Below are 57,671 nucleotides of genomic sequence, written 5' to 3'. Positions count from 1 at the left end.
CCCACCCGACCGAGCCGCCAGGGTGGTGCATCGGCTGATGAGGCCGGATATGTGGAGCGGTTGGGGAATACGGACACTTTCGGCCGATCACCCGGCCTACAATCCACATTCCTATCAACGCGGCTCCGTCTGGCCGCATGACAACGGGCTGATCGCGCTCGGCTTCCGGCGCTATGGCTTTTTTGCGGAAGCATGTCGCCTTTCTCGCGACGTGAGCAGCGCCGCAATCTACTTCATGCAACATCGAATGCCAGAGCTGTTCGCCGGGTTGCCGCGAACGCCCACGACTTTCCCCGTGCAATATAAGGGAGCGAACGTTCCGCAGGCATGGGCGGCCGGATCCTGTTTTTCGCTTCTGCAGGCGATCATCGGCTTTCAGCCCGACGCTCCAAATGGCAAGCTGTACATCGATCCCAGGCTGCCCGACTGGATAGACGAACTCACCTTGAACGACTTGCGCCTGGGCAAAGATCGCCTCGAACTTCATTTCTGGCGCGAGGGCGCCGAGCCCCGTTGGAAAGTGAGCGACGGCGATCCTTCACTGGTGGAAGCGCGAAGTTGTGCCACCGGCCCGAACTTGCGCTTGGGCTGCGTCTGAGGTTAGCTCCGGCGGAACCATCTGCCTATTTTCAGCCCTACGTGTAGAGGGCCGCGCGTCTGCTCAAGAAGAGCAACATGAACCCGGACCAGATCGCTGCCACGCCGTTTTGCGTTGAAGGTTGCGATGGTGATCATTCGGCACCCAAGCCGATCCGCTCGATTTTGCAACTCCGCCGGTTGCCGTGACAAAGCTCCCTTCGCCCGGCTTGGAAGTGCTTAGCTGTCGTCCTTATAGGACTTGGCGGCTTCATCGATCTTACGCCAATCGTTTCCGTGGCGCCGTACAAGCTCTCGCGCCTGGGCTGGCGACACACTTTGCGTTTCGACGATGTGGTTCACTTCCGTCTCCTCGCCTTTCAGGGGACGCGAACGAGGGCTCGTTGGCCCTCTGGCGGTTGGGTTTTTTGCATCTCGTCTGGGCATGAGTGGACCTCTCCTGGAGCAGAATAAACGGTCCGGCGCGGCGAAGGTTTCGCCACGCCAGGGCGTTGAGCAGTTTCACCGATCGCCTCATTGGCTTCCCCTTGCGGCTCTGACCGAACGTCCTGGTGTTTTCGGACCCAAATGACCTGCACCGCGTTCTTTGGGAGCAGTGTTGTGCTTCGCAATCTGATGGAAAAATCCGACGTCCCTGCTGCACCGCAGACAGCTCCTGGTGCCGAAGCGCGCTTTCCGTACGATCGCGCGGCGGTTGAGCGGTTTCGACAGACATTCCCGCGCGCCAGGTGGAGTGACGAGCGCAAAAGCTGGTTCGTGCCGGGAAAGACTGCAGCGCGGCGGATCCAGCGCTGGCTTGCGCAAGAGGCGGATCTACGAGGAGCACACGATGACAGCAAGGGACGGGATGCCTTCGCCTTCGATCCCCTGTCGAGCCGGTATCTGGAAATCGCGGACGACCTGCGCATCCGCACGCCATATTCGCGGACGGTCCTCGAGGAACTGCGAGCCGTTCCATGGGCGAGCTGGGACGACGAACTGCGGGCCTGGAGGGTGCCTTTCCGTTCTTACGAGGAGTTGAGGCGCCATTGGCCAAGCATCGAAAGGGCGGCAGGCCGCGCAGAACCGGAGGAGAGGAAACGGCGACGGGAAGCGTCCAAAGACTCCGAGGAATATAAAGTCGCTAGATTGCAGTATGCCGAACGCAGGCGACGTCGCTATCCATTGCCTGCTGACGATTTACCCCGGCTTGGCCTTACCGTGGCGACGGAGCAATACGGCATCGTCGTCTTCACCGAGATTTCGGGTGAACTCGTCGACGCCTCGGAGTTAGCAGCGTTCTATCCGCATTTGATCGAGGCGAAGGTCGACCATTTCTGGGGCAGATGGCGTCCGGCCACGTTGGCTGAATTGATTAGAACATGGCCCGCTCGGCGTGCTGCCGGGTTAACGGAACGGCAACGAGGCTGGTGGCAGCCAACGCTGCCCGAGCTCAGGATCGCTCGCCAAAAAGCTCGAAGCCTGGCGCGAAGAAGGGCACAGCTTGTGCCATCGTTCTAGCCTTTCAGGCTCGGCGCTTCCAGCGTCTGTCCGGTTGCCATTGTGATTGAAATGTCCCCCGATCGGAGCCTCCCATGTGCAACGATAGCAAACAACATATGGCCTGGCTGAATATTACCGGATGATAGCGCCGCTGGCCTTGATATCCCGAGCTGAAAACGAATTTGACTCGCGCTTAGGCGCACGACACCCGCATTGACGGGCCGGCTCCAATAGCCAGGGTGGCAGGCAAAGCCGTCGAGCGGCTTTTATGTCGTTTGGAAGCCGGACCTAACGGTGGGCCGGTGTTCAACTTCCGCTCCGAGGGAGCCGTCACTTTGGGAACAGCAGGCGATACCTGTTTCTGGCGTCGGCGTTCCTCGAACTTGCCGGAGCCACGTGCCTGAACGCGAACCAGCCATTTTATGGCCATCGCCGGACCGAGAGGAAGTCCGTCGCTTCGCTAACACGTGGTTGGGCGGGCGCCAAGGTCATCGCTGAAATGTTAAAACCATTTCTGTAGAATTGACGCACACAAGGCCGATCCGAGGCCAACTGGGAGTTGCATACCCCAGCTGGAATTGTGCGGAACCGTACGAAGTCGATTGCAAGCAACCAACCTGGTTGGCCGGGCATTAATTTAGCAAAGCGTGAATTAGGAAAGCATCGGGAGGAACACCATGCTGCACGTTAACATGCCCCGTGAATTTGAGGTCGGCGATGAGGTTGCGCTAGCAGGTATCGTCATCGCGATTCTCCCCAGCGGGCGCGCCAGGGTGAGCATTCCTTCGTATGACCATCCTTATACGATTGATCCGCCACCCAAAGTCCGCGCCGGCGACCGAGTGGTTCTTGTTGGGGACGTCACCCGCATCGATTGCGGAGGGAACAAACTCACTGTGCGCATTGACTGCGGCGGGGTGATTACTGTCGACAAGTCGGCGATCACTCGGCTGAGAAAGCATGGCCGGACTTCAACGGGTTAACGCTCCGGCGAGACAACAGCCGGTGTCGGCGCGGGGCATCCCGCTCGACGTGAACTTTCTCTGCAGCGAGCGGTTGGTCGCCGGTCAGACGCGATGGGCGCGCCGGCTCGTATCCATTATGGAGATCACATGTTCGTCCCGCCACCGATGCCCGCAAAAAGTCTGCTTCGGTGCGTCGCGACGGAACTGGACGACATGGTTGCGGTGGAGTAAGCGCCCTCCCCTGGGTTAACAACCGGTCGGTGACGGCGCCACGGCCACATCGACAACAACCACAACGGCAATAAAGTCGTCGCTGAAAGCCTGCAAGGTGTCTGTCACGACACAGCGTGCCGGCAAAGCTACGCCCTCGCGACAGGGATTCGTTGTAAGCTGACCAGTCGGCAACGCCGGCAGATGAGCCAGAACTTACGCTTGATATTGGTCTCGATCAGGCTCGACGTTCGGTCCTCGAAAACCGCCGACTACGAGTCGAGGTCGTAGGGCTGATGGCCCAGCTCGTTGTGATGAAGCGCCTCTGCCATACACCTGATGTCGAACGCCTGGCCGCACGCCGGGCAGACGACGAAATACTCCTCCTCCCGAAGTGGCGATGCGTCGTGGTCTTGGGGGATGACGATGTCATTATAATCGTCGGGCATTGGGTCCTCCGGAAACCCGCCCGCTATGCTGGAACGCCTGCCAGCAGGATTTGTTTCAAAGTTATTGCGCCTAATGAAAGGCCGGATGTCCGGTTTCGGCAGCGATGCTCACCCGCAACGACGACGCAATGCCGCTCAGGATCAGCTCACGTCAAGAGCGACCGGAGGGGTCTCCAAGCAGGGAGCGACGCTAGGCAATTCCGGCAATAGGATGCGAGAAGGTCTGGAACTCGAAAAAGCCGGTGGAGGTGCCGACAAGCACCACGGCGGCGGGTAGTGGGTCAGTTTGAAATTCCGGTTGGGATGGGTGACCGAAAACAATCAAAATAAGCGCCATCACACCGAAGGTGCCGATAAAGACGATAGCGCCATATGCTATTGTACGACGCGCCTTTTGGAAGCGGGGTGACCAAAATTGAGCATGAAGCCTGGGATCCCGGTTTCCCGTTCACTCGCTTCAAGGAAGGTTGTGTTCATCAATTGAACCATAGAAACCTGTTCGCAGAATTATGCTTGCGAGTGAGATGAACATAGCTGCGAAGCTCAGCGCCAATACAACGACGCAGGCTGTTACTGGTATAAACAGGTGAGGATTGTCCGCCCATTCGTACTTCAATTTTCCTCGCTCCGCCTTTTCTAGTGACCGCAAACCATCGGCTTCTCTGCCTGCCATGAAGCCATTGATCGTGATATGCTCACATGACGCAGAATTCTATCTGATCCTCAGCCATATCCTTGCGGTGGACGGCTTTACCAGTGCGCTGGCGAGCAACGTCGATGAAATCCTCCACATGACTACTGAAACGCCGGTCCACGCACTGGTGCTGGACTGCCGGCCGGACAACGACATGGTGCAGAGCTGTAGCCGGCTCACGCAGGATGCCCGCACCCCCCGTGGTCGCTTTGATCGCGCCCGGTGCCGAGACCCAGCATTACGCGCTCCTGAAGTCAGGAATCGACGAAAATTTTGTCAGGCCGCTGGCGCCGGCAAAGCTACTTGCCTACCTGCATTCAAGGCTGAGGACCGGCCGGCAATCCGGATTGCGACCGCAAGACACTAGGTCGCTAACTTGCGCTGTCCAATCATCCATTTGCTAGGAGATCTGCGCGCCCAATTTCGTGGCCGAATGGGAATTTACCGAATGCGACAGAGTTCTGAAAGACATTTGGTGTCTCTGGGCTTGTTCAAATCCAAGGAGAACCCCCATGGCTTTCGAGTTGCAGACAGCGCGCCCTATCCGTGCGGCACAGTACATTCGTATGTCCACTGAACATCAACGCTATTCGCTGGAGAACCAGGCGATGGCCATTACGGAGTACGCGGAGCGGCGTGGATACACTATCGTCCAAACCTACGAAGACGCTGGTAAAAGCGGCCTGAGCATAAGAGGTCGCGACGGACTGAAGCAGTTACTAGCCGATGTCGTCACTGGCCAAACGACTTTCTCGGCAATTCTCGTCCTTGACGTCAGCCGCTGGGGCCGCTTTCCGGATACGGACCAATCCGCTCATTACGAGTTTCTCTGTCGTGATGCAGGCGTCGCGGTGGAATATTGCGGCGAACAATTCGAGAACGACGGCAGCATGGTCTCTGCGATCCTCAAGAATATGAAACGGGTGATGGCAAGCGAGTACAGCCGCGAGCTATCCGCAAAGGTGTCCAGAGCGCACCTGCAGCAGGCTCGTCTCGGATTCAGCCAGGGCGGACCTGTGCCCTACGGCGTCAGGCGACTGTTGCTGGATAAAGATGGCGAGCCCAGATGCCTTCTCGGCCCTGGAGAACAGAAAGGGCTCGCTGGCGACCGCGTTCTCCTTGTGCCCGGCCCGCCAAACGAAATCGAGCTTGTGAGGCGCATCTTCAACATGTTTGTTGTTGAAGGGCAGAGCATGGCCGGCATATCGGTTCGTCTGAACAAGGAAGGAGTGCCCTCCACATACGGCTATGTGTGGACGACCGGGCGCGTCGCATCTCTTCTCAAAAGCGAGTTGATGATAGGCTACTATGTCTACAACCGAACGTCGCATAGTATGAGCAGCCAATCAAAGCCAAACACTCCCGATAAATGGGTCCGAATCCGGGTCATGGAGCCCATTGTAACGGTTCAAATATTCCGGAGGGCGCAACTCGCAAGGGGAAAACGCGGATACACCTATACAAAGCCCGAAATGCTCAAGAATCTGAAGCGGCTATTGAAAGAGAAGAAACGACTCAGCCTCACCGTGATCAATGCTTGTCCGTATACTGCGTCAGGACAGTGCTATATCCGGCTTTTCGGCAGCTTGAAGGCGGTCTATGCGGCGGTCGGCTACGTACCGGATCGGCGGGGAGCTCTGCGAAAGTACTCGAACGAAGAGCTTCTAGACGGATTTCGGCGGCTGCGCGCCGCTCACGGGCACCTCACATTGTCGCTGATTAATGCGGACTCCGCTCTGCCCATATACCGTGTGTTCAAAAAGCGGTTTGGCTCGATGGCCGCGGCCTATACGCTGGCTGGCTTTCCAGGGCTGGAGTCGGAGCTAAAGCTGAGCGCGCTAGCGCGTATACGGCCCAGTGGACCGGAAAGGCTCCGACGCGACGTCTCAAATGCTCAGGGCAAAAAAGGCGCATGATAAGAACAGACCGAAGCTGCGGCTCTTCAATGAGGAGCCCCGACTCTGTTTGTCACGGAGCTGTCCCGCCGCTCCCACCTGATCTCGTCTAGCAGGGTTCTCTGATTGGGGTCATCGAGGTCAAGCTCCTCCTGATAATCGACCGGACCATGTCGCCCCGCGGGTCACGCGCTTCTCTTCGCGGTCGACGTTAGCCCGCCGCATGATGGGGTCAGTAGAGCGAGGCGTCTCAGTTCGTTGAACGTAAGCGCGAATTTCCCTGCACCTGTTGAGTGCTCTGATGCATGAGGTGTCCACCAAAATAGGTGGACACCTTGTGATGGAAGAAGATGAGCAGAAACTGCGGGTGAGGCTTGTCGGTCCGGACGGGCGACGCCAGTCAGCGGTCCGTCCACGAACTGCTGGCGCGAGCGGCATCGAAGCACACTTTGCTGCGGTGATCACTTTTCAGGCCGGCTTCCAACGCGGCAAAGCCACGCTTATAATCGCGGGTATTTATATATTTATCGTCTTGGGCCATAAATTTTCCGAAAGCGTCTTCGTTGTAAACTGTTTGAGAACAATTCAAATACGCGGCTTTCTGATACCCAGTTTCGTAAGCGATCGAACCGGCGTGGACGGTGGTTGAAACGAATGAGGTGATACAAATCGCCATTGCTGCAACGGACACGCTGCCCACGCAAAATGATTTCATGGTTGTTGCCCTCTCCCAAAACGCGAAGAACTTGCCAAAAATCTTGCCCTGAAACAAGACACCCATGGAATCGCCCTCAACGCAGTTCGCACGCGGTAGCCGCGTAGCCTTGGAATCGTCCCAACAGAGCCCGCCGTGCCGAAAGGTGCGGCGGGCTTTGTTCGCTCCTAGCGGTACGCTCTCTCGGTCTGATTTTGAGCTATGAAATGCACGCTCGGCGACGAACCGGTTGGTTGACGAGATCAGCGACAGGGCTTCGTGAAACGGGCGATCTCGCGAAGGAAATTGCGCGAGGGAAGTGATCCGCGCCCTTCCTGTTTCGCAAAACTCGTGAAACACTATGGCGGCGTTCGTGACCAGCCCTCTCCGTGTGAAAACTTGCCACATCCTGATTGTCCTGATCCCAGCGCGCCTCCTCAGAAAGAAACCAAGCTTTGAGCTGGTGCGTGCGTGGAGCTGCAACATTGGAACGGCTAGGCCTGACACTGTCGAATGCATCACTCCGTCGCTTTTTCGTTTAGGGGCCGCTCATCGACTGGCAAATTAGCGAAACCAAGCGATCGAGCGCATCCTTGTGGAGCGCACCTGTAGGGCGCCACGCAAGGAAATCATCCACGCTCAGGCAGCCGCATTGATGGTAACATTGGTTGCCGCAACGCTCGCCACAGCCGAGGAAAGGAGCCGCCATAATATTCGCGCTCCTATTCGAAGGAATAGGTAAACCCTTGGCCTGAGGCGCCAACAGTGACCTTTGTCATCTTTTCACCAGCGAGCGACCGGTTCAGCACACCGCGGCTCAACTCCGGGAGGAGCGTGTTGGTCAGAATTGCGTCGATCATCCTGCCGCCCGATTCAATTTCCGTGCAGCGGGTCTTGACCAGATCCATGACACCGTCGCCGATTACCAATTCCGCGTCGTTGGTTGCACGCAGCCGGCGAGCAATCTTAGCAAATTGATGACGTGTGATCGCTTCGATCATCGAATCGGAAAGCGGAAAGTAAGGGATGGTCACCACCCGGCCGAGAAAGGCCGCTGGGAAGACCTTCAGCAACGGGCTGCGTAATGCGGTGTCCAGTTCATCGAGCCCTGCCCGTACCGCGCCATTCCTTGTGCGGTCCATGATGACTTCGGAGCCGACATTCGACGTGAGAAGGATCAGCGTGTTCTTGAAATCGATCCGTCTGCCTTCACTGTCGTCCATCATCCCTTTATCAAACACCTGGAAGAAGATTTCGTGCACGTCCGGATGCGCCTTCTCGACTTCGTCGAGAAGGATCACCGAATAGGGCTTGCGCCGCACCGCCTCGGTGAGAATTCCGCCCTTGCCGTAGCCGACATAGCCGGGGGGCGCGCCCTTCAAGGTAGAGACCGTATGCGCCTCCTGGAATTCGGACATGTTGATCGAGATCAGGTTCTGCTCTCCGCCGTAGAGCGTTTCGGCCAGTGCCAAAGCGGTTTCGGTCTTGCCGACGCCCGAGGGGCCGCAAAGCAGGAATACACCCACTGGCTTTTCCGGAGCGCCGAGACCGGCGCGGCTGGTCTGCACGCGCTTGGCGATCATCTCCATCGCATGATCCTGTCCGACAACGCGCTCGGACAGAGTGACCGCGAGCCGCAGCGCCTTCTCCGTCTGACTCGACAGCATCCGGCCCGTCGGGATGCCCGTCCAGTCCTGAACCACGGCCGCCACGGCGTTGCGGTCGACCGATGGCAGGATCAGCGGTGTTTCGCCTTGCGCCTCGGCCAGTTCGCTCATCAGTTCGCGCAGCCGAGCGAGATCGGCAGCCGGATCGGGAGGCGCAGGACCACCTGCCGCCGGAACCTTCGCCTCGGCATTGGACAGTTCGGTCTCAGGCACCTCCCCGCTCTTGGTCTCCGTGGCGGCCTCGTGCCCTTCCACGGCATCGAGCGGCACGCCGTCGCCGCGCAGCCTTGCACGCAATTCGAGTATCTCGGCCACCAGCGCCTTTTCGCGCCCCCAGCGCTGCTGCGCGGCTGCGAGCGTGCGTTCGGTCTCGGCAAGCCCAGCCTCGACCCGTGCCTGCCGCTCGGCCACTTCGATGCCGATTGCAGCCTCGCGGCCGATAATGCCGCGCTCGACCTCCAGCGCCTGGCGGCGGCGCATGATGTCCTCGACCTCGGCTGGCGTGGCGTGCTGCGATACCGCAACACGGGCGCAGGCGGTGTCGAGAAGGCTGACCGCCTTGTCCGGCAGCTGCCGCGCCGGGATGTAGCGATGTGACAGGCCGACCGCCGCGTCGATCGCCTCATCCAATATCTGAACCTTGTGGTGCTGTTCGAGGACGCCGGCCACGCCGCGCAACATGAGGATGGCCACCGATTCCGAAGGCTCGTCAATCTTTACCACCTGGAAGCGGCGGGTCAGTGCCGGGTCTTTCTCGATGTGCTGCTTGTATTCCGCCCAGGTCGTGGCCGCTATCGTGCGAAGCTCGCCGCGTGCCAGCGCCGGCTTGAGCAGATTGGCAGCGTCGCCGGTTCCGGCAGCACCACCGGCGCCGATCAGGGTGTGGGCTTCATCAATGAAGAGGATGACCGGCGATTCAGAGGATTGAACTTCGTCGATTACGGCCTTCAGCCGTTTTTCGAATTCACCCTTTACGCTAGCGCCTGCCTGCATCAATCCGACGTCGAGCATGCGCACGCTCACTCCCTGCAGTGGGGGCGGTACATCGCCTTTGGCGATGCGCAGAGCAAAACCCTCCACGACTGCAGTCTTGCCGACGCCCGCCTCGCCGGTCAGGATCGGATTGTTCTGCCGGCGTCGCATCAATATGTCGACAATCTGCCTGATCTCAGGATCGCGGCCGACGACCGGGTCGATCTTTCCATCGCGGGCGCGCTGGGTCAGGTCGGTGGCGTATTTGGCCAATGCCGAATCCCCGCCCGGAGTCCGCCGCGGGGCCTCTGTCGCGGTGACCGTTGGCGCAGCGCCGGCTTCGAGTGAGCCCTCCGTGACATCGGCGAAGCGCGTCACGACGGCGTCGGCGTCGATCTTGTCGAACTCGCCGCTGATCTTCGACAGCAGGCCTTCCAGCACCGGTGTCTTCAGGCAAGCAAGCAGAACATGTGCGCTGCGGACCTCCTCCACGCCGAATTCCAGTGTTGCCAGATTCCAGGCCTCCTGGATGGCGTGGAAGATATGGTCGGAAAACTCTTCGATCGAGGTTGCGCCATAGGGCAGCTTGTCCACCGCGCGCGTCATATCGGCCGTAAGTCGGCTCGCATCCAGTCCTGCATCGGCAATCATCATTTGCACATCCGAGCGGTCGGAGAGCACCAGCTGCTCGATGAAGTGGACGAGTTCGACGTAAGGATTGCCGCGCAGCTTGGCACTGTCAGCCGCTGCCTTGAAGGCGCGCAACCCTAGAGGGTTGAGCTTGCCGACCAGTTCCTTGCGCTTGAAGCTCTGCGATGACCGGCGCTGTTCCATCGAACGTGCTCCTGCACTCTGCAAGTCGATAACCTGCCACATAAGCAGCCGCTTGACAAAGTGCGGGATGAACAAAGGTTTCGATGCCCCGTTATGCGGGCTCCCATCATTCGTCGAAGATGCCGCATCGCGGCCGCAAACAACCACGAGCCTGACAGCCCAGGTGAGACGCATTCCCGATCCACGGCCCGGCAAACACGCCGGCGGATTCAACAATCAAGACAAGGCTGCATTAGCTTTTGTTAATTTTTTCCGTACTCGCTGAATTGTGGAAAAGCGCAACCGTGTGATAACGTAGGGACAGGTCGGCCTCAGGGCCGGTGACTGGGGGATCGGTGTGATCGACGTCGCACTCTGGCTTGCTCCGCTCGATGGTGAAAATCCGTCGGGAGAGGATTTGCGTAACGATCCGGCGTTTCACGAACTGGAGCGCCTGACAGAGCCTCAGGTCAAGGTTGTCCATGATGGCAACAACAAGCCGGTCTCGCAAAGCACCATTCCCGTCGACTGGCCAGCAGTACTCACCAAGGCCGAGGAATTGCGCGCGCGTGGCCGCGACCTGCGCCTGATTGTAATTGTCACACGCGCGCTGGCCAACGAGCATGGACTGGTCGGGTTGGCCCAGGGTCTGACGCTTATTGGGCGGACATTCGACCAGCATTGGGAAACCATGCACCCGGCGCTGCGGCCCAACACGTCGCCTCGCGAAGCCGCCTTGCGCCGCATCAATGCGCTGCTCGACCTTCAAAATGGTCAGGACGGGCTGTTGGCCAACCTGCGGCAAATGACTTTGTTTGCGCCACGCTCGATCGGACCGATCAGCGGACGCGATTTGGAACAAGCTGCGCTCGACGACCGCCTCATGCTGCAAGAAGCAGCGTCAGGATTGAACGCGGCCGAAAAGGCAGCGCTTGTCAGTGCGCATGGACAATTGTTGAACCGTGTCCGTGCCGGGTGCGCGGCACAGGCGGATCAAGCCAACGAGGAAATGCAGTCGCTCATTACCGATGCGCGCGCGGCGGTCGCGGCACTGGAAGCCGTCGAGACAGCCCTCAACGCTCGCCTTGAAGGCAGCGGCGGGACCACCATTCCGGAATTAAAACGGTTCCTGCAGCGTTTGCTGACAACCCTCGAGCGCAACTCGGCTGCCGGCGCGATGGCGAATGGCGCAGTAAAGCCGTCCGCTTCGCCGGCAGAACAGGTAATGCCTGCCCGAAACGGTCATGGAGCCGATACTATGGCAAGTGTGGCTAGCTACGCTGACTCGAGCACCGGACTTCCCGACCGGATTACTTCGCGCGACGACGTGGTGAAATGCCTGGACCTCGTCGTCGCCTTTTATGACCGGACCGAACCGTCGAGCCCGATTCCCCACCTCGCCCGCCGTGTGCGCCGGATGGTGCATATGGATTTTGTTGAACTGATGGAAGATCTCGCCCCGTCGGGACTGAAGGAGTTCCGGCTGCTTGCCGGCGTTCCCGATGCCAGGAAGACGGCTCAGAAGGATGAAAGGTAGCAAGCAATGCCAGCCGAAAGCAAAGCCAAGGTCATCGAACGAAATCGCGCGCCGCGGGTGCAGATCGCCTACGACGTGGAAACCTATGGCAGTCCAACGACAATCGAGCTGCCGTTCGTCATGGCCGTCATGGCGGACCTTTCAGGCGCTTCGCAGACCAAGGAAGCGTCGAAGTCGATACTGGACCGCTCCTTTGTCGAGACCGATGCGAACCGTTTCCCGCGTTTCATGGAGGCACTTGGACCACGCGTGAAAGCCCGCGTGAAGAATACGCTGCCCCAGGCCGAAGGCGCCGAGCGGGACGAGGAGCTGGCGCTCGACCTTACCTTCACCAAGATGGGCGACTTCGCGCCGGACAAGATTGCCGAGCAGGTCCCACAGTTGGCCGAAATCCTCAAGATGCGCCGCCAGCTCGAGGAACTTCTCGGCTTCATGGACGGGCGTGTGGATGCCGAAAAGCGCATTGCGCAACTGCTGAACAATGAACCGCTTCTTGGCAAGATCGCCAGCCAGGCGCTGGCGGACGACAAGGCAGGGGAATGACCATGGCCGAACAGCAAAAAACCGCCGCCGTCGCCGAGGCGGAAACCATCGATCTTGGAGAATTCAGCGGGCTCCTCGAGAAGGATTTCAAGGTCAAGAAGGACGACAGCGAAAAGCTGCAGCAATTGGTGCGCAATCTCGCACTTGCAGCGCAGACGCGTTCCGATACCACGACCATCTCGTCGAATGCTATCAAGTCGATCAAGTCGCTGATCGCCGGGATCGACAAGATGCTGTCGGAACAGGTCAACGAGATCCTGCACGCGCCGGAAGTGCGCGAAATGGAGGGCACATGGCGTGGCCTGTGGTATCTCGTCAACAATACCGAGACCGATCAGAAGCTGAAGATCCGGGTGATGAACATTTCCAAGGAGCAGCTGGCCGACACGCTTGAGGATTATGAGGGCCAGATGTGGGATCAGAGCCCGATCTTCAAGAAAGTCTACACGGACGAGTATTCGATGCTTGGCGGCGAGCCGATCGGCTGTGTGATTGGTGCCTACGAATTCTCCAACCACCCGCGCGACGTCGGTCTGCTGCGCAACATCTCCGGCATCTGCGCCTCAGCGCACACACCCTTTATCGCAGCTGCCTCGCCGCGCCTGTTCCGCATGGACAGCTGGCAGGAATTGCCGAACCCGCAGGACCTGCAGCAGATCGTCTCCAACCCCGCCTATGCCTCGTGGCAGTCGCTGCGCGAGAGCGAGGATGCACGCTACATCGGCCTGACCATGCCTCGCGTTTTGGCACGGCTGCCGTATGGCACCGATACCGTTCCGGTGAAGGGCTTCACCTTCGAGGAGGAGGTACATGGCGATCATAACAAATATGTTTGGATGAACGCCGCCTTCCCGATGGGCGTGAATATAAACCGCAGCCACAAGCTCTATGGCTGGGGCACGCAGATCCGCGGCGTCGAAAATGGCGGCACGGTCCTCAACCTGCCAGTGCACAGCTTCCCGACCGATGATGGCTCGATAGCGATGAAGTGTCCGACGGAGGTCGCCATCGACGACCGGCGCGAGGCGGAGCTGGCCAAGCTCGGCCTGATGCCCATCCTGCACCGGAAGAACACCGATCTCGCCGCCTTTATTGGCGCCCATTCGCTGCAGGACGACGAGACAAGGGCGGGACGGCTGGTCGACCCCGATGCGCAGGCCAACGAGCGGCTGAGCGCCAACCTGCCCTACCTTTTCCCGGTCTCGCGCTTCGCCCACTACCTCAAGGCGATCGCGCGCGACAAGGTCGGTTCGTTCAAGGAGCGCTCCGATATGCAGATCTGGCTGACCGAATGGATCAACCGGTATGTGCTGGCCAACCCGGCCTTTGCCGACGACAAGGCGCGCGCCAAGCGCCCGCTCGCCGCCGCCGAGGTTCAGGTGGACAGCGTGGAGGGGCGCCCCGGCTACTACAACGCCCGCTTCTATCTGCGCCCGCATTATCAGCTGGAGGGTATCAATGCCTCGCTCCGACTGGTTTCGGAACTTCCGTCCGTAAAGACTTGATTTGCAGCAACAACATCTTGGTTTTTGAAAGCGGTGGAGAAAGACAATGCCCACAAATACGAAGATTGATGGCTTTCTAAAGGTTCCGGACATCAAGGGTCCAAGCACTCGAGATGGCCATGAGGACGAAATCGAGATCCATGGCGTCGATTACAAGATGATCGCACCCTATGATCCAAATTCGCTCTCGCGCCGCGGTCGTGTGTCTTTGGGTATGATCAAGTTCACCAAGCACTATGACAAGTCTTCGCCCTACCTGAAAAAGGCGCTGTTCGAGAACAAGGCGCTGGACGAAGTCGTGTTTTCGGCACGGCGGACCATTGATGGTGAGACCAAGGATTACCTGGTCGTCACACTCACCGACGCCTCGATCATGGAATACGACATGTCGCAGGCCGAGGATGAGGAAGACCTGATCGAGGAAGAGGTCAGCTTCGCATACAAGAAGATAAAGTTCGTCTACGACGACAACGACGAAATCGAAATGGATGTCTATGTCGGCAAGTGAGGCGCGGCGGCCCGGCGCGGACAAGTCGCTGGGTAGCGGCAGTTCGCGAGCAAAGCGCGAAGCGGTCCAGCCCTCTCTGTGGGACCGCCTCGTAAACGATCTGCCGGGCGTGACCTCCGAGATAGACGGACTGCGCCAGGCACTGCAGGACGAGCTTGGCGCGGAGCGGCTGGACAACCTGGTTGCGGCTAGTGCGCGGCTCATCGACGCCGACACGGAGTTGACGGCCGACCAGAAGCGGCGTCTGCATCGCCTGGCCTTTCAGAGCCAGCACCGCGCTGAAATCGAAAGCCGCGGCGTGGTGGTGTCGGCTCGTGTGCTCAAGGAGGCTGTGCGGCGCGATGTCGAGGCTTTGTTCAACACCGAACGCTTCGAGGCCATTCCGCTGCTTTCCGACCTTGAAACCGAGCAGGCTGCGGACAACCCGCCGTCGCTCGCCGATTTTCCGGAGGTGCGTCGCAGCGTCGTCAATTACGGCGTGCCTTCCTTCTCGGGCCGTTCCTCCCGCGACTTCGATCGCGAGGCCCTGGCGCGCGAGATCCGCTCGGTGCTTGCCACCTTCGAGCCGCGTCTCAAGGACAGTGCAACAAAGGTTACGGTAACCCTTGGCGACAAAACCGTGGGCCTGAAGATCGAAATAGATGCGGTGTTGATCATGACGCCGACGCCCGAACGCATGCGCCTGCGCACCACGATCAACCTCGATAACGGCTTGGCTCGGACCGAATTTAGGGAAGCCTGAGATGGATCGGGTCTTCGTAGAATATTACGAGGAGGAACTGACCCATATCCGTGCGCTCGCGGCAGAATTTGCCGACATGCATCCGGCGGTGGCACGCAACCTTTCACTCGATACGGTCCCCTGTCCGGACCCCTATGTCGAGCGGCTGCTTGACGGTGTTGCCTTCTTGGCCGCGCGGACCCGGCTCAAGGTTGATGCGGAACGCTCGCGCTTCTCGCGAGCCGTCCTTGATGTTCTCTATCCCGATCTTGTCACGCCGGCGCCGGCAACGGCCATGGTGGTCCTCAGACCCGGCCAGCAGGTCCAGACAATGATTGGGGGGCATGTCGTCAAGCGCAACACGCGGCTGGTTTCCAGCCTCCAGCCTGGCCTGTCGACGCGTTGCACGTTCACCACCGCCCAGGACATCACGCTGTGGCCGATAGCCATCACCTCGGTCGGGTATTTTCAGGATCGCAGCGCCTTGGCGGCAGCCGGCATCACGCGGATCGGCGGTGTCGATGGCGAGGCGGCGCTTCGCATCACGCTGGCCCGTACTGGAAAAGGCAAGCTCGACGAACTGTCGCTCGACCGGCTTGATCTCTACTTTGCCGCGCGCACCAAGGCACCGCTGCTTTTCGATGCGATTTTCGGCGCCTGCTCAGCCGTTGGTGCACGACCGGGAGGCAAGACCAACCCAATATCGGCGTTGCCGGCACCCGAAATGGTCGGCATCAGCGACGACGAGGCTCTGATGCCTCGTACACGTCCGACCTTCGAAGGATATCGTCTTCTGCGCGAACATTTCATGATGCCGGAGCGCTTTCACTATGCTCGGGTTTCGGGGTTGCAGCCCATCGTGCGCAGATGCACAGCCGAGCTCGAGATCATCTTCATCTTCAGGCGTCCGGCGCCTGAACTTGCCGATCTGATGGCGGCCGATTTTGAACTTTTCGCAACGCCGATCATCAATCTGTTCGAACGCGAGTGCAACGTCGTCGAGCTCGATCCGCGCAAAACGCGGCAGGTGCTGCATGCCGACCGCACGCGAGCGCGGGACTTCGAAATCTATCGGGTTATCCGCGTCGAGGACGCCGACAGCGAGGGCAGCGACGCCACAATCCCGGAACTCTTCAGCCTGGGACAGAACCGCGGCAGCGGCTGGGTTTATTCCACCGAACGGCGCCCACGCCGCCCGACGGAGGAGGAACGGCGCGATGGCCTCACCCGCACTTCATACACGGGCGATGACGTTTTCCTGGCGATTTCACGCCCAGCGGAAAGTCCACCGAACCGGCCGCTGAAGCGCGTCGACATCGTGGCGCTCTGCACCAACCGCGATCTGCCGATCCTTGACGACAACCCTACCTTGACGCTGGAAGCCGGCGATCCGGTCGAAACGATCCGGCTTCTCGGCGCATTGCGCCCGCCTCGCCCAGCCATCCCCGCAGCGCTGCCGGCGGGCGCGGGTGAATCGCGAGCCGACAATCTCGCCTGGCGGCTTGTAGCGCAGCTCGCGCTCAACTTTCTAAGCCTTGCAAAGGAAGGTCGCGGCGTCGAGCCGCTGCATGCGCTGCTTGAGCTTTACGCCGACAGGGGAGACCCGAGCCTCGCCCGCAATGTGCACTCGATCGTGCGCATCGACTCCCGGTCGGTCATCGAGCGGCTGCAGATCGATGGGCCGATGTGCTTCGGACGAGGCACGGAGGTGACATTGCATGTCGATCAATCGGTCCTGGCGGGGCAAAGCACCTTGCTGCTTTCGGCCCTGCTGGCACGGCTGTTTGCCCGTCATGCCGGAATAAACGGCTTTGTGCGAACCCGCACATGGCTGCTGCAGAAGCAGGAGGATGTGCCATGGCCGATGACGCCCGGCAATCGCTACCTGATCTAGACAAGCCTGGCCGGTACGAAGAGCTGTCGGATGCGTTCGACTTCTTCGAGCTGTTGCGGCGACTCGAACGGAGAGGCGGGCTGTTCGGCTATTCCGGCCCGCCGGAGCGCGAACCCTCGCGGCTCGGGCAGCATGTCCGTCTCAGCTTTTCCGCCAAGGACTTGGCAGAATTCCGCGAAGCGACTGACAAAGCGCCCGCCCGGGTTACGGTCGCAAACATTGGTCTGATGGGACCTGAAGGTCCGATGCCCCTGCATTTGACGCGCTGGGTGCTCGATCGCCTGTCGCAACGCTGGTTCACCGGCGCCGATGCGCAGCAGACCAGCGACACAACCTTCATGGACTTCGTCAACATTCTTCAGAACCGGATGATCGCGCTGTATTACAGGGCTTGGGCGGATGCGCATCCGGCGGTTCAGGCCGAGCGCGCGGCAGGCGGGCGCGTTCGCGCCATGCTCGAAGCCATGGCGGGGATAGGGCTTCCCGGCACCCACAATCCCGAACTGGACGCCGTGAAGCTGCGCCAGGCAGCTTCGCTTGCCAATCAGGTCGACGGCCCCGAGCGGCTGACGCTGTTCCTGGCGGAGGCGTTCAAGGTGCCGGTCCAGATCAGGGAGTTCATCGCTGCCTGGATGACCATACCAGCCGCGCTCCAGACACGCCTAGGCAAAGCCTACATAGCGCTCGGCCGGGGAGCAACGATCGGTCCGCGTGTCTTCAACCGTCAAAGCAGGATCGAGCTCCGCGTCGGCCCGCTGGACTACGAGGAGTTCAAGGCGTTCCTGCCGGGCGGTCAGCGCCTCAAATTGTTCAAGCAGGCCGTTAGCGACATGGTCGGCGAATCGCTCGACGTCGATCTGCGCATCGTGCTGGCGCGCGATGCCGTTCCGCCGCCGCGTATTGGAACCGTCCAACTCGCCCGGACCGCGTGGCTTGCGCGGCCCGCTGAAAGGGGCGATGCTGACGACATGCGGCTGCGGACATTAGTCGGCTGGCGGCAGGAAGGGGCGGAGGTCGCGGCATGAGTCTGCTGCTGACGCTGGAGCAAGGGCCACGCACCCAGGCGGTACGGCAGACCCGGCTTGACGAAGGGGAACTGGTGATCGGCCGCAGCGCGGATGCCGGCTGGCAGATCGACGATCCCGACATGTTCGTTTCGCGCGCCCATTGCAGGATCACTGGTGGGCGCGACGGATATTTCGTCACTGATACGTCAAGCAGCGGATTGTTCATAGACGACTCCGACAGCCCGCTCGGTGTCGGCAAGTCGACGCGTCTTCGCAATGGCATGCGGCTGAGACTGGGCGATTACGTCGTATATGTCGATCTGCAGACGCCGAGTGCCCAACCCACAGCAGCAGCAGCCGCAGGGCCAGGTCCGGAGCGCTCCCCACCGGCGTCTCGGGCGCCGGTCAGCATCGGCCGTGACGATTTCTTTTCAGCCACCGTGGAAGAAGAGCCGCAGCGGCCACGTCCAGCCGGGCTGCCGAACCCGTTCGAGCAGCCGATCCCGGGTGCGTTCGAACGGGCCAATTCCAGACAGCGCAGCTCGCCTGCTTTCGATGACCCGTTCAGCCTCGATCCGATCGCAACACCCGTATCCAAAGGCACCGCAGGACCAGCCCGCGCGCCCAACCAGACAGACCCATCCGGCCTCGACTCGGGATCGTTCCCCAACGGCTCAACGGAGCCCCCGACGGCAAAGCTGCCGGAATTCAATGACGACTTCGGTTTTGGGCCAGCCGCGGCGCCCAGCCCGGGACGCGATGCGGGCTCGACCGGTCAGCGCGAGCGCGACGCCCAACCACTGCAAGCGGCCAATCCCTGGGACGTGCCCGTGCGAGCGGCAGATGCCCCTCCGCCAATGCGAGCAGGCCCAGCCGCCAGCCCCGCCCGCCAGCCGCCTGCGAGGCAGCACGCCGAAATGGCGCTTCGCACCGCATTCCTGCGCGGCATGGGGATCGCGGAAGCCGATTTTCCCGGGCGCGATGCCGTCGCCGAGATGGAGAAGTTCGGCCGCGAATATCGGCTTATGATGGAAGGATTGATGCAGTTGCTACGCAAGCGTGCCGAAGAAAAGGGAAATGCTCGCGTTGCGCAGACAATGGTCGGAGCCTCCGAGGTCAATCCACTCAAGTTTCTGCCGACGGTCGACGACGCTATCGTGACGCTTATCGCCGAACGCAGCCCCGGATTTCTGGCCGGCGAAGCGGCTATCGCGGATGCGGTTCGCGACCTCGCACAACATCACGTACGCGCCTGGCGCGGCGTGCAGGCCGCTCTGCGGCGGATGGTCGACCGTTTTGAGCCGGCAGCCATCGAAGAAGAGCTGAAATCGAGTTCCGCGATCGGCACGCTGTTGTCGGGCGGGCGCGGCGCCAAGCTGTGGGAGCTTTATCAGAAACGCCATCGTGAAATCGCCGAGAGCGCGGAAAAGAGCTTTCTCGGCGAAATCGGCGCTGATTTTCGGGATGCATATGAGGAGGAGTAACACATGATCGATCGACGCGAATTTATCGTTGCCTTGGGTGCGACCGGGCTGCTTACGGCCTGTCAAAGCGCCGGGCCGCCAAAACCGTCGGTCATCACGGTCAAGCTGACAGGGACGGCCGGCATGAACCCTGGACCAGGCGGCGGCGACCGGCCAGTGACGGTGCTGGCCATGCGGCTGCGCAGCACCGGTAAGTTCAATTCCGCCGACTACTTTGCCTTGCAGGGGGATGCCGGCTCGGCACTGGCAGGTGATCTCATCGGATCCGACCAGATTGCCGTCGCGCCTGGAAAAACCGCGACCAAGACCATTACGGTTGAACCGGATGCAACGGCCCTGGGCTTCGTTGCACTTATCCGTGAGCCTGGCGGGCGAAACTGGCGGACGACCAAATCGGTTTCGCCCGGATCAAACTTTGCGATCAATGTCACACTCGGCAGCGGCGGCATTTCCGCCTGACGGCCAAGGCAAGGGGAGCTCGATGCAGAGAGTAGCCGGATGAGCGATGCAAACAGGGTGCTGTGGTCCGAGGGCCTTTTTCTGCGGACCCAGCATTTCCAGCAGCAGGACCGTTTCTTCGAGGCGACTGTGCGCGGCGCGTTGCAGGCCGGCCAGCTGCACACGTTCGGCTTTCAGCAATTGACCCTGGATAAGGCATTGCTCGATGCCGGCCAGATCTCGATCCTGTCTGCACGAGGCATTTTCCCTGACGGTACCCCCTTCTACATTCCGGATCAGATGGACGCGCCGCGTCCGCTGCCGGTCACCCCGGATACAGGCGCCGGCCCAGTGCTGGTCGCCCTGCCGCTCGAGCCGGCCGGCGGCGTTGGCTTCGATCCCGCGCATGCGCCACCCAGCGGTGCGCGCTATCATGGACGGATCGTTTCGGTGCGCGATGCCGTCCAGGGCGGTTCAGACCCCGAAGAAATCGAAATCGCCCGACCGCAATCGCTGTTGCTTGCACCCGGCAAATCGGTCGGCGGCTATACCGCCCTGCCGATAGCCGACATCAAGGGGGTTCGCGCCGATGGCGGCGTTTCGCTGGACGAGACATTCCTGCCACCGGCCCTGGTTACTGGTGCAGTGGCCTGGTACCGGCAATTGCTTCTGGAGGTCGTCACAGGCCTTGACCAGATCGCCGAGGCGCATGGCAAGATGGTCATGGGCGGGCCAGGGCGCAGTGTCGAAGACCTGTTGATGCTCAACCTCGCCAACGCGGCGCGTCCGCGCCTGGCCCATATGCTGGCGCAGGATGTTTTCCATCCGGCCGAACTCTATCTGGAACTGGCCGGGCTTGCCGGTTCGATGGCGACCTACGGCTCGAGCGCGCGGCGACTGGGCGAGCTGCCGGCTTACGATCACATGGCGCCCGGCCCACCGTTTTCGGCGCTGGCGGATGCATTGCGCTCACTGATCCTGAGCCTGCGCTACATCGAGCCGAAATCGCGCGCGCTGCCCGTCATGCGTCATTCGACCAATGTTTGGAAAATCCGCATCGACAATCCGAAACTGCTGGTGGCCAGCCGGATCGTCATCCGGGTCGGTTCGGAACTGTCGGAGGACGCGCTACGCAAGATATTCGTCAACCAGGCGACTGTGGGCTCGGCTGATGAGTTCGAGGGCCTGTGGAAGTCCCGCCTGCCCGGCATCCCGCTGAAACCGCTTCATTCGCAACCCCGCGAAATTCCTTACGACGGCGATCGGCTGTGCCTTGAGCTCGACCAGAAAAGCGAGCACTGGGCATCGCTGCTCGGTGCCCCAGGCTTCGTCATTGGCGTTTCGGGTGTACTGCCGAGTGAACCGCAGGTGGACTGCTATTCGGTGAACAGGTGAAACCATGAGCCGGGATGATCCTTTCGGACTGTCGGAGGATCGCGAACGCACTCGCATCAGGCTGACCGGTACGCCGATGCCGCGGCCGATGGCGGCGTCCTTGCCGGGTGGGCCGGTAAAACGCTCGCGCACGCACCCGAACGGCCTTGTCAACGCCTTCGCGCCCCTGCTCGAGTTTGCGCCTGAGCTTGAAAGCGCGCTGGCACCGGAAAATCCGGAAGTGTTACGCACTCGGCTGCTCGAAGAACTGGTTCGGGCACGCGACACTGCCATGGCGGCGGGGTCGTCGATGGAACGGGCCGATCAGGCAGCCTGGGTGGTGGCCGCCTTGCTCGACGATCTGGCTCTGAACACGCCCTGGGGCGGGGCCAGCGCGTGGCCGCGTCAGCCGCTTGTGGTCATGTTGCGGGGCGATGTCGACGCCGGCACGCAGTTCTTTACACGGCTCGACGAACTGGAACGCCATCCAAACCGAGATCGCGAATTGCTCGAACTCCAGTATGACTGCCTGGCACTCGGTTTTCGCGGCAAGTATCGCGTGCCCGGCCGGTCGGGCGATCGCTCGCTCAATGCCGTTCGTGTGGCCGCGGCACGTTTCCTGCGCGATACCGACGCCGAGAATGCCCCGCTGTCACCAAACTGGAAGGGCGTCATCGCATCCGACGAGCCGCAGCGCTTCATCGTTCCGATCTGGGTGATGGCCCTGGCCGCAACGGTTATCGCCACCGCGACTTATGTCGGGCTCTCGATGGGACTCAGCAGCCAGGCGGTTGAGCTTTCAGCGCTGGTCCGCGCCCTGCCGCCGCCGACACGTGGCGACATCAGCCGCGTGTCGCCAACGGTCGATGTCCCGCCGCCGGAGACTGTGGATTTTGCACTGCTGCCCGAATTTGAGGCCGGGGCGCCGGGCAATCTCAGATCGGCTCTCAGCGGCACGGAGAGCGTTTCGCTGGCCAAGCTGGTCATCCAGGCCTCCAGCCCCGAACTGTTCCAGTCGTCGCGGCCAACACTGACCGAGGGATTCGAGCCGCTGATCGGCTCGATCGCCAAGGTGATCCTCGCCAATCGTGATCTGATCGGCAACATCACTGTGGTCGGACATACGGACGGCGTTCCTCTGCAAAGAACCAATCCGCTGTCGACCAACCAAAGGCTGTCAGAGGCTCGCGCCCAGACCATTGCCGACATGCTGGTACAAAACGGAGTGCCACCGGAACGCGTCCATTCCGAGGGCCGGGCAGCCACGGATCCAGTGGCAGACGACGGCACGCGCGAGGGCCGGGCCCTGAACCGGCGCGTTGAGGTGCTGGTCGAAAAGAGGCTGTGAGATGTTCATCCTGCGCTTCCTCTGGGCGGTCCTGACATCGCGCTGGCTGTGGACACTGATTGGCATCACGCTGCTTTCCTTTGTGATCTGGGTATTCGGTCCGATCGTCAGGGTCGGACCCTACGACCCTTTCGCCTCCGACAATGTGCGCATCGTCATCATCGCGTTGCTCGTCATCTTCTGGCTGATCTGGCTGATCGCTGCGCAGCGTCGGGCGATCCGCGCCAACCGGATGTTCGTTGCCGAAATCGCCGCGCCGGCAGTGGAGAAGCCACTCAGCCCCGGCGAAGAGAATGTCGCTGCCGTCGGAGCCAAGTTCGCCGAGGTCATGGCCGAGTTGAAGCGTCGCAAACTGGGCGGTCGCAAGTTCCTGCGCGAGATGCCCTGGTACGTGATCGTCGGCCCGCCGGCCACCGGCAAGACCACAGCCTTGCGGCAGTCGGGGCTGAATTTTCCGATCGACCTGACGGACGACCTGGAAGGGGTCGGCGGCACGCGCAATTGCGACTGGTTCTTTTCGGAGAGCGCCGTTCTGATCGACACTGCGGGCCGCTATGTCCAACAGGAGAGCCAACCCGACGTCGACGCGGTAGAGTGGCTGGGCTTCCTCGACCTTTTGAAGAAGCACAGGGGCCGTCGCGCGCTCAACGGTGTGATCGTAGCGCTTTCGATCGATGTGCTCTCGGAGGGCGACGACGCCATCAAGGCGCATGGCCGCAAGATCCGGCGTCGGCTGGCCGAGCTCAACGATCGCCTCGAAATCCGCCTTCCGGTCTATCTGATGCTGACCAAAGCCGACCTGATCAAGGGGTTCGAGGCTTTCTTCGGCGGTTTGTCGACGGCTGCGCGCGAGCAGGTCTGGGGGACGACGTTCGCCCTCGATGCGCATGTCGATGCAAAGACGATCTCGCGGGAAATCGCGACGTTAGCAAGCGAGCTCGAGCGGCGGCTGGTGCCCCGGCTGGAGGATGAGGACAAGCTTGCTGGCCGCGCCGAAATCTTCAGGTTTCCCGCCCAACTCGCCAGCCTGTCCGAGCCGATCCAGGTACTGGTCGAGGCGATGTTCGGGGAAAGCCGGTATGAGGAGGCCGCCTGGCTGCGTGGCCTTTATCTGACATCGGCGACCCAGGAAGGGGCGCCCATCGATCGGCTGACCGCGGCGCTGTCTGCCTCCTTTGGCCTTCCGCCGCGCCGGGCGTTGGCCGCGCCGCGTATCGAAAAACGCAGCTTCTTCCTGAAGAACCTGCTTACAGAAGTCATCTTCAAGGAAGCCGGCCTCGGCACGTTCGATCCGCTGGCGCAACGCCGCCGCGTCTGGATCTGGCGTGGCGCGGCTGCAGCATGTGCCGCAGCCGCCCTGCTGGTCAGCGGGCTGTTCACCTGGTCCTATTACGACAACCGCAAGGCGATCACGGCCCAGGCAAGCCAGTTCCAGGCGCTGCAGACGCCACTGACCTCGGCCGCGGCAAACCCGGCATCGGTCGAACAGCCTGCCATCGACGGCGCTCTCGGCGCCATGGATGAGGTCGCCAATGCCCGCACCCCACCGCCTGGCGCCGCGCAGGATCTGCTCGGACCATCGGCCTCGGCGGAGCTGGTGCGAGCACAGACCGACACATACGATCACGCTTTGCGCAATATTCTTGAGCCGCACATGGTGGCGCTGCTCGAGGCGACGATGTGGCGGCAGATCCGCGATCCGGACTTCATGCTTGGCGCGCTGAAGACCTATCGCATGATGACCGGCCTCTCCCAGATGAATCCGGATTTCGTCCAGAACTGGTGGGTAAACAGACTGCCCGAATTCGCGGCCGCGGCCCCCTTTCCGACAGCTGATGCGGAAGAGCACCAGCTTGCCGCGATCCGTCGCATGGCGGTCGACGCCAGCTATATCGCCCCGGACCAGGCCCTGGTTGCCGAGGCACTGAAAACCGTCTGTACGATTTCCTTGCCGGCGCGTGCCTACAAGCAGTTGCTGGCCGACCCGGCGGTGACTGCGCTCAAGGAATGGATCCCTGCAAACTTCGCCGGCCCAAACGGCGCCAAAGTCTTTGCGCGGCGTTCCGACAAGACGCTTCGGGTCGGCATTTCGGGAGCGTTCACCTATGCCGGCTTCCATGACGCCATTCTCGACCGGGTCGAGGATGTCGCCGCCCAGGCAGCACTCGACCGGGCGGTGTTTGCTGGCGGCTGCTCGGAAAATTCCGAAACCTCGGTCTCGGCGCTGTCCGAGGATATTCTGAAGCTCTATTACGATGACTACATCGCGCAATGGGACAGCTTCCTGCGCGATATGAGGCTGGCGCCATTGACCGACCTCAACGTCGCCAGCGAGAATCTCAAGGATCTATCGAGCGCCGATTCCGCGCTGAAGCGCCTGGTCACCGCGGTGGTCCAGGAGACTGAGCTTACGCGTTCCGATGAAGCGCCGGCAATCGACAAGGCTGCGGCGGCAGGCGGCTCAAAACTTCTGGGCAAGCTCGGCAAGCTTGGCAAGATCGTAAAAACCGGAGCAAAGCTTTTGCCGCGTGCGGGCTCCGCCGACGAAGTGGATCTTACCGGCAGTCTGGTGGCCGAGCATTTCAAGCCGCTCAAGGGTGCCATCGCCGAGGTCGAGGGCCAGCCGCCGGCGCTCGACGCCGCCATTGTCGCGTTGACCGCATTGTCCAACGTGCTGCAGACGGTAACGGCCAATCCCGATCCCCAGGACGCCATCAAGAAGCAGGGCGGCCTGGCAGAACTGACTGGAGCGGTTGCCAGGCAGGCGCAGATCCTGCCCGACCCGATCGACGATTGGTTGGGCGGCATTGCCGGCGATACCAGCGGGCTGACGCAGAAGGCGGTCACCTCGGAGCTCAACGCGATCTGGCGAGCCGACATCCTGCCGTTCTGCCAGGCAGCACTCAACAATCGCTATCCCTTCAGCCCTGACAGCGCCGTGGACGTCAATGTCCGCGACTTCGCCCGTCTGTTCGGACCGGCAGGGCTGATCGACACCTTCATCAACGACCATCTGATCAGTTATGTCGACACATCGGCGCAGCCATGGAAATGGCGCGCCGATTTCGGCCTCGACCCGTCGGCGCTGGCCGCGTTCGAACAGGCAAGGCGGATCCGCGATGATCTCTTTCCGGGGGGTACAGGGCCGCTGATGAGTTTCACGCTCGAACCGAAGGACCTGTCGCCCAATGTTGCGCGCGTGACGCTCAACCTCGACGGCCAGAACCTCGTCTACTATAACAATGCAACGAGGCCGCAGCCGATGACATGGCCCGGCAAGGACGGCACAGGGGTCATCTCGCTTGCCTTCCAGCCGATCGATGGCTCGCCCGAAATCTTGCTCAACGAGACCGGCAGCTGGGCGTGGCTGAGAATGTTGCGCAGCGGTCGCTTCACCGGCACCGCGCTGTCGGATGTCTACAGCCTGCGCCTGGGGACGAACGGCACGTACGCCGATTTCCAACTCAAGGCCGCCAGCGTCGAAAATCCCTATAACCTGCAGATGTTCAAGAAATTTTCATGTCCGCCGCAGATATGAGCACTGGATTTTTCGGCAAGATCCCGACGACGGGCGACTTTGTCGCGTGGAACTTGCCGCGGACCTTCATCGACCGCTGGGACCGCTGGATGTCGATGGAGTTGCTAGCGCGACCAGACGAGGGCGAACTTGACCCGCATGTCTGGCGCTTCACGGTGCCGGCTGGCATCTTCTGCGATCAGCCTTGCGCAGGCGCGTGGCGGATGAGCGAGGATCGCGTCGGGCGCAGATATCCATTCGTAGTCGCCGCCGTCGGACGCCCGCCCCGCATGGAAGACGAATGGTTCGATGCTGTGTCCGAGATCGCAGGTGACGCGGTGGCGCACTACTGGACGAGTGCCATGGTTGCCGAGCGGATCAACGCGGTTCAGCCGACGCCGGCCAACCACGCGGAGCCCAAGATCGTCTTCTGGTGCGACGGCTGGAACGTGCACGAATGCCATTTCAAAGACATTCATGATCTGGCCGACAACGCCCTGCCGGTTATGCGTACCGTGCCTCTGCCGGCCGAGGAAAGCTGATTATGGCCATTACCGTCTTCGCCGAGAACATGGGCTTCTTCCACAAGGGCAGCAATGGCAAGGGGATCGCGCCGGGCGATGTCTGTCTGTCGCCGCCGTCGCCGCCGGCGGGCCCGGTTCCGGTGCCCTATGTCAATATGCTGTCCTCTTCCGACCTGTCGAAGGGTACCAAAAGCGTCAAAATCGACGGCGAGCCGACGGCGATCGAGAATTCTTCGGAGATTTCGACCAGCACCGGCAACGAGCCGGCGACCCAAGGTCTCGGTGCAGGCGTCATCACCCACAAGATCAAAGGCAAGGGCGTTTTCAAATTGTGGTCGTTCACGGTCAAGGCGGAGGGCAAGGGGGTCGATCGCCACGGCGACATGATGGCTCAGAATACGGCAAGCGATATACCCAATTGCATCGACCAGACAGCGATCAATACCTTCAAGGCGCTGCTGAGACGCAAGGGTATCACACCCGGCCCCTGTCCGAGCAAGCCTTACGACGCGAAGGTCCACAGACCAGATAAGGATCCTTCCCCGGCCCAGAAGAAGGCGGTCCGCAACAAACCATGCTGGGAATGCAAGCGGGACGACGCGCGGGTAAAGCGCGCTCACTGGCGCACGACGCGACCGAGCGGTGGGGCGATTGTACGATACGAGGATCCTGTCCATGGGAAGGATATGGCGCGCGGTAAAGGCCATATGACCCATGACCATCAGCCGCCGCTGTGCGTGGCCTGGGCGCTTGGCGGATGCAATATGAAACTTGCGGATTTCAAGAAGTATTTCGAACGGGCAAGCAGGGTCAAGCCGCACTGCGAAGCGCATTTTCGCAGTCAGGGAAGCCAGGCGGAAGCCTATGCGACAAAGCTAGGTGCGCCATGATCGCGATCGCCAAGAGCTACGACGATATCCAGCAGCGCTACATCGCCGAACTGCGCGCGCTCCTGCCCGAAATCAATGCTTGGTGGAGCGGCATCGTTGCAGTCGAAAGCTTTGATGCCATCTCACTAATCTGGCCGACTGGAATTTCCGGGCACCCGCGCTTTCTGCATATCTTTCGCACGCACTATTTCGAGGTGGAGAATCTGAACCGAAAGAACGAGCACGAATTCGTGGAGGAAGCCGAGAAGTCGCTTGAGGAAAAGTGGGGTGTCGACGACCTCGGCGACAGCCCCCGCTATGTCGGCCATATAGACTTGCTGATCGACGACATCCCCAGCAAGGCCCCCGATCTGACCGAAGTGGTCAACGGCTTCGTTTTTGTGCCGATCGGGCTTGACCAGGACGAAGAGATCACCTGATGGCGCTTATCACCTATTTTGAAACCGACCGCGGCATTCGCCGCCTGCTGCGCCAGCCCGGCTACATCGAGCCCCGGGATGCGAAAATCGCGGCGCGCAAGCTCGCCCAGAGTTCGGGGCGGCATCAGGATCTTTTCGACGGGTACTTGGAAGACATCCAAATGGCCTACGAGATCGCGGCGCCCTGGTGGGCAGACACGGTCAAAGCACAACAACAGCAAGGATTGAACCGCGACGAGGCTATCCGCAAGGCGTTCAACAAGCGCGCCGCCGGCGCTGCCGCGCATGGCCACGTGGTGTGGATTGTACGCAATTACTGGCTCGATTGCTGCGACGCCAACAAGAGCTCTGGAGAGGTCATCTATCCCGAAACCCTGCTTCTGCAATGGTTGATCGACGCTAGGAAGAAGGAATTGGTGCGCCTGATCGCCTGTATGCCGTACTGGCCGATCGGCATGGATGAGAACAGAACCTGGTGCTGACCGATGAGCTTTGCGGTCTGGTTGGAGAATCGTACCCCTTTCGCTGTAGGGTCTTACACACTGCCTGATGCGGAAGGTCAGGAGGTTTTCCTGGGCATTTTTTCGGCGAGCTTCCAAGGCGCGGAGGAAACGACAGCCCTGGAACCGGCCCAGGAACAATTGCCGGTGACGCTCAGCGACGTCTTTTTCGGCGATCCTGCTCTTTCATCGACGCGCTACGAGGCTGACATCGCTATGCGCAAGCCCGGCGTGGACGTTATCGTCAACGGCACCGCATACGCGCCGAACGGGAAGCCGGTTCGAGAAATGCAAGCCGGACTGAAGTTCGGGCCATTGCAAAAGGTACTCAGTATCGTCGGCGACCGCATGTACGATGCCGGCAGCTATAGCGCGCCACATCCATTCACACGGATGCCTATCGTCTATGAACGCGCCTACGGCGGCACCACCGCCGATCTGAAGACCCATCCTCACAATCCGCTGGGAGTGGGTTTCGCCCTTGCCCGCTCGGCTGATCCAGCAGTCAAGACGCAGGCGCCAAACATAACCTACCCGGCCGAGCCATTCATGAGTCCCTCGGACAAGCCGCGGCCGGCCGGTTTCGGGGCGCTCGGGCGCGGGTGGCAGCCGCGCCTGCCGTTGGCAGGGACCTATGATCAGGCCTGGATCGACTCCCAGTGGCCCTTGCCACCGAAGGATTGCGATCCGCGCTACAATCTCGCGGCGCCGGCGGACCAGCAACTTCCCGATCTCAACGGCGGCGATCAGGTCACTCTGATAGGACTCACTCCCGGCGGCCGGTGGAAATTTAAGCTCCCAAGCGTGGTCGCGCCCATCCGCCTGATCTTCGATGACCGCGTCGAAGACCAAGTTTTCAAAGTGGATACGATCATCATCGAGCCCGACATATTTAGGGTCACGATGAAGGCGCGGGTGGCTATGACGACGCGGCGCAACCGGCCTGCGCTGCGCGAACTTGTCTTCGGGCACGTCACGCCGGCGCTGATTGCGGCGAAACGAAAGGGTAAGGACTATTTTGCGCTGCGCGGGACTGACGGAACCATTAGCGAACGCCCGGCGTGGCTCCCATGAATCGGCCATTGTATATCGTCGGCGGTGGCGCGGTGACGCCCGCCGGCCTGAACCGGCGGCAAACGCTCGCCGCGATCCGCGCCGGGCTCTCCGCCTATGAAGAGTACCTGCTGGCCGAGCCTATGGGTGCATCGCAGATCGTCTCGCGCATTCCCACTCACTGGTCACTGAAAACCACCGATTGGGACTGGCTGGTCAACATGGCGGCGCGCGCCATCATGGACGCGCTCGCATCGACGGCGGCGGATCCGCGAACGACCGTGCTGATCCTGGTGCTACCGGAGCAGTTCAGGAACCATGCGGCCTTCGAAGAAGAATACCCTTCTGGCTTCCTGAATGCCGTCGTGCGCTCATGCGGCGGACCATTCCATGAGGCATCGCGGGCGCTCGATGGCGGCGCCGCCGCAAGCATTGGCGTGCTTCAGAAAATGCCGGAGATACTTGCCCATCCGGGCGTCGAGCGCGTCTTGCTCGGCGGCGTCGACAGTCTGGTCAACGACAAGGATATCGCTCGGCTCGCCGAGGCGGGACGGCTGAAGGGCTCTGACAATTCTCAAGGGCTTGTTCCCGGAGAGGCGGCAGCCTTTGTTTGCTTGCAATCGAGACCAGATTCGAAGTCATCGTGTCTCGCCGCCATCCATGGCGCCGGCTTTGCTCAGGAAGCCGATAGTGTTCTGACGGAGCGATACAGCCAGGGCAAGGCGCTGCTTGGTGCGCTTCAGGGTGCCTTGAATGGGACCGACAGTGGTCCGCAAGAAACTGACATCGTCTTTGTCGTCAGCAATGGCAATGGGGAGCGCTATAGCGGGTGGGAAGCAAATATAGCAAGATCTCGCTTCTATCGTACACGGCGTGAGATCTTGCCGATTGCCTATCCGGCGATGACCGTCGGCGAGGTGGGAGCGGCCGGTGGGGCGCTGGCGCTACTTGTGGCGTCCGACAGTTTCACCGCCGGCTACGCGCCCGGTCCGGTAGCTATGTGCGAAGTTGCGTCCGAAGCCGGATTGCGCGCCACGGCGCTGGTCAGCCAGGTAAAGTCCAGCTGAATTACATCCAGGCGGGGAAGCGCTGCGTGCGCCGCCAGTCGGCCAATGGGAGGTCACGGTTGTCCAAAGAGGCTCGGATGGCCGCGAGCCGCAGCCGACGCATGGAGCGGAATGCGACGTGTTTGCCCGGTCCCCGCCCATCGTCCCACCATGCACTCGCGCGTTCGGCCATTGGAAGCGGCGAGTCCTCGATCTTGGCGAATGGCTTTCCAAGCGGCGAGGTATCGACTGTGAAGACGTCGGTATCATTGAAATCGACCTCGAACAGATCGCGCCAAGCGAGGCCCGCGGCATAAGCGGATTGGGGCTCGCGCATGCGTTCGATCAGCCAGGGGACGATTGATCTGTCGCCAAGCATTCCTATGGTGGCTAGAGCCGGTAGTCGCAACGAAGGTTCGTTTAGACATTTCTGAAGCCAGGCCTTTGCGGGAGTTCCCGCCGAGGCGAGTAGCCGGATTTCGATCACCTCACCTTGGGGAACACTACGCGAGGCAAGCAATTCATCAAGAACAGGCAGGGCCATACGGTCCGCGCCGAGGAGACAAGCGGCGATCGAGGCCGCCAACCGTTCCGGCAGCTGATCGGCGGCGAGACGCTCAGCTACCGCCGGGAGCAGATCGCGGCGGCGCAACGCGCCAGCCAACCGCAATGCTCGTATACGGATCTCAGCCTGGCTATTTGCGACTAAATCGCCGAGGCTCGGGCCGGCATCGGCGCGATGGTGCCAGAGCGCCGAAAGCCCGATGCATTTTAGCATCGTTTCCCTGGAATCGACCCACTTGGCGACAAAAGGACGGAGTTTCTCGCGCGGTGTCCGGGCGATGGCGCCTGATATACCCTTGATGCCGGTTTCGCCGAGTGCGGCGGCGGCCTCGATCACTGCGGCAAGCGGCTTTTCCAGTCCCCAATGGAGCGCCAGGCACGCCATGACAAAGAGCTCTGGGGCTTCAGAATAATCGGAGAAACGCGCCTTCGCCGCCGCCCACGCAGCCTCGCCCGACGCGAACAGGCCTTCAAGATTGGCGTCCAGCCGCTGGTCGATGCGGCCGATGTCGATTTCGCCCAGTAGCGGTCCATCGATCTCGCGGCGCCGCCGTGACCAGAGGAAAGCGGCGTCCTCCGCGTGCTGGTCAACGATGGCGGGGATCGTCGCAAGGCGCTGCATCGGCTTGACCTAATTCAGGTGAACGGCCGCCCCTCGTATACGGTTCGTACCGGTCGCGTGGCTGTTGAGCTGTGTGCCGCGAATGGAGACGCGCCCGTTCTTCTCCAAAATGATGGACGCCAAGCCACATCTGAACTCAATGCGATCGCGAGCATTCAATATCACCGTCTCACCGTCGCGCAACACTTCGACGGGATGCGGATTGGGACGCGGATCAACTATCCGTCCGACCACAAGCGGCCGGGCGGGGTCACCCGCTTCGAACAGCAGCGCCACTTCCGAGCCGACAGCGGAAGCGTCGAGAGCGGCGAGGCTGCGGGCCTTGAGCGCCGTGTCGCTGGGATTGCCGACGAAAACGACGAGCGGCGAGCCATCATCGAAGCCGATCAGCAACCCAATTATCACCCCATCAACACGCTCCACAACGTCCATCGCTCGGCCCTCAATTGTTGTGAACACTGCTGCCTTTGATTTTGGTCTTGCCGTCGGCCTTCACGTCGATGTCGCCGCTGCCGTCGAGCCTTATGTCCTTGCCCTTGACGCTAATAGTGCCGTCCTTTTTGAGGATGATGCTGGCATCGCCGCATTTCAGCGTGATCTCGTCAGCCGCCTCGACGTAAAGCTTCTTGCCGAACTTCATCACGCCGTCTTCGCCGACAATGACACTGCTCGCCTTGGCGACTTTTAGCGAGTAGGCCCCGCCGACCTCGATCCCCTCGTCCGCTGCAATCTTGGCCAGCCGCGCCTTGCCGACCTGCGAGGAATGGGCGCCGCCAACAGTAAAGCTCTGGTCGGCGGCGACGTCAACCGTCTGCGCGGCGCCGATCTGCCATTTGTCTGCCGAGCCAATCGTGTGGCTCTGCGCCGCGCCTACAGTAACCGATCGTGTCGCACCGATCGTATTCGTTTGCGGTCCGCCGACGCTTCGTGTCTCGGAGGCACCGACCGTATCGACGCGCGCCGCCCCAACCGTGATCGTCTGGACAATCGCTACGGTCTGCGAATGGTTGGCGTCAATGTTTTCCGTAGAGTTCGCGCCGATGTGGATCGTCTCGTTCGATCCGACTGTCAGCGATCGATTCACCCCAACTGTCTCGGTGTCGTTCGACCCGATGTTAGTTGTCTGGTCGACGCCGACCTTGACAGTTTTGTTGTTGCCTACGTCCTCGTCGAGATTGTGCCCGACAGAGTGCTTGGCGTCGTGGTCGATGCGGTCGGACTGATCGTGCTGCACCAACTTGTTGCGGTCGTGCTTAATCAGAAGGTGATGGTCCTTCTGCGCCTGGAAGTTGACCAGTTCGGAGCCTGCCTTGTCCTCGAACATCAGTTCGTTGTAGCCGCCACCACCTTTCGACGAATCGGATTTCCAGCCGGATTGCGTGGCGTTGCCGGGCAGTCCATAAGGCGGCATCTGCGCGGCGTTGTAGACCCTGCCGGTTATGATCGGCAGGTCAGGATCGCCTTCGATGAAGTCGACGATGACCTCCTGGCCGATACGCGGAATCTGGATAAAACCCCAGCCGCTGCCGGCCCAGGTCTGCGAAACCCGCACGAAGCACGAACTGTTCTGGTCCTTCTTGCCCAGCCGGTCCCAATGGAACTGGACCTTCACGCGCGCATATTTGTCGGTGAATATCTCCTCGCCGGACGGACCGACCACAGTCGCCGTCTGAGGGCCGCGCATGATCGGCCGTGTCGTGACCCGTGGCGGACGATAGGGCAATGCCGTGGGTGCCACGCCAAGGATCACCTTGAAGTTCTCGCTCTCGACATCCGCATGGGCTCTGTAGCCGGGGTCGAACAGCCTGTATTCGGCGCTCACCACCAGATACTCTTGGTTCTGGTCCTCGCGCGGAAAGCCGTCCAGCTTGAAGGTGCAGCCTGAATACAGGCCGCGCACGGTTCCAACCGCGGCGATGCGCTGGTGCACCGCCTGGATTTCCTCGCGCCGGATTGCCGCCAGGCTGTCGCCGCGGCCCACTTCGAGATGCGCGCCGGGCTGACGGTAATTTTCACCCGCAGCCAGCTTGTGATTGAACGGCTGGGCCGATTTGGCCATCAGGTCGGCGCCCGGCTTTTTGAAATCATAGTCGGTATGGACATAGGCGCCCGGCCGCACCGAACTGCCCGGGATCCATTCCGTGATATATTCGACATCCCGCCGGGAGCCCTGCCCTTCAAAGTGATAAGGCACTTTTTCATAGCCCGGCGCCGGCTTCAGCTTGCTCATCGAATCGGCAAGCACAAGCGTGTGCTTGCCCTCGCCATGCTCGAAGAAATACAGGATGCCCTCGTGCTCGAGGAGTCGCTGCACGAAATCGAGATCGGTCTCGTCATACTGCACGCAGTATTCGCGCGGCGGATAAGAGCCTTGCAGGCGCTTCTCGTATTTTGCGGTGCTGTATTTTGAAAATACTTCTTCGACGATTTCGACGACGCTCATGTTTTGGAAAATGCGGCAGTCGGTCGTAGTTCCGAGAAACCAGAGCCATGGTCTGACGACCGTTTCGTAATAGGCCAGTTGGTCCTCGATCCGGGTAAGTCTAAACTCGGACACCAGGCCGCTGAACCACCGTTTTGGATCGGATTCACCTTCGATCGAGACGGCCCCACCCAGCATCTTCAGCGGATCGATGTCGTGGTCGGTACTTACGAACCCAACGGTGTAGCCAAAACAACGGCTTATCTCATCGCGCCCGACAAGGTGCGTGAAGGTCAACAGCTCGGCGCCAATCGGCGTCTCCACAACCGTGGCACGTTCATTCGGCATTGGTCGTGCCCCTCCTGGACCCGGCCGCCAGTGGATTTGAAGGTCCTGCTATACTGTCCTGCTATACTAACGACGGCAGGTTCAGGAACTCAAAGCCAAACAATTCTCACTGGGTTGCTGGTCCGTGTCGAGCGTACCACATGTCTTGCGAGGGCCAAAGCGGCATGCATAGCTGGGCGAAGCAGCAAGATCGAGGGTTCGCCCGCTGCCTTGCGCCAATGTGATGCGAAATTGGATTAGCCACGTTAAAAACATGGAGTATCGTGCCGACAAGGCCGCCAGCGATCACACAGGCGATTGTGCATGTTAATCAGTCTGCAGATCAGCAATGTCGATGCCCTGCCCGCTGGCGTATCCCCCGGCTACAGATCGCGTGATCGCACCTTCAAAATCGGACGCGAAAATTGCGACTGGATCTTACCCGACCCGGACAAGTTCATTTCCGGCCGGCATTGCCAAATTCGATACGAGGCAGGCGCGTTTTGGCTGCATGACATCTCGCGCAATGGCACTTTCATCAACGGATCGAGCCAACGCATCACCGGTCCACACCGGCTGGCGCACGGCGACAGGCTCCTGGTCGGCCGCTACGTCATCTTTGTATCGATTGACGAGCGCGCCTCGCCGACCCATCCGCAAGGCGACGAAGGTTCGACACAACGACACATGCCTATCGCGGCCGATCGGCCGCTTGACTCTGGAGGCGAGCCCTTCTTGAATTCGGCACAGCGATGGCTTGGGCAACGAGCACCGTCGCCGCCCGCGTCGGTCCCGTCGACGAGAGACGAGGTGCTGCGGGAAATCGCGATTGGAGCGGGTATTTCCCCGGAACTGCTGCAGTCGCGGGACCCGCATGAAGTTGCGGCCGAAATTGGCTCGGTCCTGCGGGTGGTGGTCGAGCAACTGGCCATGCTGCTGAAGGCACGTGCGGCCGCCAAAACGCTGGCCAAGAGCACGCACCGGACAATGATAAGCTCCGCCGACAACAACCCGCTTAAGTTCGTGCCGGGGATCGACGACATCCTCGAAATCATGTTTGCACGGCGCAGATCCGGCTATCTCGATGCAAGGCACAGCGTCGAAGATGCGTTCCGCGATCTCAAGACGCACGAATTTGCGACTTATGCCGCCATGCAAGCTGCGCTGTCGCGACTGCTTGACGACCTGTCGCCGGAAGCGATCGGCAAAAAGCTTCCACCGACATCGTTCACCTCCAAGAAGGCCCAAGCATGGGACGCTTTTGTCGCGACATGGCGGACCATGGAGGAAGCCCATGAAAACGGCATGCTGGATATATTCTTGGCCTATTTCGGCGAGGCGTATGCCAAAGCTGACAAGCACAAATAGACCGGCCCAATAGACTGCGCCGTTCTAGCTGACGAAGAAAAGCGCATCGGCGCACCGCATCATGTTCCAATCGACAACATCTGAGATTACGATCACATACGACCGTTCGCCAGGCGGGTAAGCCTGATTGACCTGGGGGTCTGCGGCAGATGTCATATCGCGGCGACATCGTTTCTTGTAGCAAAGACTGCTGCGGACCAAGGGCTCGCTGGCCGGCCCCTTGCTTGCCCTATCCGGCCAGGAAAGATCTGGCGCCTCTCGAACGCGAGCGCGGACATTGCATCGCGGCGGCACATCGGCAATGAGCTCGAAGGACGATCCTTTCGGCCCGGTCGGCAAGACCGTCATCCGCACCAATCCAGGGCGCGGGCAGAATGCCAAACCAGCCGCAAACGAACCGATTGCCAAGTCGGTCAGGCCCTTGGACGTCAAGGAATCGACAGTTTTCGATCCTGACATAGGTCGGCATATGCCGCCGAACTGGACATCCGGAACCATTTTTTATCAGGGAGCGTCGTCCGGTGCAGCGGCCAAAGCCGAGACAGCCGAGTCAAGGCCGATCATTCAGCAGGAGGTGCTGCTCGAAGCCGCCGACACGGTCAAATATTCGACAGCAAATCCGATCCTCGCGGCGTCAGCACCATTGCTTGTCCTGTTCGGGCATCTCAGGCTTGTGCCGGTTGAAAGACAGGCGGCGCCACTGGCCGAGCATATCGCCGAAGCGATCGAGAGGTTCGACCGGACGCTGGAGAAGTCGGGCGTTGCCGAAGAGGATGCGCGGATCGCGAAGTTCGCCCTTTGCGAAACTGCCGACGATCTTGTTGGCAACCTGCCCTGGACCGGCAAGGACACCTGGGCACAGCGCAGTATGTTGTCGCGGTTTTTTCACCTCGAAGCCACGGGCGCCGGCTTTTTCGAAGCGCTAAACAAGGTGCTGGCCAATCCGGAGCCACACTTAGACCTGCTGGAGCTGATGCATGTCTGCCTGTCCCTGGGATTTGAGGGCCAGTATCGGGGCCTGGCGCGCGACGATATCAGTCTCGAACGTGTGCGGCGCGACGTCTACGAGACGCTTCGCTACTTCAGGGCCCGCGCCGGAGAGGACATCTCCCCCCGCTGGCAAAGCATGGCGGCGACGATGGTGCCGTCTTCGACCCGCCTGCCGCTCTGGGGCGTTGCCGCCGCGGCATCAGCCCTGCTGACGGCCGCGTTCTTCACGTTGCGCGCGTTCGTGACCGATGAAGGCGATGCTGCAGCCAGACAGTTGCTGGCGCTCAATCCCTCGACACCCGTGACGATCGAGCGCGCCAGTGTGGTACCCCCACTTGCCGAACCGGCGACAGTTGCCTCGCCTGCCGTAACCGAGCAGATCGACCGCATCCGCTCGGCACTGTCCACGCAAGTCGAGCGCGGCGGGATGACCATCGGCACAAAAGGCGACTTCATCGTAGTGGAGATCAACAATCAATTGTTGTTTCAGCCGGGCAAGACCGAAGTGAAGCCTGAGTCTCAGTCACTGGCCGAACAGATTGCCGCAGCCCTTGAGCACGAGCCGGGGCCAATCAGGATCGTTGGCCACACGGACAACGTGAAGCCACGGAAATCGAGCGCGTTCAAATCCAACTTTGACCTTTCGGTCGCCCGCGCGAAGGCTGTTGGAACAATGATCGCCGCGAAACTTAGCGATCCCGCGCGAGTGACCGCTGATGGCAAGGGCGCAGATGAGCCAATTGCCGACAATGCGACGTCCGAGGGCCGCGCCAAGAACCGCCGTGTCGACGTGATGATCCCCAAGGAGGAAACGCTGTGAAGACCGCCGGTGGGAAACGCCAGTGATGCGTTGGCTGCCGCGGATATTCAGCACGGCCGCGTTGGCCGGTTTCGCGGCAGCGATCTGGTTTGCTGGACCTTTGATCCGCTTCGCCGATATCCGGCCGCTGGGACCTGTTTGGTTGCGCGCGACAATCATCGGCACGATCGTAGCGACCGCGGCCCTCGTTTACGGAGTGCGCGTCTGGCAGGTGAGAAAGGCGCAAAAAGCGCTCGAGATCGTCATTGCTCGCGGCGACGGGGGCAATGACGATTCACCGGTGCTCGAGGCGCGCATGAGTGAGGCCATCGGAACACTCAAACGCTCGAGCGGCAAGCGCAATTTCCTCTACGATATTCCATGGTACATCGTCATTGGCCCGCCGGGCGCCGGCAAGACGACGGCACTGGTCAATTCGGGTCTGAATTTTCCGCTTGCCGGTTCAGGAGACGCCCAGCCGGTGGCCGGTGTTGGCGGCACCCGCTCCTGCGATTGGTGGTTCACTGAAGCGGCTGTGCTGATCGACACGGCAGGACGTTACACCACGCAGGATTCCAGTGCTGGAAGCGACAGCAAGAGCTGGCTTGCGTTTTTGTCATTGCTCAAGAAATTCCGCACAAGGCAACCGATCAACGGGGTCATCCTGGCCATCAGCCTTGCCGACCTCATCAGCCTCGATGACCAGCAGCTAGATGCCCAAGTCGTTGAAATACGCAGTCGCCTGAGGGAGATCCACCAGACGCTTAAAATCCAGTTTCCGGTGTACCTGCTGTTCACCAAGGCCGATCTTGTTTCCGGCTTCATGGAATACTTCAGCAGTTTCGAGGAGCCGCGCAGGCGCAAGGTCTGGGGCGCGACATTCCAGACCACAGACCGCAACAAGAACATGGCCGGTGAGGCTCCGGCCGAATTCGATGCGCTGGCGAACCGCTTGGCGGACGAGATGGCTGACCGCCTGCAGGAAGAGCTTGATCCGGTCTCGCGCATATCGATCTTTGGCTTTCCGGCCCAGTTTTACGCGCTCAAGGGGCGAATTGCCAATTTCGTGACCAGCCTGTTCGATCCGGTGCGCAGCCAGGTGAACGTCAGTTTGCGTGGGATCTACTTCTCGTCGGGGACGCAGGAGGGAACGCCCATCGATCAGGTCTTGGGCGCAATCGGCCGCAGTTTCGGCAACAATTCCCGCCCCCACCTGTCCGGGACCGGCAAGAGCTTCTTTTTGCACGATCTCCTGACCGATGTCATTTTCGCTGAATCCGGATGGGTTTCCTATGACCGAGCGACCGAGAGGCGGGCAGCGGCCCTCAGATATGGCGGCTTTGGCATCATAGCCTTGATCACTGCAGCGGCCCTTGGCGCGCTCGGGATGAGCTTCATGGCCAACCGCTCGCTGATCGCGTCTACGACGCAGGCGACGAGCCAATATCGCGAGACAGCGGACGCCCTGCTCAAAAGCACGACGGTCGCGGATGTCGACCTTGAAAACGTCATCGGGCCACTCGACCAATTGCGCAACATGCCGGCCGGTTTCGAAAGCAGTGACTCACCGATCCCGATCGACGAAACGTTCGGCCTGAGCCAGCGGGAAAGGCTTAGTTCTGCATCGACAACGGCCTATCGGCAAGCACTGGAACGAATGTTGCGGTCGCGTCTGCTTGTTCAGGCTGAGCGGACGGTCCAGGCGACGATGGCTGAGCCCGCCACGCTTTACGAACCGCTCAAGATCTACCTGATGCTCGGCGGCAAGGCACCCAAGGTCGATGACGCACTGATCATCTCTTGGATGAAGCAGGATTGGGAAAAGAACCGGTATCCAGGCGAGAGCAACCGGGAAGGACGCGCGCAGCTCGAAAAGCACCTACGCGCCATGCTCGCGTTGGACGATGCCTATGATCCAGTTTTCGAACTCAACCAGCCGCTTGTGGAAGCCGCCCAGCGCTCGCTCGGGCGCATGAGCCTTGCGGATCGCGCATCAGCATTGATCAAGTCGGCGGTGTATGCGGCTGCGCTGGACGATTTTGCCGTCTCCCAAAAAGCTGGACCGGAAGCGCAGCTTGTGTTCGAGCGCGTCGATGGCGGCGATCTGTCGAAGCTTCGTATACCCGGTCTCTACACCCAAGCCGGATTCAACAACTTTTTTCTCGGACAGCTTTCGCGCATTGCCCAGACACTCGTCGACGACCAGTGGGTTCTGGGCGGTGGCGGCGAGCAAGGCGACATCGATCAGGCGTTGCTCAAACTCGGCCCCGAACTTCTCGATCGCTACGGCAGGGAGTTCGCAGCCGCGTGGAACAGCGTTCTCGATGGTTTGAAATTCAAGGCCATGCTGAACGACAAGCCGCACTATGTCGCGCTTTCCGCCGTAGCCTCACCAAGCTCGCCGATCGAACAGCTTTTTACCGCGATGGCCGAGGAAACAACCCTGGCGCGCGACTCTGTCTCCGGCGCCGACTCGGGCACTGGGATGCAGGTCGGCACCGTCCTGCGCCAGTCCCAGGACGCCGCAGACATGGCCAAGGGCCTGGCTCGCATCGGCATCCAAATTGGCTCCGCAAAATCGCAAAGCCGTGCCGGTACGGGGTCCGAGAAATTTCATAGCCAGAACCCTGGGGCAAACATCGAAGCGCAGTTCAGGTCCTTCCAGGCTCTGGTAAGCGGTCCTTTCGGACACCGACCGATCGATGCGCTGACCCAGAATTTTCGCGACATCCACCAGAGCCTGCGACTGGCAACCGAGGTCCCTTCGCAGACGGAACGTGTCAACGCCAACCTGCAGCTGCAGATAGCCACCCTTCGCGCCAATGCATCGCGTCTGCCCAAGCAACTCGGCAGAATGGTCAACGCAACTGCAGACGAATTTGAGGGCAACGCGGCTGAAATTTCGTTGACTAATCTGAATGAGATGCTCGACCAGGCCGTCACGCAGCCCTGCGAGAAGGCGGTCAACGGCCGCTACCCCTTCGCCGGCGATGGTACCGAGGATATTGCGATGGCGGACTTCGCCAAATTGTTCTCTCCGGGCGGCCTGATGGACCGGTTCTTCGCACAAAACCTTGCTTCCTTGATCGACATGAGCGGCCAGGACTGGAGCTGGAAACAGGATGCACGCTTTGGGCGCGACCTGTCGAAGTCGACGCTGAAAAACTTTCAGCTGGCTGCGGAAATCCGCGGCGCATTTTTCCCGTCGGGCGGGTCAATGCCGTCAGTCAACCTGACCTTTACCCCGTTCTCGCTGAATGGAGATGCAGATGCTGCGGTGCTCGACGTCGATGGCCAGATCGTCCAGAGCAACCAGGCGGCTAACACGCCAAGCACTGTGTCCTGGCCGACCGGTGCGGCCTCGACATCCGCCAGTCTGAGGCTGACGCCGGAAATGCCGGGCCGCGAATCCGTTATCAGCTTCGAAGGGCCGTGGTCGCTGAAGCGGTTGCTGGACAAGGCGACGATCACCAGAAAAGACGGCACTGTTGAGGCGCGCTTCGTAATCGGCGGACGCGACGTCAGCTATACGATCCAGACCGGCTCCGGACCCAGCCCCTTCTTCCTTCCCGCACTTTCTGCTTTCAGCTGTCCGAAGGCGTTTTGAGAAGGATTTGACCTCGCCGAAGGCAAGTAAGATCGCGAAACCAAGCTAGGGTGAGGATCGATATTTTGAATATACCGACGCTCCTGTTTTAACGACGGGGTCGGCAATTTGCGCTGGGTGGCACGTCGCTCGCTCGGATCCTGAAAGATGCCGGGTCCTGACAGTGGCATCTAGGTCGTCGTCTGGAGCACCGATCAAGGCGAGATCGCACGGCGTCATTCCGGCGTTACCTGACTGGCTGCCTGGTTGGTTGTGGGATAAGAGCTGGAACACTTCGGCACCGGCACGTTGTGACAGGCGGGGAGATCGCAGGATGCGCAGTTGATCAGGCGACGGAGCGCTGTCGCGCCCTCAAATCATCACTTGAGCTCTTTGTCGGGGTGACCCGCCACGAAGGTCACGCGCTCAAAGCTAGATTTCGATATTTTAATATTCGAGCCTGTGGCAAAGTGGCGCCAGCGAGCGCCTTAGAGTGCGCTGCAGAGGACGCTTCGAGAAGCGCTTGGTGGCAAGTTGAGCGATGTCGCCCTTTCCTTTGAAAGCTTCGGCGTAAGCCACAATGGCTGTGTCCGTGAGCACAATGAAGACAACTATCTGGTCGAGCCACGAACCGGCCTGTGGGTGGTGGCCGACGGTATGGGTGGGCATGAAGCCGGAGAGGTCGCTTCAGCCAGCATTGTCGACCATCTGGCCACGATCGGCATTGCCAGTTCCGCCCCGGATCTTCGTGCGCGCTTCGAGGACAGGCTGAGCCGCGCCAACGCCGAGATCCGCAGGATCTCCGAGTCCCGCGGCATAACCATCGGCTCCACCGTTGCCGCCCTGCTGGCGATGGATGGGCGATTTGCTTGCCTATGGGCGGGCGACAGCCGGGTCTATCTGATCCGCAACGGATCCATCTCGCAGATCTCGAAGGACCACACCGAAGTTCAGGAACTTCTCGACCGTGGCATGATCAGCGCGGCCGAGGCGCTCACCTGGCCGCGCCGCAATGTCATCACGCATGCGGTAGGCGTCAGCGACGAAATCGTCATCGATTTCCAGCAAGGGGAAATCATGCCGGGAGACATCTTTGTGTTGTGCACCGATGGGCTGACGGCGCATCTGACCGACGCCGAGATCGGCGCCGCAGTTGTGACTGCAACACCTCAGGCGGCCTGTGAGGCTCTGCTGAAAACGGTGCTGGAGCGAGGCGGGACAGACAATGTCACGATTGTGCTGGTAAAATTCGCAAGCAGAAGCAACGGACACCCCCCCTACCCTGATCTGTCCAGAGCGGAGGGTTGAGGCTGATGAGCGCCGACGACAAGACGCGAATATCGCCGCAGCTGGCCAACACCGCCGTCGGCACGCAGCTCAGCGGCATCTACGAACTTGACGAGCGGATCGCATTCGGCGGCATGGGCGAGGTCTACCGCGGCCACAACATTCAGACTGGCGACCATGTCGCGATCAAGATCGTCCTGCCCGAATTTGCCCGCGACCCGACGATCTTGTCCTTGTTCCGCAAGGAAGCGTCGATCCTCAATCACCTCTCGCACGATGCGGTCGTGCGTTATCACGTCTTCACGATCGATCCAGGGATCGGTCGTCCCTACCTTGCGATGGAATTCGTCGACGGCGAGTCCCTATACGACATCATGCGACGTGGCCCTATGCCGACTGAGCAGGTGCGCAAGCTCTGCCATCGCCTCACGTCGGGTCTGAGCGCCGTGCATCAGGCAGGAGCAATACACCGCGACCTCTCTCCGGACAACATCATCTTGCCCGGAGGTCAGGTCGATCGCGCCAAGATCATCGATTTCGGAATCGCGCGATCGGCGACCGTCGGCGGGGAGACCCTGATCGGCGGAAAATTCGCGGGAAAGTACAACTACGTTTCCCCCGAACAGCTTGGGCTGTACAGCGGCGATGTCAGCGAGCAGTCCGACATCTACAGCCTGGGGCTGGTGTTGGTTGCCGCCCTGCGCGGGAAGCCGATCGACATGAGCGGATCCCAATTCGAGATCATCGAAAAGCGTCGGACCGTGCCTGACCTGTCCGACATCGATGACGATTTTCGTGACATTGTCGAAGCCATGCTGCAGCCGGATCCGCGAGACCGCCCGGTGAGCATGGCGGAAATTGCCAGGATGACGCGTGACGAGGACGAAGGGACAACGCCGCCGACGTTCATCCCAAACCGCGACAGGCCGGGTTTGCCACGAGCGGGGCAAACCCTTGCGCCCGACCCGAAGGCCTCGTCCCCGCCATCCGATGTCTTGGGCCATAGCGGGCCTTTGGCAGGCTCGGGTGGGCAGCGCTTTGTCCCGCATGTCCGACCAGCGCTGCTGTCCGAACCTCGGGCCTCACCGGTCGCTGCGCCGCCACGTGCCCTCGTTGGTGCTGTTCGCGGAACATCTACAAAAGGCCGAGGCATCGCCATCTCTGCCTTCGCGACATTGGCTCTCGCCTCAGTTGCCGGCCTCTATTTTAGCGGCTTTATAACGCCCACCGCACCGAGCGCTGTCAAAACCTCGCTTTCCGCGCCAGAGCCACCGCAACTTGCACCACAAGCAACAACGCCTTTCCCGGATGCATCAATTCCTGAGGCAGAGGCGTCAAAGCCGCTGGCGACGGACAATGATGCGCACGCGCCTGAGCCGCCACAGGCAGTTCCAGCCCCAAAGCCGGAAACGGAAGCTACATTAGCGCCAACTGAAAATCAGGCGGAGGCCGCCGCGGCCAGAACGCAGCCGCCGGCAGCGTCGCCCAAGATGCTCCCGCAAATGCAGGAAAAGTCGAAGCCGTCGGCAAGCGCGGCGCAACTGCCGGCCGAAACCGCAACGCCATCATTTCAGCCCGATACGCCCTCGCCGCCTGCCACGATTGCTCCGGCTCTCCCGCTGGTCGACAAGGCTCCGGCGCCGCGCGCCGCGCAGCCAGACGCCGCACCGAGCCAAAAGCCTGAACAGCAGGCAAGCCCGCAGGCGGGGGCGAAACCGGCCGTGCCAGCTCCCGAACCGGCTGCGGGCCAGGCAGGTGCGACGAGCCCAAAGGAGCAGCAGGCCGTCCTGCCGCCGCCCAAACACCAGGCGAGCGTGCCGGCGAAGACGATACCAGCACCGCCCGTTCCCGAGCCGGCTGCACGCCAGGCGGATACGACGAGGGCAAAGGAGCAGCAGCCCGACCAACCGGCGGCCGGAGAACCAGATCCGGCCATGGTCGCCCTGAACTTGCCCAAGCCGGAAGTTGCCCCAGTAATCGACGAGATAGCGCAACGTGTGTCGTGGGTTCGCGACTTCAGCGGCGGCGACTGTTTCTACGCCGCCGTAACCTCGATAACCGATAAGACCGCTGCGATCGAAGGATTTGGAACCGCGGTCCAGCCATTCGAGCAGATGCTGGCTGATTTCCAGGCAAAGTTCCACGTTGAGCCGGACATCAACGTGCGCCTTATTGAGCCGAGCCAGTGCGAAGTCACCAACTTTCTGCGTTTTCTGGGGCAGACTGCTGGCGAGAAGCCGCAGCTTGTTCTCGATCGAACATCGGTGCCGAACGGTACGCCGATCAGCGGTACGCTGGTATCGCGTGGCGGGCTCATTTCCAGCGTGCTGCTGATCGACCACAAAGGCATGATGTTCAACCTCGATGACCGCATGGTCGTTCACTCGGACAAGGCTACCTTCAGCATCCCGATCGGTCTCGGCGCCGCCGACAGGGCTGCAGGCAAGGCCGTGCCGCAGATCATCATGGTGATCACCGGGCCCCAGGACATCCAGGCGGCTGCGATCTCCACGCCAGTGCCAGCCTCACGGCTGTTGCCCAAAATTCTCGAGGAAATTGAGGCCAACGGTTCCAAGTTTTCGGCCAGTGCCAAGTATTTCCGACTCGGCGGCTAGCATGGGCGTCCGATGGAACTGCTTAGCTCGCGTTCGCCCCGCTCGTCTTCCGACCTGCCCGTAAAGCAGCGTGGTCGGCTTCGAACCTTGCTTGCCTCGATGAGCCGGATGAGGCTTGCGGTCGTTTCGGCCGCCGCGTTGCTAGCCGTGCTCTCGTGCAACGAAGCGCGCGCCGAATTCACGGTGTGCAATCAGACGCTCGACGTCGTCAACCTCGCTGTCGGCCAGGAGGTGGACAATGCCGACCAGACCGACGGCTGGTGGACCATCGGCGCAAATCAGTGCGTGAACGTCATCCGCGAAGAACTGACGAACCGCTACATCTACCTCTACGCCACCGACGTTTTCGGCCACGCGATCCTGACCGGATCGACCGAAATGTGCATTGAGCGGCGACGTTTCTCGATACGCGGCATCGACGAATGCTGGCAGCGCGGCCATATTGCCGCGCGATTTGTCGAAGTCGATACGCTTGAACAGGTGCGGTGGACGTTTTTCCTGACCGGAAGCAGTCCGTGACGCACGCTATCGACACCAGCTTCAAGGAAAAGAAGCAAGCACGCGCTGCCCTTCGCCGGCGCACCTTTTGGCGCAGGCTTCTTGCCGGCCTCGCCACGGTTTTCCTGTGTTCGATTGCAGCCGGCTTCTATCTCACCGCGGACTACTGGTCATTTGGCGACGAAGACGAGGAGCTGCATGCGGTCGAAGGAGCCGACGATGTGCCGGCCGATGCCTCTGTTTATGTGCCTGCCATTATCGGCCTCGCGGGAGACCCGATGTGGATCACGCTCGCACCCGATTCCGGCGCCGCAACGAAAGGCCGCGTCGTTCCGCGTCCGGCCGAACTCGACCAGGCCGGGGTTTCGTCACAGATCGAGATTTTGTCCGACGTCATGCTTAGCGCCAGCGAGAAATTCATGACGACCATACCGTCGACGCAGGAGGATTTCGCATTCTTCCAGGCGCAACGAAAGACGGCCCCCGCAGCCTCCAGCGATCTGCAGAACGATCTTCAGCCATCTCCTGCCGCGGATGAACCCGCCCCTGCCGCCGATCAACTGGCCGAAGCCGATGACCCGGAGGCCGGCTGGGGTGAAACAATCGATGCAGGCGATGCAGCTCTTCCCGCGTTCCACAAGACCCAGATCGAAAACAACACCAGCGTCGCAACTGTCACGAACGAATTTCAGCGGTTCGAGGCTACGGAAGACACGTTCGTGAAGATCCTCAACGATCGCAGTCTGGATAGCGTTGCGCTCGATGCACATTTCTCCGCCGACGACGCCAAGCAGGCAGGCGAGGCGCTGAAGGCGCTCTTCGGCCGGGACGGCCTGGAACCGGGCTATGTCGTGGCCATGCGTGGATACCGACCCAACCGCGAGACGACAACGATGTCCCTCATGCAGGTGTCGATCTACGCCAAGAACGTCTTTGTCGGTACGCTGACGCGCAATGCCGCGGGCGTGTTCGTTTCGGGCGTTGATCCTTGGGTACGGGAAGATCTTTTCAACTACTCGGGCGCGCCGGCGGAAGGCGCCCACAAACGGCAGTATCGTCTGCTCGACGCGATCTACTCGACAGCGGCACGCAACAGCGTTCCGACCGGCGTGATCGGCGAAGCCATCATGTATCTGTCGAGAGGACAGGATCTGGACGCCTTCGCAAGCGAGGACCAGCGTCTTGTGCTGATCTATTCGCAGATGCCGCGCGGCAAGGACGAAGGCGCTGGGCGGGTGCTGTATGTGGGTGTCCAGGGCACGACAAAAACTCTCGACTGTTTCGTTTTCCAGCAGAGCGATGGCCAGTTTGCATGCGTGACAGGCGACGATCAGGTCCGCTCGCTGACGGTCACCAACGGCATGGTCACACCGGTCAACGGGGTGTTGACCTCGACCTTCGGGCCCCGCAAGCACCCAATTCTGGGCACCGTTCGCATCCACAAGGGCGTCGACTGGGCGGCGCCGGTCGGCACGCCGATCGCAGCCGCCTTCGATGGCGAAATCAGCTTCCAGGGCGATGGGGGCGGCTATGGCAATCTGGTCAAGATTTCCCACGGAAACGGGCGCGAGACGCGCTATGCGCATATGCAGAAATTCGCAATCGTGGGCGGCGTCGGCACCAAGGTGAAGGCAGGTGACATCATCGGCTACATCGGCACCACCGGACTGTCGACCGGACCGCACCTGCATTTCGAACTCTACCAGAATGGCGCGGCGATCGACCCGCTGGGCACAGTTACTGCGGTCGCTTCGGACTTTTCCGCCGTGGAAACGCTCACCGACCGCATCGTCCACGTCGAAAGTGGCGGCAGTGCCCGTGCCAAGAACCCGAATTCTTCAGCGACCGGTGCCGGCCAATTCATCACCAAGACCTGGATCCGTATGATGAATACATACCGCCCTGAACTTGCACGCACGCTCTCGACCGCCAACCTGCTTGCCCTGCGTTACGACGCCACGATCTCGCGCGAGATGGTTCGCAATCTGGCGCGAGAGGGCGAAGCCTATCTTCGGGCGCGCGGCCACCAGATCACAGCCGGCCGGCTCTATCTGTGCCATTTCCTCGGCATGGAAGGGGCGCATCAGGTGCTGTCGGCGTCGGGTTCGGCGCAACTGAGCGCCGTGCTCGGATCAGCCGTCATTCAGGCCAATCCCTTTCTCACCGGCAAGACCGCCAGCTATGTCGTGGACTGGGCCGAAAGGAAGATGGGTCGAAAGCTCAGCCCAGCAACGACCGCGAGCCAGCAGACGACGACCACCACTGAAATCCGGCAGACATCGCCCGAGTTCGCAAAGTACAAACACGTGATCATGGCGATGCTGAGCTCCGTGCAGAACGCGCTTTGAGCCATCGCAGGCGTTCGTAAGAAAGGGTTCAAACGACTGCCCTGCTCGCGGCAAAGCCGTTGTGGCTCGAAACTGCCGCACAGTTTTCGGCGGCGTGCGCTACTCGGTCTTTATGCGCATTTCCACACGGCGATTGACAGCATCGTATGGGTTGGGGCTGCGCGGATGCGCTTCGCCCAGGCCGATCGGATTAATCCGAGCCGCCTCAATGCCGCTTGATGTCAGGAAGGACGTCACAGATTGCGCTCGTCGCTGTGAGAGCCGCTCATTGTAGTTCGCCGGACCGGAAGCGTCAGTGTAGCCTTCGACGACGAAATGGAAACTGCTAAGCCGGTTGTCCTTCAGGGCCTTGGCAAACTCCGCGAGCTCGGCGCGCGCGGTTGCGTCGAGTTCGGCCGAATCGAGTCCGAAATTGATCAGCATGTCGAGACTGGATTTGCCGGCGGGTCCCTCGTTTGGCTTACTCTTGCTCTTGCACTGCTCCTCGGTGCCGACACAAATTCCGCGCGACTTGCCAAGATCGGCCGCGCCGGCAAAAAACTTGACGATGTCTTCTGATTTCTGGACAGGGTCGGCGCAAACATGCGTTGAGAAAACCATGACCGCCAACACCAAAGGTGAACTGGCCCACCGCATAGCGGTTACTCCTGTTGAGCATCCGATATTATCAAGCGTGAACATACCAAATTCCGAAGCAATTGTCTGCGGGAAGCACCGAGCCGCGACTGTATCGCCGTTATCACTCCGCTGCGAGTAGAGACTTGACCAGCGCCGCGCTGCGGGCTTGAGTGCTGACAGGCTCTCGATGAAAGCGTGGCGTCATGGCCAACGGGCTCCGATTCAAAACGGCACGAGATCTTTTCCTAGCTTGTCCCGCCGCTGCCCGAGACATGCGAACCCTTCCAACCGAACAGCATTCGATCGAGTTTTGCCGCGATCTCCTTGCAGGGCGCGTTCCCGAAGAGGCAATCACCTTTTGTGCCTACCTGCTGCCGGATCGGGCTGCGGTCTGGTGGGCTCATGAATGCCTTGGGCATTTGAGCGAGCTGCTCGATGAAACCGATCAACAACTGCTCGCACTCGTCAGCAACTGGGTCAGCGAACCGGGCAGCGCCCACCATCGTGCCGCGCTGGGCCAGGCAGCGGCAGTGCCCCCTACAACCCCGGGCGCCTGGATTGCCTTGGCTGCCGGATGGCGTGACAATGGCCTTGGTGCTTGCCGATCCGTCGGCCGCACAGCAGTACCACCCGCCTCACCGCCGTTTCCTGCCGCCCATGCCGTCAATGCCGGAGTTCTGGCAGGGCTGGCGCGTGTTGCACTCGCGGACCGTTTTGCCATTCTATCTGCCTTTGTCGAAATGGGTCTACAGATGGCCGACCCCTCAGTGCCCTAAGGTCATCTTGCCCGGAACTTAGGAGAGATCAACAAACGATTTCCTGTGGAATGGGAGGTCGGAAATATTCCGTGTTTCTTTAAGCGGGTGATCGGATAACTGGCTCGCGCGATGACGACCTTGTGCCCCCTAGGCTCCACAAAGGCCTGTGGGCACAGCGTTGTTATGTACCCTGGCGACGTCCTCGATCAGTTCGGTTAAGGTGCGGACCCGTAAGTCGGACCTATCCCCTATGTTTCCCACATCTTTGGTCACCATCCCCGGCGAAGACATGGACACCGCCCCGCTCACCTTAATGTTGACGGTAAAGGTTCTTCTAGGCGCCTTCTCCAATTCTCGCTTCCTGTAGATCTGGAAACGAATCGACGGGGTTAAAGCTTTGACCTGCCGGCGTGGCGCGGTGTCTATGTCGACAGCCACCTCGCCTGCCACGTCAGCCTTGGCCGCCTCCAGCGATGCAATCACGACGTCGTTTAGCCAAGCCTTTGCTTGCTCGCTGAAGTCCGCCATGGGGGCATCCCGTTTTCCCACCTCCGCGCCGCCGACGGGCTCCTCCTGCTGACGGCGAGCTTTCTTCCCGCGCTCAAGGGCTTCTTTAAACTTTGCCATCCCTGTTGCTCCGATTTGTCATCAGACCACCCCCGTCAGATCGGCTATGGCGCCCTCCCATTTCACTAGAACGCGCACAGTCGGGGTACGTTGCGTTGGGGAGCCTTTGGGTTCGCCACTGTCCTCATCTGGCACGCTCAGAAACCTGACAACGGAATGGTGATTCTTGCCGGCGGCGCGCCGTAAACGGTGTGATTAAGGGCGTTTACGTTGAAGATTGCGATGCTGGTCATTCGCCACCTCAGGCCGATCCGTCGATTTACAGAGCGCCGCTGCCGGCAGGCTCCCCAGCTTCGAACCACAGTCGGTAGCTCTCCCGCATGGCTCGAGCACCAGCCTTCGAGGGGCCAACAATGGCGAGACGTTCCAGTTGCGCGAGCGGGTGTCGCGCGGCCATTTTCGGTCGCAGACGCTCGAGCGTAGCCCGCGGTTCAACATCCGCCACATAGAAATAAGCCTCCTTAGAGGCTGTTTCGAAATTCGCTCTGGCGAGTCATATGGTGGTGGTTTCGAGAACCGGAGCAGCGGACATTTGGGTCCGTGAGAACCGGAAGCGCAGATTGGTCCCATGGCCCGTTTGACCACGAATTTTCAAACCGAAGGCCCAGATCTTACTTGCAGCCGCCTTGCGCCCACTTGGCTAGCGCCACCTTGAAGCGCGTCCCGAGGGGATGTTGCAGACGCAGCACGGACACATCGTTGGCGGCGAAATTCTTCGCCTGTTCGCACAGCCGAACCTCATCCCACTCGTGGCAGCCATTGCAGTGCTTGCCCTGCCACACCGCTTTATCGAGCCCTTCCACGGGAGCAAAGAGAGGCTTGCCCATGATCAGCTCGGCGATACTCTTGCCGTCGATCTTTGGATCTCCAAAATCGACAGGTCGGTCGAAAAAGATCGGATCGTCCGAAGCCAGTTTCGGAATTTTCTGCCGCAGGACATTAAGCGCAAGCTGTGCCTCATCGTCGCCTGACGAATTTGCGGTAGCGTTGCGCCCATCCGAACCGTCTTCCGCATGTTGCGGAGCGGTCGCTTCGCCGACGATCAGCGGCGCGTTGAGATTGACCCTGTGCAAAACGACCTCGGTGGTCAGCGAGACATTGATCCACGGGCGCTGCTTGCCGGCCGTTGCTTTGAAGACATCGGCGGTGACCATGTTCATCGCGTCGGTGATGGAGACGTTCGAAGCCCCGATATGGGCAAGCAACGCGGACGTGAACGGCGAATGCTCGCTCGATCCGTCATAGGCAACCTGATTGGGACTGGTGGAAAAGGCGACCAGTGTACCCGCACCGCCATTCTCGATCGGGATTTCGGCAAGCCCGCTTCTCGCTCCCTTGACGCCTGCGGCCTTTGCCAAGACTTCAGCCAGGGGATTGTCGCGACAGGCGTCGAGGAAAATCAGTCTTATGCTGGTCTCGCGCGACATTTGCCGCAAAACGAACTCGACAGGCACCGCCTCGAAATCCAGCGAAGTCTCGTCTTCCAATGCTGCATCAACCGGAAGGAGATAGTTGCTGCCCGAAACCTGCAAACCATGGCCGGCGTAAAAGAAAAGCGCAATGTCGGCGCCGCGAACCTGCTTTGCGAACTGCGCAATCGTCGTCTGGGTCTGCAATTTGGTCAGATCGAAACCGGAGACGACTTCAAAGTCCAACTTCGAAAGGCGGTTGGCAACAGCCTGCGCGTCCCGGACCGGGTTGGTCAGCGCCGGCGCATGCTGGTACTGGGAGTTGCCAAGGACCAGAGCAACACGGCGTTCCGCATTGGCCGCCGTCAATGTCAATAATAGCGAGAGCGTCGCCAGCCCGATCGCGCGCGGGGCACTGCCAAAACAGGCAATCAGATGGAAGCCCCACCGGAACAAGAGGTCCTTCCTCAGTTGACGAGTTTGGTGGCGGAAAACTCGATCCGCCGATTGAGCGCCTTGTTCTTCGGCGTATCGTTAGCCGCGACAGGCCGCTCCTCGCCATACCCGGTTGCCGTGATCTGCGTTCGTGCAATACCCGCGGCGACGATGGCATCGGCAACGGCCTGGGCTCTGCGCTCCGACAGCAGCTTGTTGGAGGCAGGCGAACCATCGGAATCGGTATAGCCAGAAACTTCTACCTTCAGGCCTGGGCACTTGCCGACCACGCCAACCACCTCCGCCAACAGCGGGCGGCTTTGGTTGTCGAGCCGCGCGCTCGCCGACCGAAAGTAGATGGCCCCAGTGCGGGAGAGCACCGCGAACCGGTTAAGGCACTCTTCTTCGCTGAAATTCGCTTTCGCGGCATCGGTGGCGACGGGCCCGACGTCGGCAGTACTTGCCGCGACTGTCTGCACGGCCGCGGGCTTACTGTCGCCAGCGTTGAACACAAAATCGAACGATACCGAAGCGGTCGGAACAATGTTGGTCACATTGGCGGCTTGCTGCAGCTTGTCGACATTCGGCAGCAGTCCGAAGTCCTCGACATGCACGGCAACAGGCGCCTCCGAAGCGACGGAGACCATGCTGTCGCTGATCATGGTTACGACGACATTGGCCTCAAGATCCTTGTCGACGCCGTGCAGGTTGAGGCGAAATGGCAGCACTGCCTTCACCCTTCGCTTGGTCGCCAGGTCTGCAAATGCGGCAGGGTCCACTTTTGCTGTCAGTTCGGCGGACGGATATTTGAATGTCTCAAAGAAAAGGAACCGCATGCGGACATTGCGAAGGTCGACACCAGTGTCGACGGAGTTAAGGTCAAAAGTGATCTTGGCCTCACCCGTCGAAGAAAGAGTGCCGGCTATGTTCCTGATCTTGTTGGTTTCGACGATCGTATTCTTCTTGACCGACTGGTAGGTGAGCACGGAGGCGGTCGGGTCGAGTGTCCAGTTCGTCTGTGCATTGGCGCTTTCCAGCCCAGGTAACAGCAGCACCGATACGGCAACGATCAGGCCAAGGGTGTTTAGGGCGAAGCAGCTTCTCGAGCCCGTTTTCCACCAGTCTCCGACGACTTCGAACATTGGACCCCCCACAGGACAACAGCCTTCCGCGTTGCAACCGCGAACTGTGCCGTGCCAAGGAGCATAGAACAATTGTCGAGGCTTGGCGAGCATCGGCGAATCGACCGCAAGGTGTAAATTCCGCTCAGGTCCCCGGGCTGCGGAAGTCCGGCAAAATGGTGATGGACGAACACTTGCTACCCAGCAGTCTTGTTGGCGGATATTGGAGCTGACTGAAGAACCCGCTATAGCACCTGCCCCGTCTTTGAAGGCCGGTCACGGTGGACCAGCCCAAGTGAGGGAAAAGCCCGCCTGCTCCATCCTGCTTCTGCCGCGGACACCTACTCCCCAGCCCGTCGTCGACGCTATTCTGTCAGTCTCCATCTCCATTCCGCGCTGAAGATGGCTTCCCTTGGCAGGTCATCAAAGCACTATCCCAATGGCTGAACTGTCCGGCGAATTGGGAGCTCCACGTTTGTAACCAAATGGCGTGCTCCGCGTTCTCTTCAACGGCGTTCGACTATGCGCTCGCGATGCAGCCGTGTGATTTCAGGGTTTCTGGATGGTCAACCGGGACAGGAGCCGGCATGAAGGAAGCTTCGACTGCCTGATCGTAGGTGGCGGGCCAGCGGGCCTAGCAGCTGCGACTTATCTTGGAAGATTCCGAAGGCGAGTAATTGTCGTCGACGCAGGTGAAAGCCGTGCAAAGCGGATTTCCTTGACGCGCAACTGCCCAGGCTTCCCGGACGGTATCACCGGCGCTGACCTACTTGACCGCCTCGAACTGCAGGCTGCTCGATACTGCGCGAGCTTGGTCCAAGACAGGATCGTATCCATTCGCAAAACGAAGGCTGGGTTTTTGGCGGGCGCTTCATCTCCCATTCGTGCCCGCTCGGTGCTCATTGCTACCGGCGTTGTTGATATCCTGCCAGATTTTCCTGGCGTTACCGACATGATCCAAGCTGGCGTCTTGCGATTGTGCCCTATCTGCGACGGCTATGAAGCCATCGACAAACGGGTGGCCGTCATCGGACCGATCGAACACGCAATGAAAAAGGCGTTGTTCATGCGCACCTTCACACGGGATCTCACTTTGCTGATTACCGATCCATCCGAGCCCTCCCCCGACAAGCGTACCAAGCTCAAGAGGGCCGGTATCGAGATCGGCGTATGCAGACCCAATGCCGTTTGCGCCACGCGCCGGGAGGCGGTCGTGGAACTCATCGACGGCGGAACGCTGTCGTTTGACACCATCTACCCTGCGATGGGCTCGACCATCCGCTCGAGGCTCGCGGTCGACCTTGGTGCATGCTGTGACAAAGCGGGCAATCTCGTCGTAGATTCGCGCCAGCGCACCGCAGTCACCGGCCTTTATGCAGCCGGAGATGTGGTCAATGAGATCAATCAGCTTGCCGTAGCATTCGGTCACGCAGCGGTCGCTGCAACCGACATGCACAACTATCTTGCAAATGGCGACGGCGAATATTGGTCCAGGCCGAACACGGCCCACGGTGACACCAAGCGCACGGTGCCAGGCGCCGACGCCGAAAACAAAGCATGAGGAACGAAGAGGCACGGCGACCGTTCGTGATCATTGAGTTTCATCATGTATCTTTTTCAAATCCTGCTACCTCGCGCGGACAATTCCGGCAGACCGTTCCCCAAACAGGAATTCGACCGGCTCAAAGAAGAACTGGCCCAGCAGTTCGCCGGCGTCACAGCCTTTTTGCAGGCACCTGCGGAAGGGTTGTGGCGGCAAGGCGGCGAGTGCAGCTATGATGAGATCGTCATCTTCGAGGTGATGACGGAGGAGATTGATCTGCAAGCCTGGCGAACACGCCGTGCTGACCTTGAGCGACGCTTTCGTCAGGACGAGGTGATCATCCGTTACTCATCGATGGGCGTCGTGTAAGATGCGTAGAGGTTCGGTTCCAGCGGCGGGCAGGTTCGACGCAGGTTGACCAGAGTGGCAAAGGCGCGGCGCTCGAAGTCCGTTACACGATGCACATCAGCTCGCGGCGATCAGCAACTCTTTTTAAGTTCGGGTCTGTGACGGAATCTCTGTAGTAAGGCTCACGTCGTCCGGGCGCTGCTGCGAGCAAAGGCCGAGAGAACCATCAAGGCTCTCTGGGACGCGGTCGGCGCGGTCGTCGACCTCTTCACCCCAGCCGAATGTGCCAACTACTTCAAAGCCGCAGGATATGAACCGGATTAACAGGACGTGCTCTGGGTTTGTGCCAACGCGTACTTCAACGGCTCTGCACCGACGACACGTCGACCCCTCGCCCTTGGATGGCGACGTCTCGCATCTCGCATTTTGAGGGGCAAAAGCACGAGGGCGAGCTCCTCGAAGCTAGACCCCGAAACGGACAGCCCGGCAGCACCACGGTGGAACGTTTCAGAGCCGCCGTGATTCCGATTTATGGCCTGCCCACGGAGATCATCGTGCCCATGGTTCGTAAACCGCGCCATGGAGCCTGTCGGCGATTTGTTCGCTTCAGAATTCGGCGACCCGCCAACGGGCGTTATTTTGAGTTTAGCTTTGCCCCGAGAAGGCCTGTTCAGTCTCAATTGCATCGTGTAGCGGGACTTAAAATCGCGAAGCTGCGCGTTCATGCAACCTCCGCTTTCTCTTCGCGTTTAGCCCCGTTCAATCCTGGCGAGCGAGAAAATGCCGGCGTTCATTCCGATTACAATTTACCTGAATTGCAGGCCAATGGTGGTTGCATCAATATCCGACGCTGCGAAAGCACTTGAACAACCATGGCCATACGTGGCCAAGCCGCGGCGGCTCGAAGCCGTCCGAATGATCAGGGAATGCTTGGCCGGTCATTGCAACCAACAAGCTGCGATCGATGCCTTCAAGGCGGCCGCAATCGAACAGGGACTTTTTACGCAAAGGCCTTCGAGCGTAGGCCTAACGAAATTAGATGCGGTTGTTAGAGACGTGGTGTGAGCTCATACCGCTCTCCGCATCTGGACCGCAGGCAGGCTTCGCCGACATCACTATGCCGACGCCTCCCACGGCGTCGACGTTCCCTGGAGAATGCGGCAGCGCTCGACGGCGGTGTTCTTCCAAATAATGCGGGTCAAAGCCGGGAGACCTGCCCATAGCTTGGAATTGCTTCCGCCAGCTCTGCGAAAAGATGCACTCCCACGGAATACGATGGGCCGCAATGATTCCGACCGGGGCACAAACAGTCCTCGAGCTGCCCCCCTAACTGCAAGTCCGGCGAGCCCGCTCGCGTCCATCCCGGTTTGCAACGGCCAGACTTCTTGCCGACTACCACAGTGCGCATACGTTAGATCAGCCATTCTCCGCTTATAAGCTTACTGCTGCTGCGCATCTCGTTGCGCTTGGCAGCCGCCGGCGGGACTTGAGCGACCGCTTCGTGCAGGACTCAGCTTGCCATGATGGCTTTTGAGTAGCGCTCAGGCGTCAGAAACTCCCCCGTGCTTGGTTTCTTGATCAGCCGCCGCCGCTTCCATTTCGAGCCGCGCCAAATGGGCCTTAATTTCCTCAGGCTCGGCGTGCTCCAGCCCGACGACATTGTTCCTCGTTTCCTTCAATGCAACGATAATTTCATCGAGCTTGGCATGGATGGCAGCAGTGTCGCGATAACCCTGGATCAGAACAACGCCGGTAATCACAATCGCAGCTACTGAAAGCGCATAGGTGATTACGCTTGTTAGGCCGAAAGGGACCATCGCAGTGCAGGCTATCATGGCCACGATGATCAGATAAAAGCCTGGCGGCCGGGACAGAAAATCAGCAATTACAAAGAGAAATCGGTTCATGTGAATCCCCAACCAAATGATGAAATCCGATTCGGGCTCGTTTTTGGGTGCTCGTCAATGCGGTCCGAAATGCGGACGGCTCTCGCCATGAGCCAGCGGAATAAGGAGCCCGGACTGTGCATGAAAGGTTGCTGTGCAGTCTCCTTACTTTTCCCTCATGCGGGAATGTGGCGTCCCATCATCCTCTCCGGATAGGACGTGAGGGTTGGCTTACTTAGTCACCTGCTTTCGCTGTCGCCAGCGGTGCCATAAGATGCGCAAGCTGGCATCGCAAGCCGCCGCTGGCGGTGCGCCGTTGCCGCCGCGATACCATCGGCTCTTCTGGTTGTGGTTCGCCTTCGGCTTCCCCGCCTTCGCTGCCGTGCTCGGGATTTTCTGGCTGATGATCGCGCGGCCTGCGATCAGGTGGTAGGTCGCAGGCAGGTCCCACTGCGATAATGCCCAGTCAAAGCACTCCGAAAGAATTCCGACCCATGCAGCGCGAATATCTCCCGGAGTGCGCCTGCGCCTCGACCTGTAAGTCGCACCGGAGTCCGGTCTCGTATCATTTCCAATCGCGCGCTCACGCCCATCGGCACAGGACAAGATCCCGTCTTGAGGCTGGTTAGGCTTCGCTTACAAAAAGATGATGCCTGAGGGGAACACGGGAAGCACATGCAAGTTCGGTGCGCAGTGGAGGAGATTGCGCCATGAACAGTGTTATTTATCTCATCGGCCTTGTCGTCGTCGTGCT

General features: G+C 60.5%; 46 protein-coding genes and 2 pseudogenes (1 of these 48 running past the window's edge). 36 read left to right on the top strand and 12 right to left on the bottom strand.

Going from position 1 to position 57,671, the window contains the following annotated elements; genetic code table 11:
- From NKJ84_RS21050 to NKJ84_RS21040, 3 genes are all read left to right on the top strand, one after another.
- Nucleotides 1–598, top strand: partial view of an amylo-alpha-1,6-glucosidase gene (locus NKJ84_RS21050; protein WP_352508046.1) — the 3' end only. The gene continues 1,655 nt to the left of window position 1, outside the view; only the last 598 of its 2,253 coding nucleotides appear in the window; the start codon falls outside the window, past its left edge; the stop codon is at nt 596–598.
- A 614-nt stretch (nt 599–1,212) separates the two neighbouring features.
- The gene (locus tag NKJ84_RS21045; protein WP_352508054.1) at nt 1,213–2,097 is read left to right on the top strand and encodes a hypothetical protein; all 885 of its coding nucleotides are present in this window, start codon (nt 1,213–1,215) and stop codon (nt 2,095–2,097) included.
- 659 nt (nt 2,098–2,756) lie between these two features.
- Complete coding sequence (locus tag NKJ84_RS21040; RefSeq protein ID WP_352508045.1) at nt 2,757–3,062, top strand: hypothetical protein; 306 nt, start codon at nt 2,757–2,759, stop codon at nt 3,060–3,062.
- Nucleotides 3,063–3,526: 464 nt separating this feature from the next.
- On the opposite strand, the gene NKJ84_RS21035 is transcribed toward NKJ84_RS21040, so the two are convergent.
- Complete coding sequence (locus tag NKJ84_RS21035; protein WP_352508044.1) at nt 3,527–3,703, bottom strand: hypothetical protein; 177 nt, start codon at nt 3,701–3,703, stop codon at nt 3,527–3,529.
- Nucleotides 3,704–3,893: 190 nt separating this feature from the next.
- The gene (locus NKJ84_RS21030) at nt 3,894–4,040 is read right to left on the bottom strand and encodes a hypothetical protein (protein WP_352508043.1); all 147 of its coding nucleotides are present in this window, start codon (nt 4,038–4,040) and stop codon (nt 3,894–3,896) included.
- Nucleotides 4,041–4,909: 869 nt separating this feature from the next.
- Here NKJ84_RS21030 and NKJ84_RS21025 point away from each other — a divergent pair.
- A complete protein-coding gene (locus tag NKJ84_RS21025) occupies nt 4,910–6,313 on the top strand; it encodes a recombinase family protein (protein WP_352508042.1) in 1,404 nt (467 codons plus the stop codon).
- A 379-nt stretch (nt 6,314–6,692) separates the two neighbouring features.
- Here the strand turns inward: NKJ84_RS21025 and NKJ84_RS21020 are convergent, their stop codons facing one another.
- Both NKJ84_RS21020 and tssH read right to left on the bottom strand, forming a co-directional pair.
- Nucleotides 6,693–7,073 (bottom strand): hypothetical protein, encoded by a 381-nt coding sequence (locus tag NKJ84_RS21020; protein ID WP_352479406.1) that lies wholly within the window; start codon nt 7,071–7,073, stop codon nt 6,693–6,695.
- 635 nt (nt 7,074–7,708) lie between these two features.
- Nucleotides 7,709–10,459: a type VI secretion system ATPase TssH gene (gene tssH, locus NKJ84_RS21015; RefSeq protein WP_352508041.1), complete on the bottom strand. Its 2,751-nt coding sequence runs from the start codon at nt 10,457–10,459 to the stop codon at nt 7,709–7,711.
- A gap of 337 nt (nt 10,460–10,796) precedes the next feature.
- Here tssH and tssA point away from each other — a divergent pair, with 337 nt between their 5' ends.
- From tssA to NKJ84_RS20925, 18 genes are read left to right on the top strand one after another with little or no spacing between them, the layout of a single operon-like run.
- Nucleotides 10,797–11,975: a type VI secretion system protein TssA gene (tssA, locus tag NKJ84_RS21010; RefSeq protein WP_352508040.1), complete on the top strand. Its 1,179-nt coding sequence runs from the start codon at nt 10,797–10,799 to the stop codon at nt 11,973–11,975.
- Nucleotides 11,976–11,981: 6 nt separating this feature from the next.
- Nucleotides 11,982–12,518, top strand: coding sequence for a type VI secretion system contractile sheath small subunit (tssB, locus tag NKJ84_RS21005; RefSeq protein WP_352508039.1), 537 nt, complete (start codon nt 11,982–11,984; stop codon nt 12,516–12,518).
- A 2-nt stretch (nt 12,519–12,520) separates the two neighbouring features.
- Nucleotides 12,521–14,023 (top strand): type VI secretion system contractile sheath large subunit, encoded by a 1,503-nt coding sequence (gene tssC / locus NKJ84_RS21000; RefSeq protein WP_023720342.1) that lies wholly within the window; start codon nt 12,521–12,523, stop codon nt 14,021–14,023.
- A gap of 46 nt (nt 14,024–14,069) precedes the next feature.
- Nucleotides 14,070–14,531, top strand: a complete 462-nt coding sequence (locus NKJ84_RS20995; protein ID WP_023678576.1) for an Hcp family type VI secretion system effector — start codon at nt 14,070–14,072, stop codon at nt 14,529–14,531.
- Complete coding sequence (gene tssE, locus NKJ84_RS20990) at nt 14,518–15,273, top strand: type VI secretion system baseplate subunit TssE (protein WP_352508053.1); 756 nt, start codon at nt 14,518–14,520, stop codon at nt 15,271–15,273. The genes NKJ84_RS20995 and tssE overlap by 14 nt, the downstream gene beginning before the upstream one ends.
- Before the next feature lies 1 nt (nt 15,274).
- Nucleotides 15,275–17,146, top strand: coding sequence for a type VI secretion system baseplate subunit TssF (gene tssF, locus NKJ84_RS20985; RefSeq protein WP_352508038.1), 1,872 nt, complete (start codon nt 15,275–15,277; stop codon nt 17,144–17,146).
- Nucleotides 17,110–18,171, top strand: coding sequence for a type VI secretion system baseplate subunit TssG (gene tssG, locus NKJ84_RS20980; protein WP_352508037.1), 1,062 nt, complete (start codon nt 17,110–17,112; stop codon nt 18,169–18,171). The genes tssF and tssG overlap by 37 nt, the downstream gene beginning before the upstream one ends.
- The gene (gene tagH / locus NKJ84_RS20975; RefSeq protein WP_352508036.1) at nt 18,168–19,637 is read left to right on the top strand and encodes a type VI secretion system-associated FHA domain protein TagH; all 1,470 of its coding nucleotides are present in this window, start codon (nt 18,168–18,170) and stop codon (nt 19,635–19,637) included. The genes tssG and tagH (NKJ84_RS20975) overlap by 4 nt, the downstream gene beginning before the upstream one ends.
- A 3-nt stretch (nt 19,638–19,640) precedes the next feature.
- Nucleotides 19,641–20,096: a type VI secretion system lipoprotein TssJ gene (gene tssJ, locus NKJ84_RS20970; protein ID WP_352508035.1), complete on the top strand. Its 456-nt coding sequence runs from the start codon at nt 19,641–19,643 to the stop codon at nt 20,094–20,096.
- 39 nt (nt 20,097–20,135) lie between these two features.
- A complete protein-coding gene (gene tssK, locus NKJ84_RS20965; RefSeq protein WP_352508034.1) occupies nt 20,136–21,470 on the top strand; it encodes a type VI secretion system baseplate subunit TssK in 1,335 nt (444 codons plus the stop codon).
- Nucleotides 21,471–21,474: 4 nt separating this feature from the next.
- Nucleotides 21,475–22,797, top strand: a complete 1,323-nt coding sequence (icmH, locus tag NKJ84_RS20960; RefSeq protein WP_352508033.1) for a type IVB secretion system protein IcmH/DotU — start codon at nt 21,475–21,477, stop codon at nt 22,795–22,797.
- A 1-nt stretch (nt 22,798) separates the two neighbouring features.
- Nucleotides 22,799–26,335 carry a type VI secretion system membrane subunit TssM gene (gene tssM, locus NKJ84_RS20955; RefSeq protein ID WP_352508032.1) on the top strand — a complete coding sequence of 1,179 codons (3,537 nt, stop codon included), beginning with the start codon at nt 22,799–22,801 and terminating at the stop codon, nt 26,333–26,335.
- Nucleotides 26,317–26,856, top strand: coding sequence for a type VI secretion system-associated protein TagF (gene tagF, locus NKJ84_RS20950; protein ID WP_352508031.1), 540 nt, complete (start codon nt 26,317–26,319; stop codon nt 26,854–26,856). The genes tssM (NKJ84_RS20955) and tagF overlap by 19 nt, the downstream gene beginning before the upstream one ends.
- A gap of 2 nt (nt 26,857–26,858) precedes the next feature.
- Nucleotides 26,859–27,728, top strand: coding sequence for a DUF4150 domain-containing protein (locus NKJ84_RS20945; RefSeq protein WP_352479422.1), 870 nt, complete (start codon nt 26,859–26,861; stop codon nt 27,726–27,728).
- On the top strand, nt 27,725–28,147 hold the full coding sequence (locus NKJ84_RS20940) for a hypothetical protein (protein ID WP_352508030.1): 423 nt from the start codon (nt 27,725–27,727) through the stop codon (nt 28,145–28,147). The genes NKJ84_RS20945 and NKJ84_RS20940 overlap by 4 nt, the downstream gene beginning before the upstream one ends.
- A complete protein-coding gene (locus NKJ84_RS20935; RefSeq protein ID WP_352479424.1) occupies nt 28,147–28,629 on the top strand; it encodes a hypothetical protein in 483 nt (160 codons plus the stop codon). The genes NKJ84_RS20940 and NKJ84_RS20935 overlap by 1 nt, the downstream gene beginning before the upstream one ends.
- Nucleotides 28,630–28,632: 3 nt before the next feature.
- Nucleotides 28,633–29,721: a DUF2169 family type VI secretion system accessory protein gene (locus tag NKJ84_RS20930; protein WP_352508029.1), complete on the top strand. Its 1,089-nt coding sequence runs from the start codon at nt 28,633–28,635 to the stop codon at nt 29,719–29,721.
- Nucleotides 29,718–30,767, top strand: coding sequence for a hypothetical protein (locus NKJ84_RS20925; protein ID WP_352508028.1), 1,050 nt, complete (start codon nt 29,718–29,720; stop codon nt 30,765–30,767). Before NKJ84_RS20930 ends, NKJ84_RS20925 begins: the two co-directional genes overlap by 4 nt.
- 1 nt (nt 30,768) lies before the next feature.
- Here NKJ84_RS20925 and NKJ84_RS20920 read toward each other — a convergent pair whose 3' ends face one another.
- From NKJ84_RS20920 to NKJ84_RS20910, 3 genes are read right to left on the bottom strand one after another with little or no spacing between them, the layout of a single operon-like run.
- Complete coding sequence (locus NKJ84_RS20920; RefSeq protein WP_352508027.1) at nt 30,769–31,932, bottom strand: hypothetical protein; 1,164 nt, start codon at nt 31,930–31,932, stop codon at nt 30,769–30,771.
- 9 nt (nt 31,933–31,941) lie between these two features.
- Nucleotides 31,942–32,364: a DUF6484 domain-containing protein gene (locus NKJ84_RS20915; protein WP_352479429.1), complete on the bottom strand. Its 423-nt coding sequence runs from the start codon at nt 32,362–32,364 to the stop codon at nt 31,942–31,944.
- Between the two features lie 10 nt (nt 32,365–32,374).
- A complete protein-coding gene (locus tag NKJ84_RS20910; RefSeq protein WP_352508026.1) occupies nt 32,375–34,702 on the bottom strand; it encodes a type VI secretion system Vgr family protein in 2,328 nt (775 codons plus the stop codon).
- 303 nt (nt 34,703–35,005) lie between these two features.
- Between NKJ84_RS20910 and tagH (NKJ84_RS20905) the strand changes: the two genes are divergently transcribed.
- From tagH (NKJ84_RS20905) to NKJ84_RS20875, 7 genes are all read left to right on the top strand, one after another.
- Nucleotides 35,006–36,049, top strand: coding sequence for a type VI secretion system-associated FHA domain protein TagH (gene tagH / locus NKJ84_RS20905; RefSeq protein WP_352508025.1), 1,044 nt, complete (start codon nt 35,006–35,008; stop codon nt 36,047–36,049).
- A 301-nt stretch (nt 36,050–36,350) separates the two neighbouring features.
- Entirely contained in the window at nt 36,351–37,859 is a 1,509-nt protein-coding gene (tssL, locus tag NKJ84_RS20900; RefSeq protein ID WP_352508024.1) for a type VI secretion system protein TssL, long form, read from the top strand.
- A gap of 25 nt (nt 37,860–37,884) precedes the next feature.
- Nucleotides 37,885–41,445, top strand: coding sequence for a type VI secretion system membrane subunit TssM (gene tssM / locus NKJ84_RS20895; RefSeq protein ID WP_352508052.1), 3,561 nt, complete (start codon nt 37,885–37,887; stop codon nt 41,443–41,445).
- Nucleotides 41,446–41,958: 513 nt separating this feature from the next.
- Nucleotides 41,959–42,732, top strand: coding sequence for a PP2C family protein-serine/threonine phosphatase (locus tag NKJ84_RS20890; RefSeq protein ID WP_352479434.1), 774 nt, complete (start codon nt 41,959–41,961; stop codon nt 42,730–42,732).
- 5 nt (nt 42,733–42,737) lie between these two features.
- Nucleotides 42,738–45,326, top strand: coding sequence for a serine/threonine-protein kinase (locus tag NKJ84_RS20885; protein ID WP_352508023.1), 2,589 nt, complete (start codon nt 42,738–42,740; stop codon nt 45,324–45,326).
- A gap of 12 nt (nt 45,327–45,338) precedes the next feature.
- On the top strand, nt 45,339–45,845 hold the full coding sequence (locus NKJ84_RS20880) for a DUF1036 domain-containing protein (protein WP_352508022.1): 507 nt from the start codon (nt 45,339–45,341) through the stop codon (nt 45,843–45,845).
- Nucleotides 45,842–48,172: a M23 family metallopeptidase gene (locus NKJ84_RS20875; protein WP_352508021.1), complete on the top strand. Its 2,331-nt coding sequence runs from the start codon at nt 45,842–45,844 to the stop codon at nt 48,170–48,172. Before NKJ84_RS20880 ends, NKJ84_RS20875 begins: the two co-directional genes overlap by 4 nt.
- A gap of 99 nt (nt 48,173–48,271) precedes the next feature.
- Here the strand turns inward: NKJ84_RS20875 and NKJ84_RS20870 are convergent, their stop codons facing one another.
- The gene (locus NKJ84_RS20870) at nt 48,272–48,808 is read right to left on the bottom strand and encodes an OmpA family protein (protein WP_352479445.1); all 537 of its coding nucleotides are present in this window, start codon (nt 48,806–48,808) and stop codon (nt 48,272–48,274) included.
- A gap of 185 nt (nt 48,809–48,993) precedes the next feature.
- Here NKJ84_RS20870 and NKJ84_RS20865 point away from each other — a divergent pair, with 185 nt between their 5' ends.
- Nucleotides 48,994–49,566 carry a DUF6931 family protein gene (locus tag NKJ84_RS20865; protein WP_352508020.1) on the top strand — a complete coding sequence of 191 codons (573 nt, stop codon included), beginning with the start codon at nt 48,994–48,996 and terminating at the stop codon, nt 49,564–49,566.
- A 129-nt stretch (nt 49,567–49,695) separates the two neighbouring features.
- Here NKJ84_RS20865 and NKJ84_RS20860 read toward each other — a convergent pair whose 3' ends face one another.
- The 3 genes from NKJ84_RS20860 to NKJ84_RS20850 all read right to left on the bottom strand — a co-directional run bounded on the left by NKJ84_RS20860 (nt 49,696) and on the right by NKJ84_RS20850 (nt 53,161).
- Nucleotides 49,696–50,175: a hypothetical protein gene (locus NKJ84_RS20860; protein ID WP_352508019.1), complete on the bottom strand. Its 480-nt coding sequence runs from the start codon at nt 50,173–50,175 to the stop codon at nt 49,696–49,698.
- Between the two features lie 611 nt (nt 50,176–50,786).
- Nucleotides 50,787–52,040, bottom strand: coding sequence for a caspase family protein (locus tag NKJ84_RS20855; protein ID WP_352508018.1), 1,254 nt, complete (start codon nt 52,038–52,040; stop codon nt 50,787–50,789).
- Between the two features lie 11 nt (nt 52,041–52,051).
- On the bottom strand, nt 52,052–53,161 hold the full coding sequence (locus NKJ84_RS20850) for an OmpA family protein (protein WP_352508017.1): 1,110 nt from the start codon (nt 53,159–53,161) through the stop codon (nt 52,052–52,054).
- Nucleotides 53,162–53,702: 541 nt separating this feature from the next.
- Here NKJ84_RS20850 and NKJ84_RS20845 point away from each other — a divergent pair.
- The 5 genes and pseudogenes from NKJ84_RS20845 to NKJ84_RS20825 all read left to right on the top strand — a co-directional run bounded on the left by NKJ84_RS20845 (nt 53,703) and on the right by NKJ84_RS20825 (nt 56,096).
- A complete protein-coding gene (locus tag NKJ84_RS20845; protein WP_352508016.1) occupies nt 53,703–54,701 on the top strand; it encodes an NAD(P)/FAD-dependent oxidoreductase in 999 nt (332 codons plus the stop codon).
- A 33-nt stretch (nt 54,702–54,734) separates the two neighbouring features.
- Nucleotides 54,735–55,052: a hypothetical protein gene (locus tag NKJ84_RS20840; RefSeq protein ID WP_352508015.1), complete on the top strand. Its 318-nt coding sequence runs from the start codon at nt 54,735–54,737 to the stop codon at nt 55,050–55,052.
- A 168-nt stretch (nt 55,053–55,220) separates the two neighbouring features.
- Nucleotides 55,221–55,355: pseudogene (locus NKJ84_RS20835) on the top strand (IS630 family transposase); the annotation flags it as partial.
- 173 nt (nt 55,356–55,528) lie between these two features.
- The gene (locus tag NKJ84_RS20830; protein WP_352508055.1) at nt 55,529–55,897 is read left to right on the top strand and encodes a hypothetical protein; all 369 of its coding nucleotides are present in this window, start codon (nt 55,529–55,531) and stop codon (nt 55,895–55,897) included.
- Nucleotides 55,812–56,096, top strand: coding sequence for a DUF982 domain-containing protein (locus tag NKJ84_RS20825; protein ID WP_352508014.1), 285 nt, complete (start codon nt 55,812–55,814; stop codon nt 56,094–56,096). Before NKJ84_RS20830 ends, NKJ84_RS20825 begins: the two co-directional genes overlap by 86 nt.
- A 476-nt stretch (nt 56,097–56,572) precedes the next feature.
- Here the strand turns inward: NKJ84_RS20825 and NKJ84_RS20820 are convergent, their stop codons facing one another.
- On the bottom strand, nt 56,573–56,938 hold the full coding sequence (locus NKJ84_RS20820) for a low affinity iron permease family protein (RefSeq protein ID WP_352508013.1): 366 nt from the start codon (nt 56,936–56,938) through the stop codon (nt 56,573–56,575).
- Between the two features lie 250 nt (nt 56,939–57,188).
- On the opposite strand from NKJ84_RS20820, the pseudogene NKJ84_RS20815 reads away from it, so the two are divergent.
- A pseudogene (locus NKJ84_RS20815) lies at nt 57,189–57,350 on the top strand (DUF2269 family protein); the annotation flags it as partial.
- Nucleotides 57,351–57,671 lie beyond the last annotated feature (321 nt).

Origin of the sequence: Mesorhizobium sp. M0048, from assembly GCF_040323405.1 — a bacterium.
Taxonomy (GTDB): domain Bacteria; phylum Pseudomonadota; class Alphaproteobacteria; order Rhizobiales; family Rhizobiaceae; genus Mesorhizobium.
The sequence above is the reverse complement of the archived record's forward strand: the minus strand, read 5'-3'. Positions and strand labels throughout refer to the sequence as shown.

Bases quoted from the DNA above. Each gene is read 5' to 3' on its own strand.
- NKJ84_RS21045 (WP_352508054.1), top strand. From the start codon at position 1,213: ATGGAAAAATCCGACGTCCCTGCTGCACCGCAGACAGCTCCTGGTGCC.
- NKJ84_RS21040 (WP_352508045.1), top strand. From the start codon at position 2,757: ATGCTGCACGTTAACATGCCCCGTGAATTTGAGGTCGGCGATGAGGTT.
- NKJ84_RS21035 (WP_352508044.1), bottom strand. From the start codon at position 3,703: ATGCCCGACGATTATAATGACATCGTCATCCCCCAAGACCACGACGCA.
- NKJ84_RS21030 (WP_352508043.1), bottom strand. From the start codon at position 4,040: ATGGCGCTTATTTTGATTGTTTTCGGTCACCCATCCCAACCGGAATTT.
- NKJ84_RS21025 (WP_352508042.1), top strand. From the start codon at position 4,910: ATGGCTTTCGAGTTGCAGACAGCGCGCCCTATCCGTGCGGCACAGTAC.
- NKJ84_RS21020 (WP_352479406.1), bottom strand. From the start codon at position 7,073: ATGGGTGTCTTGTTTCAGGGCAAGATTTTTGGCAAGTTCTTCGCGTTT.
- tssH (WP_352508041.1), bottom strand. From the start codon at position 10,459: ATGGAACAGCGCCGGTCATCGCAGAGCTTCAAGCGCAAGGAACTGGTC.
- tssB (WP_352508039.1), top strand. From the start codon at position 11,982: ATGCCAGCCGAAAGCAAAGCCAAGGTCATCGAACGAAATCGCGCGCCG.
- tssC (WP_023720342.1), top strand. From the start codon at position 12,521: ATGGCCGAACAGCAAAAAACCGCCGCCGTCGCCGAGGCGGAAACCATC.
- NKJ84_RS20995 (WP_023678576.1), top strand. From the start codon at position 14,070: ATGCCCACAAATACGAAGATTGATGGCTTTCTAAAGGTTCCGGACATC.
- tssE (WP_352508053.1), top strand. From the start codon at position 14,518: ATGTCGGCAAGTGAGGCGCGGCGGCCCGGCGCGGACAAGTCGCTGGGT.
- tssF (WP_352508038.1), top strand. From the start codon at position 15,275: ATGGATCGGGTCTTCGTAGAATATTACGAGGAGGAACTGACCCATATC.
- tssG (WP_352508037.1), top strand. From the start codon at position 17,110: ATGGCCGATGACGCCCGGCAATCGCTACCTGATCTAGACAAGCCTGGC.
- tagH (WP_352508036.1), top strand. From the start codon at position 18,168: ATGAGTCTGCTGCTGACGCTGGAGCAAGGGCCACGCACCCAGGCGGTA.
- tssJ (WP_352508035.1), top strand. From the start codon at position 19,641: ATGATCGATCGACGCGAATTTATCGTTGCCTTGGGTGCGACCGGGCTG.
- tssK (WP_352508034.1), top strand. From the start codon at position 20,136: ATGAGCGATGCAAACAGGGTGCTGTGGTCCGAGGGCCTTTTTCTGCGG.
- icmH (WP_352508033.1), top strand. From the start codon at position 21,475: ATGAGCCGGGATGATCCTTTCGGACTGTCGGAGGATCGCGAACGCACT.
- tssM (WP_352508032.1), top strand. From the start codon at position 22,799: ATGTTCATCCTGCGCTTCCTCTGGGCGGTCCTGACATCGCGCTGGCTG.
- tagF (WP_352508031.1), top strand. From the start codon at position 26,317: ATGTCCGCCGCAGATATGAGCACTGGATTTTTCGGCAAGATCCCGACG.
- NKJ84_RS20945 (WP_352479422.1), top strand. From the start codon at position 26,859: ATGGCCATTACCGTCTTCGCCGAGAACATGGGCTTCTTCCACAAGGGC.
- NKJ84_RS20940 (WP_352508030.1), top strand. From the start codon at position 27,725: ATGATCGCGATCGCCAAGAGCTACGACGATATCCAGCAGCGCTACATC.
- NKJ84_RS20935 (WP_352479424.1), top strand. From the start codon at position 28,147: ATGGCGCTTATCACCTATTTTGAAACCGACCGCGGCATTCGCCGCCTG.
- NKJ84_RS20930 (WP_352508029.1), top strand. From the start codon at position 28,633: ATGAGCTTTGCGGTCTGGTTGGAGAATCGTACCCCTTTCGCTGTAGGG.
- NKJ84_RS20925 (WP_352508028.1), top strand. From the start codon at position 29,718: ATGAATCGGCCATTGTATATCGTCGGCGGTGGCGCGGTGACGCCCGCC.
- NKJ84_RS20920 (WP_352508027.1), bottom strand. From the start codon at position 31,932: ATGCAGCGCCTTGCGACGATCCCCGCCATCGTTGACCAGCACGCGGAG.
- NKJ84_RS20915 (WP_352479429.1), bottom strand. From the start codon at position 32,364: ATGGACGTTGTGGAGCGTGTTGATGGGGTGATAATTGGGTTGCTGATC.
- NKJ84_RS20910 (WP_352508026.1), bottom strand. From the start codon at position 34,702: ATGCCGAATGAACGTGCCACGGTTGTGGAGACGCCGATTGGCGCCGAG.
- tagH (WP_352508025.1), top strand. From the start codon at position 35,006: ATGTTAATCAGTCTGCAGATCAGCAATGTCGATGCCCTGCCCGCTGGC.
- tssL (WP_352508024.1), top strand. From the start codon at position 36,351: ATGAGCTCGAAGGACGATCCTTTCGGCCCGGTCGGCAAGACCGTCATC.
- tssM (WP_352508052.1), top strand. From the start codon at position 37,885: ATGCGTTGGCTGCCGCGGATATTCAGCACGGCCGCGTTGGCCGGTTTC.
- NKJ84_RS20885 (WP_352508023.1), top strand. From the start codon at position 42,738: ATGAGCGCCGACGACAAGACGCGAATATCGCCGCAGCTGGCCAACACC.
- NKJ84_RS20880 (WP_352508022.1), top strand. From the start codon at position 45,339: ATGGAACTGCTTAGCTCGCGTTCGCCCCGCTCGTCTTCCGACCTGCCC.
- NKJ84_RS20870 (WP_352479445.1), bottom strand. From the start codon at position 48,808: ATGCGGTGGGCCAGTTCACCTTTGGTGTTGGCGGTCATGGTTTTCTCA.
- NKJ84_RS20865 (WP_352508020.1), top strand. From the start codon at position 48,994: ATGGCCAACGGGCTCCGATTCAAAACGGCACGAGATCTTTTCCTAGCT.
- NKJ84_RS20860 (WP_352508019.1), bottom strand. From the start codon at position 50,175: ATGGCAAAGTTTAAAGAAGCCCTTGAGCGCGGGAAGAAAGCTCGCCGT.
- NKJ84_RS20850 (WP_352508017.1), bottom strand. From the start codon at position 53,161: ATGTTCGAAGTCGTCGGAGACTGGTGGAAAACGGGCTCGAGAAGCTGC.
- NKJ84_RS20845 (WP_352508016.1), top strand. From the start codon at position 53,703: ATGGTCAACCGGGACAGGAGCCGGCATGAAGGAAGCTTCGACTGCCTG.
- NKJ84_RS20825 (WP_352508014.1), top strand. From the start codon at position 55,812: ATGCCGGCGTTCATTCCGATTACAATTTACCTGAATTGCAGGCCAATG.
- NKJ84_RS20820 (WP_352508013.1), bottom strand. From the start codon at position 56,938: ATGAACCGATTTCTCTTTGTAATTGCTGATTTTCTGTCCCGGCCGCCA.